Annotated in this window: 49 protein-coding genes and 1 riboswitch (2 of these 50 running past the window's edge); of the genes, 24 read left to right on the top strand and 25 right to left on the bottom strand. The window is 66.5% G+C overall.

Annotation, left to right across the window (positions count from 1 at the left end; genetic code table 11):
- The 3 genes in view from AC5P9L_RS14380 to hsdR are tightly spaced (at most 18 nt apart) and all read right to left on the bottom strand, a layout consistent with a single transcriptional unit that may run on beyond the window.
- Positions 1-18, bottom strand: the 5' end (the start) of a protein-coding gene (locus tag AC5P9L_RS14380; protein ID WP_052504362.1) for a restriction endonuclease subunit S. Its footprint begins 1,299 nt before the window's first position; only the first 18 of its 1,317 coding nucleotides appear in the window; the start codon lies at positions 16-18; the stop codon falls past the left edge of the window.
- Positions 15-1,457, bottom strand: coding sequence for a class I SAM-dependent DNA methyltransferase (locus tag AC5P9L_RS14385; RefSeq protein ID WP_043034952.1), 1,443 nt, complete (start codon positions 1,455-1,457; stop codon positions 15-17). Before AC5P9L_RS14385 ends, AC5P9L_RS14380 begins: the two co-directional genes overlap by 4 nt.
- 18 nt (positions 1,458-1,475) lie before the next feature.
- On the bottom strand, positions 1,476-4,841 hold the full coding sequence (gene hsdR / locus AC5P9L_RS14390; RefSeq protein ID WP_043034954.1) for a type I restriction-modification system endonuclease: 3,366 nt from the start codon (positions 4,839-4,841) through the stop codon (positions 1,476-1,478).
- Between the two features lie 584 nt (positions 4,842-5,425).
- Between hsdR and AC5P9L_RS14395 the strand changes: the two genes are divergently transcribed.
- The 5 genes from AC5P9L_RS14395 (at position 5,426) to AC5P9L_RS14415 (ending at position 9,023) form a co-directional block, all read left to right on the top strand.
- Positions 5,426-6,001: an OmpO family porin gene (locus AC5P9L_RS14395; protein ID WP_043034956.1), complete on the top strand. Its 576-nt coding sequence runs from the start codon at positions 5,426-5,428 to the stop codon at positions 5,999-6,001.
- Between the two features lie 123 nt (positions 6,002-6,124).
- Positions 6,125-6,892 carry a helix-turn-helix transcriptional regulator gene (locus AC5P9L_RS14400; RefSeq protein ID WP_495230643.1) on the top strand — a complete coding sequence of 256 codons (768 nt, stop codon included), beginning with the start codon at positions 6,125-6,127 and terminating at the stop codon, positions 6,890-6,892.
- Positions 6,893-6,960: 68 nt separating this feature from the next.
- Positions 6,961-7,329 carry a VOC family protein gene (locus AC5P9L_RS14405; RefSeq protein WP_043034959.1) on the top strand — a complete coding sequence of 123 codons (369 nt, stop codon included), beginning with the start codon at positions 6,961-6,963 and terminating at the stop codon, positions 7,327-7,329.
- Positions 7,330-7,452: 123 nt separating this feature from the next.
- A complete protein-coding gene (locus AC5P9L_RS14410; RefSeq protein WP_043034960.1) occupies positions 7,453-8,427 on the top strand; it encodes a Dyp-type peroxidase in 975 nt (324 codons plus the stop codon).
- A 179-nt stretch (positions 8,428-8,606) separates the two neighbouring features.
- Positions 8,607-9,023 carry a hypothetical protein gene (locus AC5P9L_RS14415; RefSeq protein WP_279915570.1) on the top strand — a complete coding sequence of 139 codons (417 nt, stop codon included), beginning with the start codon at positions 8,607-8,609 and terminating at the stop codon, positions 9,021-9,023.
- A gap of 96 nt (positions 9,024-9,119) precedes the next feature.
- Here the strand turns inward: AC5P9L_RS14415 and pnuC are convergent, their stop codons facing one another.
- From pnuC to AC5P9L_RS14450, 7 genes are all read right to left on the bottom strand, one after another.
- Complete coding sequence (pnuC, locus tag AC5P9L_RS14420; protein ID WP_180872265.1) at positions 9,120-9,692, bottom strand: nicotinamide riboside transporter PnuC; 573 nt, start codon at positions 9,690-9,692, stop codon at positions 9,120-9,122.
- 8 nt (positions 9,693-9,700) lie between these two features.
- Entirely contained in the window at positions 9,701-11,890 is a 2,190-nt protein-coding gene (locus tag AC5P9L_RS14425; RefSeq protein ID WP_323162818.1) for a TonB-dependent receptor, read from the bottom strand.
- A gap of 71 nt (positions 11,891-11,961) precedes the next feature.
- Positions 11,962-12,057: riboswitch (TPP riboswitch) on the bottom strand.
- 123 nt (positions 12,058-12,180) lie between these two features.
- Entirely contained in the window at positions 12,181-13,305 is a 1,125-nt protein-coding gene (locus tag AC5P9L_RS14430) for a phosphotransferase enzyme family protein (protein ID WP_279915568.1), read from the bottom strand.
- Between the two features lie 125 nt (positions 13,306-13,430).
- On the bottom strand, positions 13,431-13,838 hold the full coding sequence (locus AC5P9L_RS14435; RefSeq protein ID WP_014645533.1) for a glycine zipper 2TM domain-containing protein: 408 nt from the start codon (positions 13,836-13,838) through the stop codon (positions 13,431-13,433).
- A gap of 244 nt (positions 13,839-14,082) precedes the next feature.
- Positions 14,083-16,074 carry a peptidoglycan-binding protein gene (locus tag AC5P9L_RS14440; RefSeq protein WP_043034990.1) on the bottom strand — a complete coding sequence of 664 codons (1,992 nt, stop codon included), beginning with the start codon at positions 16,072-16,074 and terminating at the stop codon, positions 14,083-14,085.
- A gap of 112 nt (positions 16,075-16,186) precedes the next feature.
- A complete protein-coding gene (locus tag AC5P9L_RS14445; protein ID WP_005407619.1) occupies positions 16,187-16,957 on the bottom strand; it encodes a hypothetical protein in 771 nt (256 codons plus the stop codon).
- Positions 16,958-17,335: 378 nt separating this feature from the next.
- Positions 17,336-17,974: a response regulator gene (locus tag AC5P9L_RS14450; protein ID WP_005407620.1), complete on the bottom strand. Its 639-nt coding sequence runs from the start codon at positions 17,972-17,974 to the stop codon at positions 17,336-17,338.
- A gap of 75 nt (positions 17,975-18,049) precedes the next feature.
- Here AC5P9L_RS14450 and AC5P9L_RS14455 point away from each other — a divergent pair, with 75 nt between their 5' ends.
- Positions 18,050-21,649, top strand: a complete 3,600-nt coding sequence (locus AC5P9L_RS14455) for an ATP-binding protein (protein WP_043034972.1) — start codon at positions 18,050-18,052, stop codon at positions 21,647-21,649.
- On the opposite strand, the gene AC5P9L_RS14460 is transcribed toward AC5P9L_RS14455, so the two are convergent.
- Positions 21,643-22,044, bottom strand: coding sequence for a c-type cytochrome (locus AC5P9L_RS14460; RefSeq protein ID WP_012478764.1), 402 nt, complete (start codon positions 22,042-22,044; stop codon positions 21,643-21,645). The two genes, AC5P9L_RS14455 and AC5P9L_RS14460, sit on opposite strands and share 7 nt — an antisense overlap.
- Before the next feature lie 65 nt (positions 22,045-22,109).
- Positions 22,110-23,786 carry an electron transfer flavoprotein-ubiquinone oxidoreductase gene (locus tag AC5P9L_RS14465; RefSeq protein WP_043034974.1) on the bottom strand — a complete coding sequence of 559 codons (1,677 nt, stop codon included), beginning with the start codon at positions 23,784-23,786 and terminating at the stop codon, positions 22,110-22,112.
- 257 nt (positions 23,787-24,043) lie between these two features.
- Between AC5P9L_RS14465 and AC5P9L_RS14470 the strand changes: the two genes are divergently transcribed.
- On the top strand, positions 24,044-25,207 hold the full coding sequence (locus tag AC5P9L_RS14470) for an acyl-CoA dehydrogenase family protein (RefSeq protein WP_024956299.1): 1,164 nt from the start codon (positions 24,044-24,046) through the stop codon (positions 25,205-25,207).
- A 407-nt stretch (positions 25,208-25,614) separates the two neighbouring features.
- Here AC5P9L_RS14470 and AC5P9L_RS14475 read toward each other — a convergent pair whose 3' ends face one another.
- The gene (locus AC5P9L_RS14475; protein ID WP_005407625.1) at positions 25,615-26,094 is read right to left on the bottom strand and encodes a tRNA (cytidine(34)-2'-O)-methyltransferase; all 480 of its coding nucleotides are present in this window, start codon (positions 26,092-26,094) and stop codon (positions 25,615-25,617) included.
- A 69-nt stretch (positions 26,095-26,163) separates the two neighbouring features.
- Positions 26,164-26,640 (bottom strand): XAC0231 family protein, encoded by a 477-nt coding sequence (locus tag AC5P9L_RS14480; RefSeq protein WP_012478767.1) that lies wholly within the window; start codon positions 26,638-26,640, stop codon positions 26,164-26,166.
- Positions 26,641-27,055: 415 nt separating this feature from the next.
- On the opposite strand from AC5P9L_RS14480, the gene AC5P9L_RS14485 reads away from it, so the two are divergent.
- The 4 genes from AC5P9L_RS14485 to AC5P9L_RS14500 all read left to right on the top strand — a co-directional run bounded on the left by AC5P9L_RS14485 (position 27,056) and on the right by AC5P9L_RS14500 (position 32,540).
- Complete coding sequence (locus tag AC5P9L_RS14485) at positions 27,056-29,905, top strand: M16 family metallopeptidase (protein ID WP_032966333.1); 2,850 nt, start codon at positions 27,056-27,058, stop codon at positions 29,903-29,905.
- Between the two features lie 212 nt (positions 29,906-30,117).
- Complete coding sequence (locus AC5P9L_RS14490; RefSeq protein WP_005407628.1) at positions 30,118-30,435, top strand: DUF4156 domain-containing protein; 318 nt, start codon at positions 30,118-30,120, stop codon at positions 30,433-30,435.
- A 103-nt stretch (positions 30,436-30,538) separates the two neighbouring features.
- Complete coding sequence (locus tag AC5P9L_RS14495) at positions 30,539-31,555, top strand: 3-oxoacyl-ACP synthase III (protein WP_049429808.1); 1,017 nt, start codon at positions 30,539-30,541, stop codon at positions 31,553-31,555.
- Positions 31,556-31,649: 94 nt separating this feature from the next.
- Positions 31,650-32,540 (top strand): alpha/beta fold hydrolase, encoded by an 891-nt coding sequence (locus AC5P9L_RS14500; protein ID WP_150359381.1) that lies wholly within the window; start codon positions 31,650-31,652, stop codon positions 32,538-32,540.
- A gap of 114 nt (positions 32,541-32,654) precedes the next feature.
- Here AC5P9L_RS14500 and AC5P9L_RS14505 read toward each other — a convergent pair whose 3' ends face one another.
- Positions 32,655-33,086, bottom strand: coding sequence for a YkgJ family cysteine cluster protein (locus AC5P9L_RS14505; RefSeq protein WP_005407630.1), 432 nt, complete (start codon positions 33,084-33,086; stop codon positions 32,655-32,657).
- A 104-nt stretch (positions 33,087-33,190) separates the two neighbouring features.
- Between AC5P9L_RS14505 and oleC the strand changes: the two genes are divergently transcribed.
- From oleC to AC5P9L_RS14520, 3 genes are all read left to right on the top strand, one after another.
- Complete coding sequence (oleC, locus tag AC5P9L_RS14510) at positions 33,191-34,849, top strand: olefin beta-lactone synthetase (protein ID WP_005411899.1); 1,659 nt, start codon at positions 33,191-33,193, stop codon at positions 34,847-34,849.
- A complete protein-coding gene (gene oleD, locus AC5P9L_RS14515) occupies positions 34,846-35,838 on the top strand; it encodes a 2-alkyl-3-oxoalkanoate reductase (protein WP_043035693.1) in 993 nt (330 codons plus the stop codon). Before oleC ends, oleD begins: the two co-directional genes overlap by 4 nt.
- Positions 35,839-35,919: 81 nt before the next feature.
- On the top strand, positions 35,920-36,075 hold the full coding sequence (locus AC5P9L_RS14520) for a DUF1328 domain-containing protein (RefSeq protein WP_005407633.1): 156 nt from the start codon (positions 35,920-35,922) through the stop codon (positions 36,073-36,075).
- 76 nt (positions 36,076-36,151) lie between these two features.
- Here AC5P9L_RS14520 and ddlA read toward each other — a convergent pair whose 3' ends face one another.
- Positions 36,152-37,246: a D-alanine--D-alanine ligase gene (gene ddlA, locus AC5P9L_RS14525; protein WP_059034202.1), complete on the bottom strand. Its 1,095-nt coding sequence runs from the start codon at positions 37,244-37,246 to the stop codon at positions 36,152-36,154.
- Positions 37,247-37,681: 435 nt separating this feature from the next.
- On the opposite strand from ddlA, the gene AC5P9L_RS14530 reads away from it, so the two are divergent.
- Both AC5P9L_RS14530 and ubiB read left to right on the top strand, forming a co-directional pair.
- Positions 37,682-38,317, top strand: coding sequence for a ubiquinone biosynthesis accessory factor UbiJ (locus AC5P9L_RS14530; protein ID WP_005411902.1), 636 nt, complete (start codon positions 37,682-37,684; stop codon positions 38,315-38,317).
- Positions 38,314-39,969 carry a ubiquinone biosynthesis regulatory protein kinase UbiB gene (gene ubiB / locus AC5P9L_RS14535; protein WP_262101646.1) on the top strand — a complete coding sequence of 552 codons (1,656 nt, stop codon included), beginning with the start codon at positions 38,314-38,316 and terminating at the stop codon, positions 39,967-39,969. The genes AC5P9L_RS14530 and ubiB overlap by 4 nt, the downstream gene beginning before the upstream one ends.
- 52 nt (positions 39,970-40,021) lie before the next feature.
- Here the strand turns inward: ubiB and AC5P9L_RS14540 are convergent, their stop codons facing one another.
- From AC5P9L_RS14540 to AC5P9L_RS14555, 4 genes are read right to left on the bottom strand one after another with little or no spacing between them, the layout of a single operon-like run.
- Positions 40,022-40,807 carry a YaiO family outer membrane beta-barrel protein gene (locus AC5P9L_RS14540; RefSeq protein WP_495230644.1) on the bottom strand — a complete coding sequence of 262 codons (786 nt, stop codon included), beginning with the start codon at positions 40,805-40,807 and terminating at the stop codon, positions 40,022-40,024.
- Positions 40,808-40,811: 4 nt separating this feature from the next.
- Complete coding sequence (locus tag AC5P9L_RS14545; RefSeq protein ID WP_043035695.1) at positions 40,812-41,417, bottom strand: LbetaH domain-containing protein; 606 nt, start codon at positions 41,415-41,417, stop codon at positions 40,812-40,814.
- Positions 41,404-42,543, bottom strand: coding sequence for a glycosyltransferase family 2 protein (locus tag AC5P9L_RS14550; protein ID WP_043035696.1), 1,140 nt, complete (start codon positions 42,541-42,543; stop codon positions 41,404-41,406). Before AC5P9L_RS14550 ends, AC5P9L_RS14545 begins: the two co-directional genes overlap by 14 nt.
- On the bottom strand, positions 42,543-43,154 hold the full coding sequence (locus tag AC5P9L_RS14555; protein ID WP_043035697.1) for a PIG-L deacetylase family protein: 612 nt from the start codon (positions 43,152-43,154) through the stop codon (positions 42,543-42,545). The genes AC5P9L_RS14550 and AC5P9L_RS14555 overlap by 1 nt, the downstream gene beginning before the upstream one ends.
- Positions 43,155-43,319: 165 nt before the next feature.
- Between AC5P9L_RS14555 and AC5P9L_RS14560 the strand changes: the two genes are divergently transcribed.
- On the top strand, positions 43,320-43,907 hold the full coding sequence (locus AC5P9L_RS14560; RefSeq protein ID WP_111117644.1) for an O-methyltransferase: 588 nt from the start codon (positions 43,320-43,322) through the stop codon (positions 43,905-43,907).
- 155 nt (positions 43,908-44,062) lie between these two features.
- The gene (locus AC5P9L_RS14565; protein ID WP_005411909.1) at positions 44,063-44,803 is read left to right on the top strand and encodes a pseudouridine synthase; all 741 of its coding nucleotides are present in this window, start codon (positions 44,063-44,065) and stop codon (positions 44,801-44,803) included.
- Positions 44,804-44,879: 76 nt separating this feature from the next.
- Here AC5P9L_RS14565 and AC5P9L_RS14570 read toward each other — a convergent pair whose 3' ends face one another.
- Positions 44,880-45,407, bottom strand: coding sequence for a DUF2059 domain-containing protein (locus tag AC5P9L_RS14570; RefSeq protein ID WP_005407643.1), 528 nt, complete (start codon positions 45,405-45,407; stop codon positions 44,880-44,882).
- Positions 45,408-45,540: 133 nt separating this feature from the next.
- Here AC5P9L_RS14570 and arfB point away from each other — a divergent pair, with 133 nt between their 5' ends.
- From arfB to dcp, 3 genes are all read left to right on the top strand, one after another.
- The gene (gene arfB / locus AC5P9L_RS14575; RefSeq protein ID WP_005407644.1) at positions 45,541-45,972 is read left to right on the top strand and encodes an alternative ribosome rescue aminoacyl-tRNA hydrolase ArfB; all 432 of its coding nucleotides are present in this window, start codon (positions 45,541-45,543) and stop codon (positions 45,970-45,972) included.
- A 4-nt stretch (positions 45,973-45,976) separates the two neighbouring features.
- Entirely contained in the window at positions 45,977-46,579 is a 603-nt protein-coding gene (locus AC5P9L_RS14580; RefSeq protein ID WP_005407645.1) for a lysophospholipid acyltransferase family protein, read from the top strand.
- Between the two features lie 111 nt (positions 46,580-46,690).
- Positions 46,691-48,847: a peptidyl-dipeptidase Dcp gene (gene dcp, locus AC5P9L_RS14585; protein ID WP_012478784.1), complete on the top strand. Its 2,157-nt coding sequence runs from the start codon at positions 46,691-46,693 to the stop codon at positions 48,845-48,847.
- A gap of 375 nt (positions 48,848-49,222) precedes the next feature.
- Here dcp and AC5P9L_RS14590 read toward each other — a convergent pair whose 3' ends face one another.
- Entirely contained in the window at positions 49,223-49,669 is a 447-nt protein-coding gene (locus AC5P9L_RS14590; RefSeq protein WP_004153636.1) for a 3-dehydroquinate dehydratase, read from the bottom strand.
- A gap of 3 nt (positions 49,670-49,672) precedes the next feature.
- Positions 49,673-50,074 carry a hypothetical protein gene (locus AC5P9L_RS14595; RefSeq protein WP_005411912.1) on the bottom strand — a complete coding sequence of 134 codons (402 nt, stop codon included), beginning with the start codon at positions 50,072-50,074 and terminating at the stop codon, positions 49,673-49,675.
- Between the two features lie 175 nt (positions 50,075-50,249).
- Here AC5P9L_RS14595 and lepB point away from each other — a divergent pair, with 175 nt between their 5' ends.
- Together lepB and AC5P9L_RS14605 are read left to right on the top strand one after the other, a co-directional pair.
- Positions 50,250-50,876 carry a signal peptidase I gene (lepB, locus tag AC5P9L_RS14600; RefSeq protein ID WP_005407648.1) on the top strand — a complete coding sequence of 209 codons (627 nt, stop codon included), beginning with the start codon at positions 50,250-50,252 and terminating at the stop codon, positions 50,874-50,876.
- 124 nt (positions 50,877-51,000) lie between these two features.
- Positions 51,001-52,257: an MFS transporter gene (locus tag AC5P9L_RS14605; RefSeq protein WP_495230645.1), complete on the top strand. Its 1,257-nt coding sequence runs from the start codon at positions 51,001-51,003 to the stop codon at positions 52,255-52,257.
- Positions 52,258-52,386: 129 nt separating this feature from the next.
- Here AC5P9L_RS14605 and AC5P9L_RS14610 read toward each other — a convergent pair whose 3' ends face one another.
- On the bottom strand, positions 52,387-53,304 hold the full coding sequence (locus AC5P9L_RS14610; RefSeq protein ID WP_049459211.1) for a LysR family transcriptional regulator: 918 nt from the start codon (positions 53,302-53,304) through the stop codon (positions 52,387-52,389).
- A 318-nt stretch (positions 53,305-53,622) separates the two neighbouring features.
- On the bottom strand, positions 53,623-54,591 hold the full coding sequence (locus AC5P9L_RS14615; RefSeq protein WP_005407651.1) for a LysR family transcriptional regulator: 969 nt from the start codon (positions 54,589-54,591) through the stop codon (positions 53,623-53,625).
- Positions 54,592-54,701: 110 nt separating this feature from the next.
- Here AC5P9L_RS14615 and aceB point away from each other — a divergent pair, with 110 nt between their 5' ends.
- Positions 54,702-56,303: the 5' portion of a malate synthase A gene (gene aceB / locus AC5P9L_RS14620; protein ID WP_279915624.1), read on the top strand. The gene runs 21 nt beyond the window's last position; the window shows 1,602 of its 1,623 coding nt (coding positions 1-1,602); it begins with the start codon at positions 54,702-54,704; its stop codon lies off the right edge, out of view.

Here is a 56,303-nt window from a genome sequence, read left to right on the forward strand (position 1 = left end):
CTTGGGTAGCGCGTTCATGCGTCTTCTTCCTCAATTCCAAACTCAGCAAGGATGGCGCGCAACTCATCCATGGCCCCTTCCAGCTCGGCAATGGCCAGCTGCGCCAAGTCCTCCGGTGGCAGTAGCTCGCCAGCCGCTGCGCCACTCTCATCCTTCAGCCACGCGATATCCAGCGAATCACCGCGCGCCTTGATCTCGCCACGGCTGAACTTGCGGAAGCGCCCCTCCACGCCGGTGTCACTGCGCTTGGCCGATCCATCCGGTTGGTCGCCAAAGGCATCTTCAAATGCGACGAAATGCTCTCGCGTCAGCGGCGTGCGCTTGCCAAACTGCGGCATGTTGGCGCGCAGGTCGTACACCCACACGTCTTTGGTATTGCCCCTGTCGGTCTTGCCGCGAGTGAAGAACAGCACATTGGTCTTTACCCCCTGCGCGTAGAAGATGCCGGTGGGTAGGCGCAGAATGGTGTGCAGGTTGCACTTTTCCATCAGATCGCGACGGACATCCGCACCAACGTTGGCCTCGAACAGCACATTGTCCGGCAGAACCACTGCCGCGCGACCGCCGGGCTTGAGCCAGCGATAAATGTGCTGCAGAAACGCCAACTGCTTGTTACTAGTGGGATAGGTGAAGTCGTCGCGAGTCGGCAAGCCGCCGCCTTTCTTCGTGCCGAACGGTGGGTTGGTCAGGATCAGATCGGCCTTCGGCAACTGCTGACCTTCCCTGGACAGCGTGTCGCCGAAACGCAGACCCGCGTCCTCATCTGAATCCAGCTCGTGCAGCATCAGGTTCATCAGGCCTAGACGATGGGTATCCTGCACAAGCTCCATGCCGTGGAATTGTCGGCGGAAGCGTTTGTAGGCCTTCTCATCCAGCGCATACATGTCGTTGTGCTCGCGGATGTGGTGGTTAGCCGCAATTAAGAAGCCCCCGGTGCCGGCGGCCGGATCTTGGATGCATTCACCCAATTGCGGTTGCATCAGCGCCACCATGCTGTCGATCAGTACCCGCGGAGTGAAGTACTGGCCCGCGCCGGACTTCTTCTCGTTGGCGTTCTTTTCCAGCAGGCCTTCGTAGAGGTCCCCCAGGCCTTCAGTCTTGGCGCTGTACCAGTCGATGGCATCAATGGCCTTCACCAGTGCGGTCAGCGTGGCGGGCTTTTTGATGAAGCTGCTGGCGTTGGCGAAGATCTCGCGGTTCAGGCGGCTGCCATGCGAGCCCAAGTGAATTAGTGTCGTCTTGTAGAACTCCAAGCGATCAGGAGCGGATGTGCGCTCCAGATCATCCCAACGGTGGCCGGCGGGTAATTCGCTTTCGGCACCTGTTTCCTTGGCCATTTTCAGGAATAGCAACCAGGTCAGCTCACTAACGTACTGATGGTAGGTGACACCGTCGTCACGGAGAACGTTGCACAGGTTCCACAGCTTTCCGACGATATCGGAGGTCATCTTGTCCATTGCTCTGAATTCTCTCGGTTACTGATTGGCTGCGTGCAGCCATATGGCTTCACTCATATCGGCCAGTAGCTCGTTGAGCTGGCCTTCGAATAGTTGGTTGAGGCGGCGGAACCCACCCTGTTCGCGCAGCGGGCCCTCGTTGATGGATTGCTCGTCGAGCACGATGTTGGCCTTGATCTGCGCGGCGATCTTCTTCAGCCAGTTCTGCTGGTTTGGGTTGAGGCCACGCTTTGCGATCAGCGATTGCACCGCATTGTCCACACGCTGTTCCCAAGGCACCAGGGCCTCGCCCAGTGCCGCCTGCCGCACGAAGCCAAGCACGCGGGCGGCAATCTCATGGTTCTTGGCTTGTGCCCAAGCGTGGGTAAGGGATTTTTCGTCGAAGTTGTTGCCTTCCAGTGCGGCGACGAGCTCTTTCAAGTCCTTGCGAGTCAGGTCACGCGGGCGCTGCACCACGGCCACCAAAGCCGGGAGCATGTTGCCGTTCTCCTTGATGAACTGGGCAAAACGCTCCAGATAGTCTTCCGGCTTGCCGTACGCCGGGCTGACCTCGGCAATCCGATCAGGGTGTTGAGAAACCACCACCGGGTCCCTCGGGTACTCCCGTGCCTTGTCCAGCAATTCGCCCAGCCCCGGATGGTGCTTGAACCACTGGGCCAATGCATGGATGTCGCTGCTCTTGAGGAAGTTGCCGAATTCATCGACCTTGGTGCCAGTGGATTCCAGCGCTGCCACCTGCACCTCGGTCAGGTGACGCTTCTTGCGCTGCCACTTGGCCAACATTTGGTCACGGGCCTGAGTGGCGATGTCCTCGCCAGCATGCTCTGAGACTTCGCCAATCAACTGGGTAAAGTCAATGCCGGGGTTCACCACCACCGGTTTCATGCTGTTGACGGGTTCAAGGGTCTTGTACAGGTTCACCGCGTCGAAGATGCGGAACACGTCCTTGCCGATGTCATCGCAGCGGCGGGTTGCACGGCCCAGCATCTGTTCGTACAGGATGCGGCTGTTTACCCGCCGCAGAAATACCAAGTTGCAGATGGCCGGCACGTCGATGCCGGTGGTCAGCAGGTCCACGGTTACGGCAATGGTCGGATTATTCTCGTTCTTATAGTGCTTGATCAGCGACAGCGGCTTGTCCGAGGCGCCGGTGATCTTCACGATGGTGTCGTCGCCAACCTCATCGAAACCGGCATCCTGGTAAGCCTGCTTGAGCAGACGTACAAGCAGATCGGCATGCTCATCGGTCGCGCAGAACACCAGGGTCTTGGCCGGCCCATAAGGGTCGATATGCCGGGTCAGTTCCGCGCACACAACCTGGTTGAAGGACTCTGTCAGCACCTTCTTATTGAACTGGCTCACGTCGAAATTCAGAGTGTCGGGCGTTCTGTAGCTGTCCACCGCCTTGGTCTGGGCGTTGAGCACCAGCACCTCGTCTCCTTTGGCGTAATGGATGCCGCTGTCGCTCAGCTCGGTCTTGATGACCGTGGCGGGGTCATGGTCGATCAGCCAGCCATCCAGCACTGCTTCCCGGTAGGAATACACAAATACCGGCTTGCCGAAGATCTCGGTAGTGTGCAGAGCAGGTGTGGCCGTCAAACCAATCTTCACCGCATCGAAATGGTCCAGCACGCGGCGGTACATGGAGATGTAATCAGACTGGTCGCGGAAGTCAGACTCCGCCTGCGACATCTCGCGGTCGAGAAGATAACCGCGGTGGCACTCGTCAACCACGATGCAATCGTAGGCGTCGATTGGGATCCCGCCGTTCTCACTATTGAGAGCCCGTTTGACCATGCCCTGCACGGTGGAGATGTGGACCATCGTTTCCGCCTCCGGCCGTGCTTCGTCAATTTCCTTGATGCCAAAGATGTCGGCAAAGGACTGCAAGTTCTCAATGCGGGTGTCTTTGAAACTGTCGGCGGCCTGCTCGCCCAAGGCGCTGCGGTCAACCAGGAAAAGGATTCGGCGGAACCGCTGCGCCTTGAGCAGTCGGTACACCAGCGCAATGCAGGTCTTGGTCTTGCCAGTGCCGGTAGCCATCGCCACAAGCAGTTCTTGCTGGCCAGCCTTTATCGCGGCCTCGACGGCCAAGATGGCATCGCGTTGGTAGCGACGAAGCGGGAACTCGAATTCCACCGGGGTCGCTTCAAGTTTTGCAGCCGCGGCGTCGATGTCCTGCTTGAGCAGCTCGGTCAGACCGGTGGGCGTATGCCAACCTTCCAGCGGCTTACTGGTGTTCTGTACCCGACGCAGGTCGCAGAACCACACCCCGCTGGCCATCTGATACTGGCGCTGGAACGGGCGGCCATTGGTGGCGTAGACGAACGGCAGCTTGTACTTACCCTGCCATTGAGTATCGAGCCACTCACCGCCGTCGCCGATGATGCCACGGGCATAGCGCTTGGCTTGCTCGATGTCGCCATAAACATTCTTGCTGGCACGCTTGGCCTCGACCACGGCGACCAGTCGCGTGCCGATAAACAAGGCGTAGTCAGCACGGTCACCACCCTCGCAAGGCCATTCGGCAATGGCCATGTTCCGGCCCGATTCGGGCACGGTGCGGTGGCTGCGGTAGTTGAGCGCCTCGGAATCGGTTTCCCAACCAGCGTCGCGTAGTTGCTGGTCGATGAGCACCCGGGTGGCCGCTTCGTCAAGGTCGAGCCGGCTTGCCGCCTGATTGGCAACCTGCTGCAGTTGGGTCATGAATGCGGCCGACTGGCCGGCCGCCTGGGACTGCAGCGCCCTGAGTTCGGCTAGCTGTGCCTTGCTGGCATCCGCTTCATTGGTGAAGGACTGGGCGAGCTCCTCCCAGAGTTTGGCGTCGGCTTTGGCCTGTACCAGTTGTCGGGCCACGGCTTCCGATTTTTCCGCCTCGGTCCTGAGCGCGGCATCGGATTGCCGGAGTTTGATCTCCAGTTCGGCCATCTGCTTGTGGAGTTCTGCAGCATCCTCCGCCGGCGCAGGAGGGGGGATGAAAGCGCTGCCTCTGAAAGCCGAGTCATGAAAGCTGCGTTGGAACCAGACGGCCAATTGGGTCGCCATCTTGAGACCCTGCAGGGCTTCGGCGTGACTACCGTTCAATTGGTGGTTGGCTTGGTTGCCGGCTTTGCGAATCCAGTGAAACAGATCCGCCACTTCGCGCGGTAGCCAGCCCCTCTGCCGAAGACGGCTAAGCAGGGTTGCCTGATTGTCTTCCTCCGGGACATAAAGCCCAGCGCGAGCGGCAACCTGCTGGGCCAGCAGTTCAGCGAACTGGCGCAGTTTGAGCAGGCAGGTATTAGGGTCCTCGCTGAAAAAGCGCTCCGCTCGGCCGCCAAGTTGAGCCAGATCTGCCTGAACTCGAGCTAGATGCGCAAAATTGGAGCGTTGTGGTTCGGCCATTCTCCATCCCCTGGACGGCCCCCCTGTGGGCCTATAGCGATTCTATCCGACGGGGACCACACGTAGAGAATTGGCAGGGTCTGCCGGTGAAGGCAGTTCAAGGGCTGTCGCAGGTTCTAGGGCGCTTCCCTGTCTGGGACTTCTGAGTACTGATCTGCCGGAGGACCCTGGGCCGAGCTTTACCGGCGTAGAGGTTGTCCCAAATGCGAGGAGAGGCATGAAGATTGGCTCTCATCGAGGAACAGATCCAGTGCCTACCGGCGCAAGGGGAGCGAGCTGGATCCATGAATTGCATAGCAGTTGTGCTTTCGATTCGCCCAATTTCCTTTGCTGGAGCAAGTCTGGTTGATTGGCGTCTACTCGGCGGGTGGAGAGGCTGGTCGCCGATGCGAGTGCATGCGAGCACGGTCATTTCACAGCAATGCGGAGTTCCCTGAACGCCAGCCTTATTTATACACCAGTCAGTTCAATATTCAGGATTGATTAGACCCCCTAACGGATAATTCACACCTGTCGACCGCCTCCTTTCTCTCCCCCTCCCGGGAGGCGGTCGACGAAACCAAAATAATTAAAGGTGTGTCCCGATGAACAAGAATTCGCTGCTTGCCCTGGGTCTTCTGGCTGCTCTGCCGTTCGCTGCATCGGCAACCGATGGCCTGTCGTACAACTACGTTGAAGGCGGCTACGTGAACACCGATGCCAAGGGCGGCGACGCCGATGGCTGGAAGGTGAAGGGTTCCGTTGCGGTGCACCCGAACTTCCACGTCTTTGGCGACTACAGCGCCCAGGAAACCGACAAGTTCAAGAATGACGTCGACCAGTGGCGCCTGGGTGTCGGCTACAACTACGGCATCGCACCGAACACCGATCTGGTGGCCCGTGTTGCGTACCAGAAGTACGACGAGAAGCGCGGCCTGGACTTCAACGGCTACTCCACCGAAGTGGGCGTGCGCACCGCGTTCAATCCGTACGTGGAAGGCTACGTGATGGCCGGCTACGAAGATTTCAGCAAGAAGCACGGTATCAACCCGGACGGCGAGTTCTACGGCCGTGTCGGCGCCACCGCCAAGTTCAACCAGAACTGGGGCCTGAGTGGCGAAGTGAAGCTGGCCAAGGCCGGCGACCGCGAGTGGTTCGTGGGCCCGCGCTTCACCTGGTAACAAACGCCTGTCGTTAGTGCGTGTTGTGCTGGCGTGTGACTCTCTCTCTCTCCCACACGCCAACCGAAGCCCGGCCTCGCGCCGGGCTTCACTTTTATGGGCCCTGTGGCGCCACAATGTGGCATGGGCGACCCTTCCTCTCTCGCAGGTACCGGCACGGCCTACCAGGAGCGTCCGGCGCCTGCGCCGCTGCGCGGCCACTTTGGTCAGCTGTGGCAGAGCCAGCTTCCTGACGATGCCGGTGGGCACATCACCGTACTGCCCGATGGTTGCGTGGATATCCTCTGGCGCGACGGTGCGTTGTTCGTGGTCGGCCCGGACCGCGTGGCCGCGCACCCGGCGCTGGCACCCGGTGCGCAGGTGCTGGGGGCACGCTTCCGTCCCGGCCAGGCATTGGCCGCGCTGGGCCTGCCCCTGGCCGAGATCATCGGCCAGGCCGTGCCACTGGCCGATCTGAAGGGCGCGTGGGCGAGCAAGGCGGCGGCCTCCATTGGTGACACCGCGCCTGCACAGCGCCTGCAGCGGATGGCGCACTGCCTGCAACAGCATATGGGTGCGTCCGCGCTCGATACCCCGGCGCAGCGTGCACATGCCCTGTTCCAGGCGCTCGCCATTGGTGACGCCACGCTGGATACGCTGGCGGCACGCCTGAGCCTGAGTCCGCGCAGCCTGCGGCGCTTCAGCCAGTCGCAGTTCGGCTACGGCACCAAGACGCTGGAGCGGATCCTGCGCCTGCAACGTTTTCTTCGCCACAGCCGCGCGCTGCCGCAGCACTCGCTGGCGATGCTGGCCGCCGAGGCCGGCTATGCCGACCAGGCCCATCTCAGTCGCGAGGCGCGTGAGCTGAGTGGCATGACCGCACGCGAACTGCGTCTGGAGTGGGGCCAATGATGGCCGTTTCGTTCAAGACCTCGATACCGCGCTGATTGAAGCTGGGGCTCCCACCACGGAGCCACGCCATGAGCCACGTCGCACCCCACGATGCCGAATGCCGCATCGACAACATCGAATTCAACGTCGCCGACATTGCCCGCAGCAAACGCTTCTACGGCGAGGTGTTCGGTTGGCACTTCACCGACTACGGGCCGGCCTACACCGAGTTCGACGATGGCCGCCTGAAAGGCGGCTTCGTGGCCGACGCGCCGGTGCGTGCCCACGGCGGGCCGCTGGTGATCCTCTACTGCGCGGACCTGGCCGATGCACAGCAGCGTGTGACTGCCGCTGGGGGCGAGGTGGTGCAGGCGGTGTTCGCGTTCCCTGGTGGCCGCCGCTTCCAGTTCCGCGATCTGGATGGCTACGAGTTGGCGGTCTGGAGTGATGTGGACTGAGGCCTTCGTAGCTTCGCCGGTGGACGGAACGAGAACCGCTCCGTCCCCGGTCAGGCGGTTCCGCTATGATCGCCCGCACATCGCCACACGCGATGCGCCCGCCTCAAGCCAGCAGGAACCGCCGTGAACTCCCAGCCCGCACCGATCACCGCCGTCAACCACACGCTCGACAACGAGCCGCAGCAGATCACCGCGCCACTGACCCATTCGGCGGCGTTCCTGGTGCTGAAGGTGAAGGATGACGAGGCGTCGATCGCCAAGGCACGCGAGGTGCTGGCCAGCACCGACGACCTGATCAAGAACACCGCCATCCGCGAGATCGAACGCACCTTCACCTGCAACGTGGCCATCGGCCACCGCGTGTGGAAGCCGCTGGTGGGCACCACGCCACCGCGTGAGCTGCAGCCGTTCCGCGAGATCAAGGGCGCGACCCACACCGCCGTGTCCACGCCGGGCGACCTGCTGTACCACGTCCGTGCACGTACCATGGACCTGATCGTGGCGTTCGAGCGCAACCTGCTGATGGCCTTTGGCGATGCGGTGGAGACGGTCGATGACGTGGCCGGCTTCCGCTATTTCGATGGCCGCGACCTGCTCGATTTCGTTGACGGCACCGCCAACCCGGAAGGGCTGTCACTGCCGGAAGCCACCATCGTGGGCGAGGAAGACCCGGAGCATGCCGGCGGCAGTTACGTGGTGGTGCAGAAGTACCTGCACAACCTCGATGCCTGGCGCGCGCAGAAGACCGAAGCGCAGGAAGCGATCATCGGCCGCACCAAGCACGACAACATCGAGCTGGATGATGCGCCGGCCGATGCGCAGAAGTCGCACAAGACGCTGTGCACCATCGAGGATGCCGACGGCGAGCACGAGATCCTGCGCGACAACATGCCGTTCGCCAACCCGGGTCGCGGCGAGTACGGCACCTACTTCATCGGCTACACGCGCCGCCTGTGGGTGATCGAGAAGATGCTCGAGCGCATGTTCATCGGCAATCCCGCACCGCTGCATGACCGCATCCTTGATTTCTCCACCGCCACCACCGGCGTGACCTTCTTCGCGCCCTCGCGCAAGGTGCTGGCCGACCTGGGCGACTGATCGCGGCTCTCGTCCTTGCGCATGCTACTGGCGCTCTGTTCCAGTAGATCCACGCCATGCGTGGATGGTGCGCACGTTGCCCGTAGCAGCCACGCATGGCGTGGCTCTACTGTACCGCCATCTGTCTGTCATCTACCGCGCCGACCATCAGCGGTTGGATGAGAGCGCAGGGGCGGGCGATGGCGATGGCAAGGAACACAACCGGTGCACGCCGCTGGTGGCGGCCACTGGCCGGGTTGTTCGGTGCGCTGGCACTGGGTAGCGCCGGGGTGTCCGCGCAGGAAGCTCCTGCACACTGGATGGCCTATGCCGCCGCCGTGGGGGGGCAGCTGCAGCAGCGCCTGCAGCAGGAGCAGGACCCGCAGGCGCAGCGCGTGCTGGAATGGCTGCGGGCACACCCGGATACGCCCACGCCGTTGCCGGTGAGCGTATGGATCGCGGCGGATGGCCGCATCTCGAAGCTGGAATTCGACAGCCTGGGTGACCGCCAGGTGGATGCGGACCTGCGCGCGACCCTGCAGGCGGCGCCGCTGCAGGCCGCACCGCCTGCCGACATGCGCCAGCCGCTGCGGTTGGGTCTGGTGCTTGACCGGTAGATCCACGCCATGCGTGGATGGGCCTACCGGTGATCCTCCAGCCACGCATGGCGTGGCTCTACTGTGGATGGCCAGCGCACAGCCCGGCCATCCGCATCAACGCACCGGCGCCACCTGCGGTTCACGCGCGGCCGCGCTCCATGCGCGCAGGCCGAACACGGCCAGGCCGAGGAAGAACACGTACAGCGCGGCGGTCACGTGCAGCGACTTGAACAGGTACGCACCCACATAGACCACGTCCACTGCGATCCACACCCACCAGCAGGCCACGTGGCGGCGTGCCTGCCACCATTGCCCGACCAGGCTCAGACCGGTCAGCAGCGCATCCAACCACGGCAGGGCAGCGTCGGTGAAGCTGTGCATGGCCGCACCCAGCGCCACGCCACCGCAGAGGCCGATGGCCAGGTCGCGCAGCAGCGTGCCGCGTGCCAGCGGCACGATGCGGATGCTGCCCTCATCGGCGGCATGCTGTCGCCAGTTGAGCCAGCCATAGACCAGGAAACCACCGAAGGCGATCTGCAGCAGGGTGTCCGAGTACAGCTTGGCCTCGGCGAACACCAGGCCATACAGCGCCACCGACAGCAGGCCCACCGGCCACGCCGCCAGCCGGCGCCGGGCCATCAGCCAGACGCCGAGGATGCTGCACAGTGCGGCGGTCCACTCGAGCATCACGCCGCTCACAGCGCGAACGTCACCGACAGGCGCGCCTGTCGCGGTGCGCCGGGGAACAGGTAGTAGTCACCGCCGCTGCTGCCGGTATCGCGCCAGTAGAAGCGGTTGAACACGTTGTCCACCGACAGGTTCCAGGTCACCGCGCGTTCGTGCAGGCGATGCTGGAAACGCAGGCCGGCATCGAACACCGAGTAGTCCGGTGCGCGTACGCCGCCGTCGGCGCGGGCCACGTTGGCACCGGCATAGCGCCAGCCGCCGGTCACATCCAGGTCCTGCACGAACGGGAGCGCATAGGCCAGGTGCACGCTGGCGCGCACCTTCGGCACGTTCACCAGCTGATGGCCTTCATAGGCCGGGGTACCGGTGTCGCGCGCGCGCGCCTGCAGCACGCTGGCGCTGGCCACGATCTGCAGTGCGTCGGTCAGCTGGCCGTTGGCGGTCAGCTCCAGGCCGGTGTGGGTCTGCGTGCCTTCCTCGACGAAGGTGTAGCCGACGTCGCTGCTGTCTGGCCTGGCGTACTGGTACGGCTGCGAAATGCGGAACACGGCCGCGCCCAGGGTCAGCGCTTCGACCGGCACGTACTTCACGCCCACTTCCAGCTGCCGCGACTGCACGGACGGCAGGAAGGTGTCGGCGTTGCTGGTCCAGAACGGCGCTTCCTGGCCCAGCGAAATGCCGCGCACGTAGCTGGCATAGGCATTGAGCTGGTCGGTGGCCTTCCACACCACCGCGGTCTGCGGCAGGAAGCGCGACAAGCGGCTGTGCCGCTGCGGGGTGCCACGCTTGTCGTAGGCGCGCTCATCGAGGCGCACGAAGCGGCCACCGGCCAGCCACTGCCAGTCATCGCCGAAGCTCATCCGGTCCAGCGCGAAGAACGCGGTCTGGCGGCTGTCCAGGCGACGTGCGGACGGTCCCGGCATCTTCGGCGACGGCGCGAATACCGGCACCGGTGCTTCGTGGATGTTGCTGGTGCCGACGTACTCGTTGACGCTCGGGCGCTTGTCCACGGTGCGGCGGAAGTAGTCGGCACCGACGGTCAGCTCATGGCCGACGCTGCCGGTCTCGAAGCGGCCACGCAGCTCGGCACGGGCCTGCTGGTTGCGGCGGGTGTCGTCCGGGCTGCGGTAGTCGTAGACGTCGTAGTCGCCGTTGGGCGCGAAGTAGTTGCCCGGCACGCTGCCATCGGCGCACTGCACGGCGTAGTAGCAGCCGTAGGCGAAAGCGACGTTGTCATCGATCACCGAACGGCTGTGGCCGACCGAGACGCGCGACTGCCAGGCCTCGTTGAAGTCGTAGGTATGCAGCACGGTGATGTTGGTGCTGGCGATATCCACCGGGCGCTGCCACGGCTGGTAACCCAGCAGGTGTTCGCGGTCGACGCCACGCGGCAGGTCGCGTGCGCCCAGCAGTTGGTAGCCGGACACCGAACGCTGCGAGCTGGTCTGGTAATTGGCATCCACTTCCAGCTTGCCGCGCTCGCCAATGAGCCAGTCGGCGGCCAGCGAGTAGAAGTTGCGGCGACCGTCGGCGTGCTCGACATAGGAGTTGCTGGAATCCCATGCGGCATTCAGGCGCAGACCGAAACGCGGGGTGATCCAGTGGCCGACATCGACGGCGACGTAGCGCGAGCCTTCCGAATCGGTACTGAGCGTGGCGGTGCGCACTTCGGCCGGGCGCTTGCCGATGTAGTTGATGATGCCGCCCGGCGCCATCACGCCTGCGGCCAGGCCGGCTTCACCCTTGAGGATCTCCACCGACTGCACGTTCTCCAGCGCCAGGCGCTGTTCGCCGGCGATGGACAGGCCGTTGAAGCGGTAGCCGGTGGCGGCGTCCAGGGCAAAGCCACGGATGGCGACGTTCTGGTAGTAACCCACCGGCGCATACGCATCACCCAGCGAGGCATCGTTGCTGGCCAGCTCGGACAGCGAACGCACCTGGCGACGGTCCAGGTAATCGCGCTCAAGCACGTTCACCGAGGCCGGCGTGTCCTTCCAGCTGCCGCCACCGAAGGCGTTCACGTGTGAGGTATCGGCCTTCGGTTTGCCGGCCTGCACGCGTACCGCCGCCAGTTCGGTGGGCGAGCGCTCGGCGCCGGTGGCAGCCGCATCAGGGGACGCATCGGCCTCGCTGGCGTGCAGTGGCAGCGCAGCGCAGAGGGCGAGGGAGAGCAGGGTGGGGCGCAGGCAGCGGTTCATTCGGTTCGTCTTCGGACAACAAGGGAGACGAAGCGACGGCGCGCAGGTGCACAGGGCCCATGATGGGGGTGTGGCTGCGGCTCAAAGCTCCCTACGCCGGTGCAAACCGGATCAGGTTCCAAGGGACTCTCTCAGCCTGGCAGATCCAGGCACCCCCGCTTCAGGTGACCATTTCACTACAAATGGTACGGATTTGCGAGCCGGCGTCCTTCAGGCTGCGGGGTCCAGGCTGCGGGGTCAGATCCCTTTCCGCAGGAAAGGAATCTGACCCCAATGGTGCGCCAACCGGGTCACGCCGCCGCGTGCAGCGCCTGCAGCAGTGCCTGTCCCGGCGCGCTGTGGAACCACGCCGGATGCCCCAGCATGAAGGGCTGCCACGCGACGTCGGCATTGGCGGTCGAGCCGGTGACGCCTTCGAAGTACTCCACTTCGGACAGTGCGAAGTCGAAATGGACCATCGGCAGCAGGTCGGCCAGCAGGTGCACGCGTGCCGCCGACAGCGGCAGCACCTGGCGGTAGCCGTCGAGCAGGGCCAGCGCGATATCGATGCGCACCGCCTCCATGCCGCGCTCCAGTTCCAGCCACGCCACCGCGTTGCGCTCGATCGCCGTGGCGAGGTCGAACAGCGCACTGGTGGGCGAGGCCAGGCCGAAATCCAGCACAGTGCTGACCTGCCCATCGCGCCACAGCAGGTTGGAAACGTGCCAGTCGTTGTGCGCCCACAACCGTGGCTCATCGCGCAGGCGCTCGGCCAGGCCGGCATGCCACGGCAGCACGTCGCGCTGCAGCTGCGCTTCCCATGGAATGCGCGCGAGGTAGCGGGCCAGCCCGGGACGCTCGTGCAGCCCTGCCTCGATGGCCGCGATCGGATCGTCGGCACGGATCAGATCGTCGCGCGCGACCAGCACATGGGTGCTGCGTTGGGGCGCGTGGTAGCTGGCGGCGGCCCGGTGCAGCTGCGCGAGTGTGCGCCCGGCTTCGCGGGCCTGCGCGACATCGGTCAGCAGCGACCACGACACGGCGTCGCGGTACAGGTCCTCGCCGACGCCGATCGCATGCAGCTCGAACGTCCATTCGCCATGTTCGGCCGCCGTGTGGCCATCGGCCGCTGGCAGCACCTGCACCACCGGTACGCCCGCTGCGGCGAGATGGGCGATGAAGTGGTGCTCTTCTTCCAGGCAGGCCGCACTGCGCACGCTGTGGTGATGGCGCTTGACGAACACCGCTCCGTTCGCGCCGTTGACGATGGCGGCAGCCGACAGCGGCCGCGGGCTGTGCCAGTGCGGTTGGCTGCGCTCGTCCAGCTGCGGGTAGTGCTGGCGCAGCCACGCGATGTCCGCCGCGCTGATCGGTGGCCAGTCGGCAGCGACCTCGTCGTTGTTGAGGCCCTGCACGCGGTGGGAGGAAGAAGTCATGCCGCAGCCCCAGTGGGGAAAGTCACATCCAAGGCTGCGCATTCAACGCCATGCACGCGGCCAACGCAAACGGGCGGGTCATCGACCCGCCCGTCCGTGCATCGGCATGGAAGATGCCGCGCTGCTTACCAGCCGCGATGGCGACCGCGGTCGTGGTAGTAGCGGTTGTCGTAGTAGCGCTCGCGTTGCCAGCGACGGTCATCACCGCGGTCGTAGTAGCCGCTGCGGTAGTAGCCACGGTCGTAACGGCGATCGTAGCGGTCGTCGTAACGGCGATTGTCGTAGTAACGGCGGTCGCGGCGGTCGGAGGTGGTCAGGTTGCCGATCGCGCCGCCGGCCACGGCGCCGCCGACGGTGGCAGCGGGATCGCCGTTGGAGAGCAGGTTGCCGGCCACGCCACCGACCACGGCGCCGACCAGGGTGCGCTTGTCCTTCCTCGACATCGCGCTGGCATCGCTGACCACGGCGACACCGGCCACCAGTGCCAGGGCCATCGCCAGACCACGGAAGCTGAGTGTGGAAGTACTGAGCATGTTCGTTCTCCTGTGAGGTGCATGCCACGCTGGGCAGGAGGGCGCGGGCGCCCCGGCTGCCGTGGAGACCACGCTGACGTTCCAACATTGCCGGAACATTGCCTGGTCCACCGTGCGGCTTGCGCATTCATCTAGCGGCAGGCGGCATGAAGCAAGGCTGAAAGCGGCCTCGGCCGCTCAGCTGGCAGAAAGGGAAAAGGCCACGCGGACGTGGCCCTCCCTTCTCTGCCAAGGCGTTGCAGGCTTAGACGCCCATCGCCTTCTGTGCCTGCCGGGCCTGCTCCTGCTGGGCGTCCTGCTGCTGGTGCAGCACGTTAGGCGCGCCCTGCACGGCACCGCTACTGAGCGCGATGCTCTGCTCGCTGGCGGCTCGGGCCTCCACCGCCACGCGGCTGGCCGCCGGGTCACCGATCGTGCCCTGCACGGCAAACAGGCGTTCACCGTTCGGGCTGGGCACCACCGTGTCGATGCGCTGCAGGCCGGCGGCATGCGCCTCCTTGGTCAGGGCCGCGGCGGCGCTTTCCAGCGCGTGGCGATCCTTGAAGGTGCCGGCCGGCAACAGTTCCAGACCCTTGCTGGCCTGGATGAAGAGCGGATTGCGCGGGTGCCGTTCGTCGTTCAGCAGCGGGCGCTCGCGGGCTTCCTTGATGGCCTCCAGCGTCTTCGCCCCGACAATGCCGTCGGCCACCAGGCCGTTGTCCTTCTGCAGCTGGCGCACCGCCGCGTCGGTGTTGCGGCCGAAGCGGCCATCCTCGACCAGCGGCTTGCCGTCGGCACCGACATAGCCCAGATGTCCCAGCTGTTCCTGCACCTTGCGCACGCCTTCGCTGTGCGCGCCCTGCTTGTACAGTTCGGCGTGCGGCGTGGCAGCGGCCTTGTGCTCGGCGGCAGGCTTGCCCTGGGCCTGCTCGTGCGACGGGGTGCGGTTTTCCAGCAGGTCGCGCGCCTTGGACAGTGGATCGGAGGCGTACAGCTTCCAGTTCGGGTGGTCCTTCACCTGCTTGAGGTAGTCCTCGACCGGCATGGTGTGCACGCCCTTGCTGCCGGAGGACTGGCTGATCAGCAGCTTGTCGGTGGTGGGGTCGCGCACCACCATCACGATGTGGTCGATGCCGTTCCAGTGCTCGTGGCGGGTCCTGGCCGTATCCAGGCCGATGATCATGCCTTCCTTCAGCGCACCGGGCTTGAGGATCGCGTCGCGGTCAAGCAGCACGCCGGACTGGTCGAATGCCTTGCGCACGATGCCGCCGGAACCCAGGTTGCCCAGGTCGATACGATCGGCCTTGCTGAAGACCGCGTGCCCGGCCTTCTGGTTGATCTCGTCCATGGTCCGGTTCTGCAGGGTGCCGACCCAGCCGGAACAGTCGATGTAACCCTGCTCCACGTTCTTGCCGGTCTTGCCCGGTACGTACAGCGCGTGACCCGGAATGTTGATGGCGTACTTCACGTGGTCGTACTTCACGCCGGCCTCGTAGGCGGCGTGCAGTTCGATGCCCGGCTTCGGCGCGGTGGCCGCCGCTGCGGTTGCCGCCAGCGTGGCTGCACCCGCCGCCACGGCTGCGCTGGCCTGTGCAGGCGCTGCCGGGGCCTGGCTTTGGCCCGGCGCCACCGCCTGCGGTTCGATGTTCTTTTCCGGAATGCTGATCGCCGCGTACTTGTGGATGTAGTAGCTGGAGAACGTCCGCGCCAGGTCGCCATCGTTCATGCCGCGCATCTCGGCCAGGGTGTGGCCGGTCAGCGCTTTGGCATCGGAACCGATCTGGTTGAGCACGTTGCGGCGCATGTTGATCTCTTCGCCGTGGCCGTTGCGGACCACGCCGAAGGTGCCGGTGGCAATCGCGGTCTGCACCGAGCCATAGCCGGCGCTGCCCTGCTGGTGGGCCAGGTACAGGTCCAGGCCGGTCGGCGTACTGCCTCCGGACAGGTACGGGTGGCCGGTGCGCTCGTTGCGGCGTGCCATCGAGTCCAGGTTGTCCTGGTACATCTTTGCGGCCGCTTCGGTGTTGCGGGTCGGGTCGAACTCGTGGCCGGTCAGGTGGTACTGGCGCGCGGAGCCGGGCACGAACTGGAACAGGCCCTTGGCGCCGGACGAGGTGTTGTGGGCGCGCTCGTTGAAGGTGCCGCCGGTCTCGATGTGCGCGAAGCGCATGAAGTCATCGACCGGAAGGCCTTTCTGCCGGGCGACCTGCTCGACGATGTCCAGGACTTCCTTTCTGCTGTAGTCATGCTGTGCCATGACGTTTTCCTCGGGGTTGATGGAGCGGCGCATGCCGCGAATCGCCAACCGGACTCATCCGTGAGTCAAGAACATGTCGGTCAACAGGAAACCCGCGCGTGGGCGGGTGCTATCAGGGCGCGACGTACTGCTGGGTCGCGCTGTCGAAGGTGTAGTGCACGGCGTCGCCGGCACCCAGCGCACGGGTCTTGCCGGGGCCTTCGATGGTGGTGCCCTTGAAGGTCACGGTCAGTCGCGGCAGGCCGTTGCCGTCGGCAGCGAAGGCCAGTTCGCCATCGCTGTCGGTGCAGGGCATTACGTTGCCTTCGTCGCAGGCGGCGCTGTTGTCCTCGCCCGTACGCACCGAGCCGACATAGCGCCAGACCTTGCTGTCCACGTCGTCTTCGCTGCGCTTGGGGTTGAACAGCAGCAGTGCATAGCCGGTGCTGCTGATGCCGCGGTCGAAGCTGCTGGTCGGCACCGCCAGCAGCAGGCGACCGTCGGCGGTGCGATGTTCAAGCGGCTTGCGCCGGGTATCGACATCGTCGGCCTTGTCGTACGCGCCCAGCGCGCCGATGGTCCATTCCTGGCCGCGGAACTTCCATGGCTTCTTCGCGTCGGCGCCGGCCAGCACGAAAGTGGCCTCGGCGAGGTTGGCGCGATCATCCGGACCGGCCGGCGACTGCTCGCCCGGCTTGCCGTAGTGCTCGCGGGTATCCCAGGAGAAACCCGTGTAATACGTGGTGCCATCGAGGGTGAAGGTGTGGCCGAACCAGAAGGTCGCCACGCTGCCGTTCTGGACCTCGTAGGAGGTCGCGCCATCACCGTCCACCTGGTAGGTGAAATACATCACGGTCGGCGCGTCGGGCGGGGTGACGGCGGTGTCGGGAGAGGTGTTCTGCATCGGGGCAACATCCTGTCGGGGCGCATCGGCAGCCTGCACGGGAGCGCCAGGCTGGGAGGACGAGGGGGCCGGATCGGCGGCGCTGCAGGCCGCAGCGGAAAGAGAGACGAGCAGGCACGCCGCGAATGCGCGCAGGGGCCGCAACGGCAGGGTCCAACATGGCTCGGGGGGGTGATGCATGCGCCTCTCCATGGTCAGCGTTGCCGGGCCAGACGGCCGGCAGGAAACCGCACCCCATCCACCTGGGACGGGAGCGAGGACATGAGCCGGTCGATTCCTTCGACCTCGCATTGAAAACCCATGCCGGGTCATCTTGGCACAGAACGGCGGCCGGTCAAAGAGGGCGGTGACAGATGCCCTTACAGTGTGATCTGGTTCTCAGATCTTGCCGTCGCGCAGGTAGTCGAACAATTCGGCGTCGCCCTTCAGGCCCAGTTTGAGCATGGCGTCGCCTTTCTGCCGGCTGATGGTGCTGACGCTCTTGTGCAGCTGCAGCGAGATCTCCTTCACCGTCATGCCGGTGCCGAGCAGCCGCAGCACTTCCACCTCGCGTGGCGACAACGGCTTGCCGTCGCCCTCGCGCATGCGCCAGCTGCCCGCAGCCTCGACCCGCTCACGCAGGCTCCGGCTGATGTAGGGCTGGCCCCGATAGACCGCCTGGATGGCCTGCGGCAGTTCGTCCATCGACGAGCTCTTGTCGACCAGGCCGAGCACGCCGCTGTCGAGCACCATGCGCAGGATCGCCAGGTTGTTGGAGACGCTGAGCATCAGCACCGGCAGGTCGGGGAAGCGGCGGCGGATCATGCCGATCATGGCGAAGCCGTCGGCCTGTGGGCTGCCCGGCATGGAATAGTCGGTCACCAGCAGGTCGCAGGGTTGGCTGCCGAGCAGGGCCATCAGCGCCTGCGCGCTGTCAGCCTCGCCGACCACGCGGCCGACCCCGCTCGATTCGATGACGGCGCGGGTACCGATACGGACCACAGGGTGGTCGTCTGCGATGATGATGCGCAAGCTCATTGCTCTAGTATGGCCACCGGGCAAGCCGGGCCGCGACCATCGCGGCCCTGTCAGGATTCTAGGAGATCGACGCCGATGCGTAGCTGGGCTGTTCGCGGGCTGGTCCTGCTGCTGGCCGTGCTGGTGCTGCCCGTGGCGCTGGCACAGGCTGTGCCTGGGCTGTTGCCGCTCAGTCCCCTGCAGCGCGAGTACCTCGCCGCCCATCCAAGCATCGTCGTGGGCCAGTATGACAGCGGCTGGCCGCCGTTCGAGTCCCTCCGTGATGGCCAGCAGGTTGGCCTGGGTCCGGATTATCTGGCGCTTCTCGCCCGTCAGCTGGGTGTGAAGGTCGAGGCGAGGCGTTATTCCGACTGGACATCCGTGCTGGATGCGGCCTGTCGTGGCGAGATCGACGTGGTAATGAATGTCGGTCTCAGTGCCGACCGCACCCAGTGCATGGTCTATACCGCTGCCTATGGCGAGGCGCCGTTGGCGCTGGTGGGGAGGCCGGGCGATCTGCGTGCTTCGAACATGCCCGACCTGGACGGATTGCGGGTGGTCATCGAGCAGGATTTCCTGACCGGACCGCAGGTGCGGGCACGTTTCCCGCGTGCGGTGCAGCTTGTCGCAAACAGCTCGTTGGCTGCGCTGCAGATGGTCAGAGACGACAAAGCTGATGTCTACATAGGCAATGCCTACGTTGCCACCGAACTGATCGCACGCCTGCGCCTGCAGGGTGTCGTCCTGCTGCGTCCGAGCGACCTGCCTCCCGAACGGATGCACTTCGGCGTTCCCAACAGCAAGCAACCGCTGGCCGAAGCGCTGGACCTGGCGCTGGCCGCGACCAGCCAGGCCCAGCGCGATGCACTGGCACAACGCTGGCTGCCCCTGCCGCAGTGGTCGGCATCGGCGCAGCTGGCGCTCAGCCAGGCCGAGAAGCGGGTTCTGCAACAGCCGTTGAAGATCGGCTTCGCGCCAAACGCCGCCCCATTGTCGTTCGCCGACGAGGATGGCAGGCCCAGCGGCCTGGCCAGCGAGTACCTGGCGCGGCTGATGCAGGCCGGTGCCAACCTGCAGGCGCAGAACAGCCATGACTGGTACGAGGTGCGCGAGAAGGCGCGCCGCGGCGAGTTGCAGGCGGTGATGGGCATTCCGGTCGATTCGCACTATCTGGGCCCGGACTGGGTGTACAGCCAACCCTTCATCAGCGTGCCGAACGTGATCGTCAGCCGCCACGACAGCCCGGCGCTGCTGGGCCTGTCCGACCTCCAGGACAAGCGCGTACTGCTGTCGGATCCGGAGCGCGTACGCGGTTACGTGCTGCAGCAGGCGCCGCAGGCCAGGATCGTCGCCGCGCGCAGCGCCGAACAGGCCATGCAACGCCTGATCGATGGTGAGGCCGACGCCTACGTGGGCAATCTGGCCCTGGTCGACCACCTGCTGCGCACGCGTTTCCCGGGGCGCCTGCAGGTTGCCGCGCCCGCGGGCTTCAACGACCAGCTGGCACTGGCCGTGGAGCGCCGGCATGCGGCGCTCGCCACGACCTTCGATCGCTTGCTGCTGCAGATGACGCCACGCGAGCGCGAAGCGCTGCGCGGCGACTGGCTGGCGGTGGAGTACCACAACGGCATCGACTGGCGAAGCACGCTGCGCTGGGGTGTACCGCTGCTGCTGGTGCTGCTGACCGCGCTGCTGGTGCATGGCATCGGCTACTGGCGCCTGCGCCGCGAGGTGGCCGGGCGCCGCCAGCTGGAGCAGCGCCTGGCCGAAGTGACCGACAACCTGCCTGCCGTGGTCTACCAGGCCCGTCGCGAGGTTGATGGCACGCTCCGCTTCCCGTTCATTGCCGGTGACCTCCAGGCGCTGTTCGGGATCACCCGACAGCAGGCTGAGCAGGACGCCACGATGTTGCTGGAGCGCGTCGAAGAGGACGATCGCGCGCGCATCCTGCAGGCGGTCGAACAGGCCGCGCACCAGTTCGCACCGCTCATGCTGGAATTCCGCCTGCGGGGCAATGGAGCAGGCCCGCGTTGGGTGCGCACCCAGGCGCAACCCTATGCCGCCGAAGCCGGTGTGGTGACCTGGAGTGGCTACTGGGTGGATGCCAGCGAGGCTCGTGCACAAGCGGATGCCCTGACCGCAGCCAAGGCCGAGGCCGAGCAGGCGGCCGAGGCGAAATCCCGCTTCCTGGCCACCATGAGCCATGAGATCCGCACGCCGATGAGTGGCGTGCTGGGGATGCTGGAAGTGCTGGCGCACTCACCGCTGGATGCAGAACAGAAACGCATCCTTGGCGTGATCGAGGATTCGGCGCAGATGCTCCGGCAGATCCTTGACGACATCCTTGACTACTCGCGGCTGGAGGCCAACGCATTGCGGCTGGAGCCGGTACCGCAGCCGCTGCGGCCGTTGCTGGAAAGCGTGTGCCGGTTGTTGTCGGCGCAGGCCAGTGCACGTGGGCTGGACCTGCACGTGCAGATTGATCCGCAGCTGGCAGCCGCGCACGAAGTGGATGGCGTGCGCCTGCGCCAGATCGTGTTCAACCTGCTCAGCAACGCCATCAAGTTCACCGTGCGCGGCGAAGTGCGGCTGCAGCTGGAAGTGCTGGGGCCGACCGCCGAAGACGGCAGCCAGCCGCTGTGCCTGAGCGTCACCGATACCGGCATCGGCATCGCACCGGAACAGCTGCAGCACCTGTTTGCGCCGTTCACCCAGGCCGGTGCGTACATCCAGCGCGACCATGGTGGAACCGGCCTGGGCCTGAGCATCTGCCAGCGCTTGGTGCAGATGATGGACGGCGAGCTGGAACTGCACAGCACGCTGGGCGAGGGCACCCGCGCCGAGGTGCGGCTGTCGCTGGTGGAAGCCGGCAGCAGTGATGTTGAAGCGCTGGTCGCCGAGCAGGAACAGGCGGCGCTGCTGCCGCCGGCGCTGCGCCAGGCACGCGTGCTGGTGATCGAAGATCATCCGACCAACCAGGCGATGATGGCCTGGCGGCTGCAGCAGCTGGGTGTACCGCATGTGCTGGTCGGCGATGGCCAGCAGGGGCTGGATCGCCTGGCATCGGAGCACTTTGATCTGGTCATTACCGATTGCCGGATGCCGGTACTGGATGGTTTCGCCTTCACCCGCCTGCTGCGCGAACGCGAAGGCCGCAACGGCCAGCCGCGGCTGACCGTACTGGCGCTGACCGCCAGCGTGCTGGACGACGATGCACGTCGTTGCCGTGAAGCCGGGATGGATGAGGTGCTGGCCAAGCCATTGTCATTGGCGACACTGCGCGCGGCACTGCTGCGCTGGTTGCCGCAGGCGCAGGGGCAACGGTTCGAGGAGCCGCTGGCCGAGTCCGCTGCCGTCGATGACAGGACGCTGCCCGATCTGGACAGCCTGCAGCGGCGCTTCGGCTCACGCGCGGTCGCCGAGCAGTTGCGCGACAGCCTGCTGCAGGCCAGTGCAGGTGACCTGGCCGCTGTGCAGCGCGCGCTGGAGGCCGGCGACCGTGAGGCTGCCGCGCTGCACCTGCATCGCCAGGCCGGTGGCTTGGGCGCGGTGGGAGCGACGGTGCTGGCTGCGCAGGCCAATGCCCTGGTCGAGCGCCTGCAGGATGCGGCCGAGACCGATCCGGTGCCGTTGTTCACCGCGGTGGCGGCATTCGTGGCGCGGCTGCAACAGCAGTTGCAGCGCCTGGCTCACTGAGCCGACTGCTGCTGCAGGTAGGCGATCACCAGCGCACGGCGTTCGGCGCTGGGGAAGGCGTTGTACATGCGTGTGCCCGGTACAACATGGGTGGGTGACTGCAGGAACGCATCCAGGGTCTGCGCGGACCAGGTGATGTCGGCGCGGCGCATGCCGTCGGAATAGCCGTAGTCGGGCAGGCTGCCGGCGCGACGGCCGATCACGCCGTGCAGGTTCGGGCCGAAGCGGTGGATGCCGCCAGGCTGCACGGTGTGGCAGCCGGCACACAACTCGAACGCGCGTTGCATGGCCTGCTGCTGCGCCTGTTCCGGCGGGGCGGGCGCTGCAGGCGGGCGCTGGCAGGCCGTGGCGGCCAGGGCCACGGCAACAGCGATGAGCAGGAATGATGCACGCATGGGCGGGCAGGATAGCGGTGTGTGGCAAGCGACGGGCTGCGACGCTCGGTCGCAGCCTGTGGCGTTCACATGCCCGAGTAGTTCGGGCCGCCGCCGCCCTGCGGGGTCACCCACACGATGTTCTGGCTGGGGTCCTTGATGTCGCAGGTCTTGCAGTGCACGCAGTTCTGCGCGTTGATCTGCAGGCGCGCGCTGTCGGCTTCGCCGACGAACTCGTACACGCCGGCCGGGCAGTAGCGCGCTTCCGGGCCTGCGTACTCGGCCAGGTTCACCTTCACCGGAATGCTCGGGTCCTTCAGCGTCAGGTGGCTGGGCTGGTTCTCGTCGTGGTTGGTGCTGCTCAGGAACACCGAGCTGAGCCGGTCGAAAGTCAGCACGCCATCCGGCTTCGGGTAGGCGATGCGGGTGTGCTTGGCCGCCGGTTCCAGGCAGGCGTGGTCGGGCTGGGTGCGGTGCAGGGTCCACGGCGGGTTGCGCACGCCCAGCTTGGGAAGCAGCCACTGCTCCACGCCGGTCATCAGCGTGGCCACGGTCTGGCCCTTCTTGAACCACTGCTTGAAGTTCTTGGCCTGCTGCAGTTCGGTGAACAGCCAGCTGGCTTCGAACGCCGTCGGGTAGGCACTCAGTTCATCGTGCTGGCGGTCGGCGGCCAGTGCATCGAACGCGGCGTCGGCGCACAGCATGCCGGTCTTGATCGCGGCGTGGCTGCCCTTGATGCGGCTGGCGTTGAGGTAGCCGGCCTCGCAGCCGACCAGCGCGCCACCGGGGAACACGGTCTTCGGCAGCGACAGCAGGCCACCGGCGGTGATCGCACGCGCGCCGTAACCGATGCGGGTGCCACCCTCCAGGTGCTTGCGGATGGACGGATGGGTCTTGAAACGCTGGAACTCTTCAAACGGGCTCAGCCACGGGTTCCTGTAGTCCAGGCCGACCACGTAGCCGATGGCGACCTTGCCGCCGTCGGCGTGGTACAGGAACGCGCCGCCGTAGGTGTCGCTGTCCAGCGGCCAGCCGGCGGCATGCACCACCAGGCCCGGCTCATGCTTGGCCGGGTCGATCTGCCACAGTTCCTTGATGCCGATGCCGTAGGCCTGCGGGTCCTTGCCTTCGTCAAGTTTGTAGCGGGCGATCAGCTGGCGGCCCAGGTGGCCGCGTGCGCCTTCAGCGAAGATCGTGTACCTGGCGTGCAGCGCCATGCCGCGCTCGAAGGCCGGGCCGATGCTGCCGTCCTTCTCGATGCCCATGTCGCCGGTCGCCACGCCGATCACTTCACCGTTGTCGCCATACAGCACTTCGGCGGCGGCAAAGCCCGGGAAGATCGCCACTTCCAGCGCCTCGGCCTGCTGCGCCAGCCAGCGGGTCACTTCGCCCAGGCTGATGATGTAGTTGCCTTCGTTGTGGAAGCACTCCGGCAGCAGCGCGTTGGGCGTGCTGCGTGCGCCGGTTTCGCTGAGGAACAGGAATTCGTCGCGGGTGACCTTCTGCTTCAGCGGTGCGCCACGCTCGGCCCAGTCCGGGAACAGTTCGGTCAGCGCGCGCGGATCCATCACCGCGCCGGACAGCACGTGCGCGCCTGGTTCGGACCCCTTCTCCAGCACGCACACCGACAACTCGCGGCCGGCTTCGATCGCGCGCTGGCGCAGGCGGATCGCGGTGGCCAGGCCGGCGGGGCCGGCGCCGACGATCACCACGTCGAATTCCATTACTTCACGCGGGGGCAGGGCGTTGGCTTCAGCGCTCATCGATTGCATGACTCGTGGGTAGGGCCGGCATCGGGGCCACCGGCGGTGCCTGGGAATCGCGCGTGCGGCCACGGGCGAAACGGTTGTTTGAATGTGTCAGGGTACCGGGACGCGCGTGATCGAGCTAGATCGCCGATGTTCACACCCGGATTGCTGCAATGCAGCGTAGGGCCGCAGCTCTGGTGGGTGCCGACCTTGGTCGGCACGCTCTGCCCGGATGACCGACAATGGCCCGGTCCTGACTGCGCGTGAGTGCCATGGCTTTGCATCCGTACGATCTGTTCGATGTCCGTTCCCTGCTCAACGAGGAAGAGCGCGCGGTGCAGGAGAGCGTCGCCCGTTTCACCAACGAGCGCGTGCTGCCGATCATCGGCGATGCCTTCGACCAGGCCCGCTTCCCCGATGAACTGGTGCCGGAGATCGCGTCACTGGGCCTGCTCGGTGCGACCCTGCCGACCGAGTACGGCGGTGGTGGCCTCGGCGCGGTCAGCTACGGCCTGATCTGCCAGGAGCTGGAGCGCGGCGATTCGGGCCTGCGCAGCTTCGTCTCGGTGCAGAGCTCGCTGTGCATGTACCCGATCTACGCCTATGGCAGCGAGGAACAGCGCCAGCAGTGGCTGCCGGCGATGGCGCGCGGCGAACTGATCGGCTGCTTCGGCCTGACCGAGGCGCATGGGGGTTCCGATCCGGCCAGCATGAAGACCCGCGCGGTGCGCGACGGCAGCGACTGGCGCATCAGCGGCAGCAAGATGTGGATCACCAGCGGCCCGGTGGCCGACCTGGCCATCGTCTGGGCGCAGACCGAGGACGGCATCCAGGGTTTCGTGCTGGAAAAGGGCATGGCCGGCTTCACCACGCAGGAGATCAAGCACAAGATGAGCCTGCGCGCATCGCTGACCGGGGCGCTGTTCTTCGATGACGTGCGCGTGCCTGACAGCCACCGGCTGCCGAACGTGAAGGGCCTGAAGGGGCCGCTGGGCTGCCTGACCCAGGCCCGCTATGGCATCAGCTGGGGCCCGATCGGTGCGGCGATTGCCTGCCTGGATGAAGCACTGGGTTATGCCAAGGAGCGCGTGCTGTTCGGTCGCCCGCTGGCGGCCACGCAGAGCGCGCAGATCAAGCTGGCCGAGATGGCCCGCCGCATCACCACCGCGCAGCTGCTGGCCCTGCAGCTGGGCCGCCTGAAGGAAGCTGGCCAGCTGCAGCCGCAGCAGGTCAGCCTGGCCAAGTGGAACAACTGCCGCATGGCGATCGACATCGCCCGCGAATGCCGTGACCTGCTGGGTGGCGCCGGCATCACCACCGAACACGTGGCGATCCGGCACGCGCTGAACCTCGAATCGGTGATCACCTATGAAGGCACCGAGACCGTGCACCAGCTGGTGATCGGCCGCGAACTGACCGGCATCAACGCGTTCTGAGTGCACCGGTAGTGCCGGCCGCTGGCCGGCATTGAGTTGGTAGTGCCGGCCGCTGGCCGGCATTGCCCAGTAGCGTATTCGCAGGCGAGCGATCGGTGTACCGAACCGCGCACCGTACCGAGATGGGTTCAAGGACAGCCTGTACCGCGCGGCTGTTGGGTCCGCCTTGAAGCGAGCCGAGCACCGCAGGTCCGGCGGGGGCGAAGAGGCGCGGGTGTCTGAGCGCAGCGAGTTCCGCGCCGCCCCCCGGCGGGCCGAGGAGCGCAGGGCACCGGTGCGCAGCACCGGCTCGCGGATGGCGGCGCGTTTCTTTTGGTTACTTTTCTTTCCGCGCGGAAAGAAAAGTAACGCCCATGAACGCATGCGCCCGCCACAGCAACGACCAGGCAGAAGAGAGACGCGTGGCGTTACGCCCCGCCGGCAAACCCGTGCTGCCGCCACGCCTCGTACATCACCACGGCAACGGTGTTGGAAAGATTGAGGCTGCGGTTGTCCGGCCGCATTGGCAGGCGCAGGCGGCGGCCATCGGGCAAGGCATCGAGCACGTCCTGCGGCAGGCCGCGGCTTTCCGGGCCGAACAGGAAGGCATCACCGTCTTCGAACGCCACGCTGTCATAGCGGACGCTGGCACGCGTACTGAGGGCGAACAACCGCTTCGGTGCGATCCGCGCCAGCGCGGTGTCCAGGTCGGGGTGCACCTGCAGGCGCGAATACTCGTGGTAGTCCAGGCCGGCGCGCTTGAGCTGCTTGTCTTCCAGTGCGAAGCCGAGCGGCTCGACCAGGTGCAGCTGCGCGCCGGTGTTGGCGCAGAGCCGGATCACATTGCCCGTGTTGGGCGGGATTTCCGGTTGGAACAGGATCACGTGGAACTGGGGCGCGGCATTCATCGGCGCAGTGTACCTGCGACGACCGCCGCCTTTACGGCGCACGCCCTGCGCGAGGCAGGGCGGCACCGCTTACGGGCGCAGCAGGATCTGGGCGGTTTCGGTGGCCAGGGCCTGCAGGTCGGCGGCGCTCGGACGCACCTGCAGGGCCGGCAGGTTGACGATCACCTGGTTGGCGACGCTGGTGGCGGCTGCGGCCAGGGTGGCGGCGTAGCGCTGGGCTTCCAGCTCGGCGGCCAGGGCGACGCGCTGTTCCAGGCTCGGGCGCACTTCCACCGAGGCCAGGGTGGTGATCGGCATCGCGGCGGCGACCGGGGCGGCGACGTAGCCGCTGCGCTCGGCCAGCTGGTCGGCACTTGGGCGCACTTCCACGGTGGCCAGGGTCGGGATGCCACTGGCCTGTTCCCAGGCCCGCTGGGCCAACTGGTCGGCGGCCGGGCGAACCTGCACGGTGGACAGGGTCTTGATGGATTCGGAGGCCTGCACCGACGAAACAACCGCGGTGCCGGCGATCAGGGCGATGGCGATGGCAATGGTCTTGGCGTTCATGACGGGGCCTGTTTAGTGTTGGTGATCAGTGGTGTGGTAGTAAGGTAGTACACCAATTCTGGGCTTGCAAGGAAAATTTTCGATTTCCTGCGTTTGTTCAGTCTTCAGTCAGCTTTTGTCTGAAGCCCTTCCTGGTGCAGGAACTACCAAGCAATCCCCGTGCCAACTTTTAATCATTGATTTGCAAGGGTTTTATGGTCATCGAAAAGTGTCCGGCGGGCGGACACCTGTCCATTCGATGTGCTGCGGACACTGTCCGGACGTTGCTGGCGGGTGCTTGTGACGGCTCGGACAGGGCAGATCGGCGCTGCGGATGGCGCACAGGGGCAAACACCCCCAGTGACTGGCGACCGATTCCTGCCGTTGCGCGCGCACGCTAGGATCGGGGTTCACCTATGTGACCAAGGATCCGGATATGTCTCTCGCCCTTCGCCCGCGCACTGCGCTGCTGGCCGTTGCCCTCAGCACCGCCCTGGGCACGCTTGTGCCTTCCCATGCGTTGGCGGCAAAGCCGGCCGCACCGGCCAAGGTCGATATCCCGTATGAGCAGTTCACCCTGCCCAACGGCCTGCGCGTGATCGTGCACACCGATCGCAAGGCGCCGATCGTCGCGGTCAACGTCTGGTATCACGTCGGCAGCAAGGACGAACCGGCCGGCCGCACCGGCTTCGCGCACCTGTTCGAACACCTGATGTTCCAGGGCAGCGAAAACCACGACGGCGAGTTCTTCGAGCCGTTCAAGCAGGTCGGCGCCACCAACCAGAACGGCACCACCAATACCGACCGCACCAACTACTTCGAGAACGTGCCCACCACTGCGCTGGACATGGCGCTGTGGATGGAATCGGACCGCATGGGCCATCTGGTCGGTGCGATCGACCAGGCGGCGCTGGACGAGCAGCGTGGCGTGGTGCAGAACGAGAAGCGCCAGGGCGAGAACCAGCCCTACGGCCAGGCCTGGGACCAGCTCAACAAGGCGCTGTATCCAGTTGGCCACCCGTACCACCACGGCGTGATCGGTTCGATGAACGATCTGAACGCGGCGTCGCTGGATGACGTGAAGACCTGGTTCCGCACCTGGTACGGCCCGAACAACGCCGTGCTGGTGCTGGCTGGCGACATCGACCTGGCCACCGCCAAGGAAAAGGTTGGCAAGTACTTCGGCAGCATCCCGGCCGGCCCGACCATGGCGCAGCCGGCGGTGAACGTGGCCAAGCGCAGCGCCGACACGCGCGAGACGATGACCGACAAGGTGCCGCAGGCGCGTATCTACCGCGCCTGGAACGTGCCGCAGGTCGGTACCACCGAGGTCGATCAGCTGCAGTTGTTCGCGCAGGTACTGGGCGGTGCCAAGTCCTCGCGGCTGAGCCAGCGCCTGCAGCACCAGGACAAGCTGGTGGACAGCATCGCGGCAGGCCTGTCGACGTCGCAGCTGGGTTCGAACTTCGTGATCATGGCGACGGTCAAGCAGGGCCAGGACCCTGCCAAGGTCGAGAAGATCATCGACGAGGAACTGGACCGGCTGATCAAGCAGGGCCCGACCGCGGCCGAGCTGGAACGCGCCAAGACCGGTGCCCGCGCCGGTTTCATCCGCGGCATCGAACGCATCGGCGGCTTCGGCGGCAAGGCCGACGCACTGGCCGAGTGCGCGGTGTTCACCGGCGACCCGGGCTGCTTCCGCACCTCGCTGGCCAACATCGAGAAGGCCAGTGCTGCTGATCTGAGCCGTCTGGGCGCGCAGTGGCTGGACAAGGGCAGCCACACCCTGGTGATTGCACCGGGTGAGCGCGTGGCGCTGAAGGAAGACCCGAGCCAGGCGCCGAAGCCGTTCAGCGTGCCGGCGGTGGATCCCAAGTACAGCACGCTGCCCGAGCAGGTCGACCGCAAGGCCGGCGTACCGCAGACCCGCGAGTTCCCGCAGCTGAAGTTCCCGGCGCTGCAGCGCGCCACGCTGAAGAACGGCACCCAGGTGATCCTGGCCGAGCGCCACGAGATTCCGGTGGTGCAGTTCAGCTACCAGTTCCCGGGTGGCTTCAGCGCCGACCAGGGCCGCAAGCCGGGCACCGCCAACTTCACCATGAGCCTGATGACCGAAGGCGCCGGCAAGCTCGGCTCGCTGGCCTTCGCCGATGCTGCTGACGCACTGGGCGCCAGCCTGGATGCCTCGGCCGGCCTGGACTCCATGAGCGTGGACCTGTCGGCGCTGAAGGAAAACCTGGCACCGTCGCTGGCGCTGTATCGGGACCTGCTGCGCGAACCGCGCTTCGAGCAGGGTGAGATCGACCGGGTCAAGGCGAGCTGGATTGCCGGCATCCAGCAGGAGAAGGTCAACCCGGGTGCGGTGGCGATGCGCGTGCTGCCGCCGCTGCTGTACGGCAAGGGCCACCCGTATGCCATTCCGTTCACCGGCAGCGGTGACGAAGCAGCGATCAACGGCCTGACCCGCGAAGACCTGGTCGACTTCCACCGCGACTGGCTGCGCCCGCAGAACGGAACCCTGATCGTGGTCGGTGACACCACCCTGGCCGAGATCGTGCCGCTGCTGGACAAGCAGCTGGGCGACTGGAAGGCTGCGGGCGACGCCCCGCAGGTGAAGGCCGCCACCGACGTGGCATTGCCGAAGGGCCCGCGCGTGTTCCTGATCGACCAGCCGGGTGCGGTGCAGGCCAACCTGTTCGCCGGCCAGGTGGTGGCGCCGTCCAGCGCCGCCAGTTCGACCCGCTTCGATATCGCCAACGGCGTGATCGGCGGCGACTTCACCTCGCGCCTGAACATGAACCTGCGTGAGGACAAGCACTGGTCGTACGGTGCGCGCAGCAGCGCGATCAACTCGGTGGGCCAGCGCCCGTGGATGGCCAGCGCGCCGGTGCAGATCGACAAGACCGGCCCGGCGATGGCGGAAATGCGCAAGGAAATCGCCGCGTTCGCCGATGGCAGCAAGCCGGCCACCGCCGCCGAGGTCAACCGCATCCGCAACATCCAGACCCTGAGCCTGCCCGGTGCCTACGAGACCGCCAGCGCGGTCGCCTCGACCATCGGTTCGATCGTGCAGTTCAAGCGTCCGGACGACTACGTGCTGCGTCGCAAGGCCGAGATCGAGGCGATGACCCCGGCGCAGGTGCAGCAGGCCGCCGCCGAGATCAAGCCGCAGGCGCTGACCTGGGTGGTGGTGGGTGATCTCAAGCAGACCGAAGCGGCCGTGCGTGCGCTGAACCTGGGCGAGGTGACGGTGATCGACGCCGAAGGCAACCCGGTCAAGAAATAAGGGATGCGCCTGCCCGCCCCCGCGGGCAGGCCTCCCCAGGTAGTGCCGGCCGCTGGCCGGCAACCTTGCCGTGGTAGTGCCGGCCGCTGGCCGGCAACGCCGTGACCCGAAGGCGGGGTCAGAGCCCCCTGCGGGGGATCCGTTCCCCCACCGGCTACCCCCGATTCAGGCGGTTCAGGCAGAATCCCTCCATACCCTTCCAGGATCTGCCCATGCGCGTTCTGCTGCTTTCCTCCCTGCTGCTCACCGTCACCGCCTGTACCTGGGTGCCGATCGAACCGGCCGGCAAGGCGACCCGCGTGCTGCCGGCAGGCCCGGTTCCCGCTGGCTGCATTGCCAAGGGCGAGGTGGTGGTGACCGTGAAGAGCAAGGTCGGCTTCTACAACCGCAACCCGCTGCGCGTGCAGGAAGAGCTGGAAACCCTGGCCCGCAACGAGGCCCCGAGCGCCGGCGCCAATGCCGTGCAGGCCGCCGCGGCCCCGGCCGATGGCAGCCAGCGCTTCGCCGCATTCCAGTGCCCGCCGCGCTGAACGCTTCACCATACGGCCAAGGCTGAATTCGTAAAGATGCGGTGAAGGCCCCGGGGGTTATAGAATAGCGCCCCCTTTTGCCTGAGCCTTGGCGCTAACCTCGATGCTCTTCAAGAATGTCTCGATCGCCGGCCTGGCACACGTCGACGCGCCGCATACGCTGACCACCAAGGAAATCAACGAACGCCTGCAGCCGACGTTGGATCGCCTGGGTATCCGCACCGACGTGCTCGGCGACATCGCCGGCATCCACGCGCGCCGCCTGTGGGACAACGGCGTGCTGGCGTCCGACGCTGCCACCATGGCAGGCCGCAAGGCACTGGAAGACGCAGGCATCAATGCGACGCAGGTCGGCCTGCTGGTCAACACCTCGGTCAGCCGCGACTACCTGGAGCCGTCCACGGCCTCCATCGTCTCGGGCAACCTCGGCGTCAGCGACGAGTGCATGACCTTCGACGTCGCCAATGCCTGCCTGGCCTTCATCAACGGCATGGACATCGCCGCGCGCATGATCGAGCGCGGTGACATCGACTACGCGCTGGTGGTGGACGGCGAGACCGCCAACCTGGTGTACGAGAAGACCCTGGAGCGCATGACCGCCCCGGACGTCACCGCCGACGATTTCCGCAACGAGCTGGCCGCCCTGACCACCGGTTCGGGTGCAGCGGCGATGGTGATGGCGCGCTCGGAGCTGGTGCCGGACGCGCCGCGCTACAAGGGCGGCGTGACGCGCTCGGCCACCGAGTGGAACCAGCTGTGCCTGGGCAACCTGGACCGCATGGTCACCGATACCCGCCTGCTGCTGATCGAAGGCATCAAGCTGGCACAGAAGACCTTCAGCGCTGCCAAGATCGCCTTGGGCTGGGCCGTGGAAGAGCTGGACCAGTTCGTGATCCACCAGGTCAGCCAGCCGCACACCGCCGCGTTCATCAAGAACTTCGGCATCGACCCGAAGAAGGTGATGACCATCTTCGGCGAGCACGGCAACATCGGCCCGGCCTCGGTGCCGATCGTGCTGAGCAAGCTCAAGCAGCTGGGCAAGCTGAAGAAGGGCGATCGCATCGCGCTTCTGGGTATCGGCTCGGGCCTGAACTGCTCGATGGCTGAAGTGGTCTGGTAAAAGAGTCACCGCTGACCTGCTGCACGACGGGCAGCGATGATTTTTCCAAGTGTTCAAGGGCCGGTTTACCGGCCCTTTCTACAGGTGCGATCCGATGTCCCAGCTTCCCGGTTACCCCGCCCACCCGCAGCGCTTCGAGGTACGCCACGGCCTGTCGATGAACTATCTCGACGAAGGCCCGCGCGACGGCGAGGTGGTGGTGATGGTGCATGGCAACCCGTCGTGGAGCTATTACTGGCGCACGCTGGTCGCCGGCCTGTCGGACACGTACCGCTGCATCGTGCCGGACCACATCGGCATGGGCCTGTCGGACAAGCCCGATGACAGCCGCTACGAGTACACGCTGCAGTCGCGCGTTGACGACCTCGATGCGCTGCTCAAGCACCTGGGCATCACCGGCCCGGTGACCCTGGCGGTGCACGACTGGGGCGGCATGATCGGTTTCGGCTGGGCGCTGTCGCACCACGACCAGGTCAAGCGCCTGGTGGTGCTCAATACCGCTGCATTCCCGATGCCGGCGGCGAAGAAGATGCCGTGGCAGATCGCGCTGGGCCGCCACTGGAAGATCGGCGAGTGGATCATCCGCACCTTCAACGCGTTCTCCTCCGGTGCCTCGTGGCTGGGCGTGGAGCGGAAGATGCCGGCCGACGTGCGCCGCGCCTACGTGTCGCCGTACAACAGCTGGGCCAACCGCATCAGCACCATCCGCTTCATGCAGGACATCCCGCTGTCGCCGGCCGACAAGGCGTGGTCGCTGCTGGAGCGCGCCGGCAAGGCGCTGCCGTCGTTCGCCGACCGGCCGGCCTTCCTCGGCTGGGGCCTGCGCGACTTCGTGTTCGACCACCACTTCCTGAAGGGCTTCCAGGCCGCGCTGCCGCGGGCCCAGGTACATGCGTTCGAGGACGCCGGCCACTACGTGCTGGAAGACAAGCACGAAGTGCTGGTGCCGGAGATCCGCGCCTTTCTGGACAAGAACCCGATCTGATCGGTGTGCCGACCAACGGTCGGCATCCACCCCTTCCTCTTCCGGTGGGTGCCGACCGTTGGTCGGCACACCCGAAGGGTTGATGAGGTTGCCGGCCAGCGGCCGGCACTACCATTACGCGGCGACCGGCGCCTGCGGCGGCGAGGAAGGGCTGTTGCCGTTGTCGTCCGGATGGTCGTCGTCATTGTCGGCGTCATCGCGCCAGCGCCAGTCGGCCGGCGTCAACGGATCCAGGCCATAGGCGATGCGCGCCTTGTCGCACTGCGGGCTGGCCTTGCCGTACTCCCACGATGCATCCACCTCGCGGCACACGCTGGGCCGGTTGGGATGGATGGTGCAGCGTGAGTACACGCCGATCTGCGCATCCAGCGCCACGCAGCGCACCGGCTTGGAATGGGTGCCGCGCATGCACAGGCGGTGCGGGTCCAGCACCTCGGTGAGCTGGTGCGGCACGCCGCCGGGGGTGACCTCGTCTGATTCCATCCAGTGGAAGGCCACGCGGTACTGGGTGCAGCAGGCGCCGCAGGTCATGCAGGGATGTTGCATGGGCAAGCCGCCTCGGGCGGCAGTCGGAATCAGGAACGAGGGTGCGGATTTTCCACGAAGTGGGCCGCCGCGCAAGAAATTCCGTAAGCGGCGACAATGAACGGATGAACCGACCCTGCAATATTGCCGCCCGCTTGCCTGAACTGGCGCGTGAACGGCCTGATCAGATCGCCATCCGCTGCCCTGGCCGCCGTGGCGCCGGCAACGGCATGGCCGCCTACGACGTGACCCTGGATTACCGCCAGCTGGACGCCCGCAGCGACGCCATGGCGGCCGGCCTGGCCGGCTACGGGATCGGCCGTGGAGTGCGCACGGTGGTGATGGTGCGGCCGTCGCCGGAGTTCTTCCTGCTGATGTTTGCCCTGTTCAAGCTGGGCGCGGTGCCGGTGCTGGTCGACCCGGGCATCGACAGGCGCGCGCTGAAGCAGTGCCTGGACGAGGCGCAGCCGGAGGCCTTCATCGGCATTCCGCTGGCGCATGTGGCGCGGCTGGTGCTGCGCTGGGCCCCCTCGGCGGCGCGCCTGGTGACCGTGGGCCGCCGCCTCGGCTGGGGCGGGACCACGCTGGCCGCGCTGGAGCGCGCCGGCGCCAAGGGTGGGCCGATGCTGGCCGCCACCGACGGCGAGGACATGGCCGCGATCCTGTTCACCAGCGGCTCCACCGGCGTGCCCAAGGGCGTGGTCTACCGCCACCGCCACTTCGTCGGCCAGATCCAGCTGCTGGGCAGCGCCTTCGGCATGGAAGCGGGCGGGGTGGACCTGCCGACCTTCCCGCCGTTCGCCCTGTTCGATCCTGCGCTGGGCCTGACCTCGGTCATCCCGGACATGGACCCGACCCGACCGGCGCAGGCCGACCCGGCGCGCCTGCACGACGCCATCCAGCGCTTCGGCGTGACCCAGCTGTTCGGCTCGCCGGCGCTGATGCGGGTGCTGGCGAAGCACGGCCGGCCGCTGCCGACGGTGACCCGGGTGACCTCGGCGGGTGCGCCGGTGCCGCCGGACGTGGTCGCCACCATCCGCAGCCTGCTGCCGGCCGACGCGCAGTTCTGGACGCCGTATGGCGCCACCGAGTGCCTGCCGGTGGCGGTGGTCGAAGGCCGCGAGCTGGAACGCACGCGCGCCGCCACCGAGGCCGGCGCCGGCACCTGCGTGGGCAGCGTGGTGGCGCCGAACGAAGTGCGCATCATCGCCATCGATGACGCGCCGCTGGCCGACTGGTCGCAAGCGCGCGTGCTGGCGGTTGGCGAAGTGGGAGAAATCACGGTGGCTGGCCCGACCGCCACCGACAGCTACTTCAACCGCCCGCAGGCCACGGCTGCAGCGAAGATCCGCGAGAGGCTGGCCGATGGCAGCACCCGCGTGGTGCATCGCATGGGCGACGTCGGTTACTTCGATGCGCAGGGTCGCCTGTGGTTCTGCGGGCGCAAGACGCAGCGCGTGGAAACCGCGCGCGGGCCGCTGTACACCGAACAGGTCGAGCCGGTGTTCAACACCGTCGCAGGCGTGGCGCGCACCGCGCTGGTCGGTGTCGGCGCCGCCGGTGCGCAGGTGCCGGTGCTGTGCGTGGAACTGCTGCGCGGCCAGTCCGACAGCCCGGCGCTGCAGGAAGCGCTGCGTGCGCACGCCGCAGCGCGCACGCCTGAGGCCGGCCTGCAGCACTTCCTGGTGCATCCGGCGTTCCCCGTCGATATCCGTCACAACGCCAAGATCGGCCGCGAGAAGCTCGCCGTCTGGGCCAGCGCCGAACTGGAGAAGCGCGCATGAAGATCCTGGTCACCGGTGGTGGTGGGTTCCTTGGCCAGGCGCTGTGCCGCGGGCTGGTCGAACGTGGCCACCAGGTACTGGCGTTCAACCGCAGCCATTACCCGGAGCTGCAGGTGATGGGCGTCGGCCAGATCCGTGGCGACCTGGCCGACCCGCAGGCGGTCCTGCATGCGGTGGCCGGCGTCGATGCGGTATTCCACAACGGTGCCAAGGCCGGTGCGTGGGGCAGCTATGACAGCTACCACCAGGCCAATGTGGTCGGCACCGACAACGTCATCGCCGCCTGCCGTGCGCACGGTATCGGCCGGCTGGTCTACACCTCCACGCCCAGCGTGACGCACCGGGCCACGCACCCGGTAGAAGGCCTCGGCGCCGACGAGGTGCCGTACGGCGAAGATTTCCAGGCGCCCTATGCGGCCACCAAGGCGATTGCCGAACAGCGCGTGCTGGCGGCCAATGACGCGTCGCTGGCGACGGTGGCGCTGCGTCCGCGCCTGATCTGGGGCCCTGGCGACCAGCAGCTGGTACCGCGCCTGGCCGAACGTGCACGACAGGGCCGCCTGCGCCTGGTGGGCGATGGCAGCAACAAGGTCGATACCACCTACATCGACAACGCCGCGCTTGCCCACTTCCTCGCCTTCGAGGCACTGGCGCCCGGTGCCGCATGTGCAGGCAAGGCCTACTTCATTTCCAACGGCGAACCGCTGCCGATGCGCGAGCTGGTCAACAAGCTGCTGCAGGCGGTGGGTGCACCGACCGTGGACAAGGCGATCAGCTTCAAGATCGCGTACCGTATCGGCGCCATCTGCGAGCGGCTGTGGCCGCTGCTGCGCCTGCGCGGCGAACCGCCGTTGACCCGGTTCCTGGCCGAACAGCTGTGCACGCCGCACTGGTACAGCATGGAGCCGGCCCGCCGTGACTTCGGCTATGTGCCGCAGGTCAGCATCGAAGAAGGGCTGCGCAGGCTGAAGGCTTCATCTGCTGCATAGATCGCCATCACTGGTTGCACACCGCAGGATCGGGAGGATGGACCCACGCCATCCAAGGCTCGACCACCCGCGAGGAGCGCCATGCTGCATTACGCCATCATTTTCTTTGTCATCGCCATCATCGCCGCCGTTCTGGGTTTCTCCGGTATCGCCGGCGCCGCAACGAACATCGCCTGGATCCTGTTCGTGGTGTTCCTGATCCTTGCGGTGATCTCGATGTTCCGCAAGCGAGGCTAGCCGGTAGTGCCGGCCGCTGGCCGGCATCGCTTTCCGCAGAGTCGAGCCATGCTCGACTCTGCGTGCGATCACCACGTTACACAGCGCTCTGCAGCCCGCGATCGGCCTCATGGCGTTCCAGCGCCAGTTCGATCAGGCGCGTGATCAGCGTGGTGTAGTCAACACCGCTGGCGCCCCACAGCTTCGGGTACATGCTGATGCGGGTGAAGCCCGGCAGCGTGTTGACCTCGTTGATGACGATCTCGCCGTCTGCGGTGAGGAACACATCCACGCGCGCCATGCCCGCACACTCCAGCGCCTGGTAGGCCTGCCGCGCGATCTGCTGGATGCGCGCCTGGGTGGCGGCGTCGATGTCGGCCGGCACCACCACGTCAGCGCCATTGGCATTGATGTACTTGGTGTCGTAGGCGTAGAACTCGTCGTGCACCACCACCTCGCCGCATACGCTGGCCTGCGGGTGCTCGTTGCCCAGCACCGCGCATTCGATCTCGCGGCCGACCACCGCCGATTCCACCAGCACCTTGTGGTCGTAGCGCAGCGCCAATGCCAGTGCCTCGGCAAAGCCCGCCGCATCCTTGACCTTGCTCACACCCACCGACGAACCCTGGTTGGCCGGCTTCACGAACAGCGGCAGGCCGAGCTGGGCGATCACCGCATCGGCATCGACCTCCGCGGCCTGATGGCGACGGATGCACAGCCACGGCGCCACCTGCAGCCCCGCGTCGCGCAGCAGGCGCTTGGTCACGTCCTTGTCCATCGCCACCGCCGAGCCCAGTACCGGCGAACCGACGAAGGGCAGGTTCGCCATGCGCAGCAGGCCCTGCAGCGCACCGTCCTCGCCCAGTGGCCCGTGCACGATCGGAAGCACCACATCGATCTGGCCCAGCGCACTGGCCGTATCGGACGGCTGCAGCTGCGCCTGCTCGGCGCCCGGGCGCACCGCCAGCGACTGGCCCGAGCGATGCAGCGCGATGCGCGATGGATCATCGGCATTGATCAGGAAGGTATCCGGCTGGCTCAGATGCCACTGGCCCTGCTTGTCGATGCCGACCAGCACCGGCTCGAAGCGCTCGCGATCAAGCGCATCGAGGATGTTCTTCGCCGACTGCAGCGAAACTTCATGCTCGGAAGACTTGCCCCCGAAAATGATGCCAACCCGGGTCCGTGCCATGGGGAATGCGATGTCCTGTGCGTTGCGTGGCCCCATAGCATGAACCTTCATCGGCCCTCCGCGTGAGGCACAGATGAACCAGAAATCCATCCACGCATGGCGTGGATCTACCGTCCTCATGGCCCATCAACAGGGGTCGGAGCCCGTTGCGCTACAACGGGATCCGACCCCACGGACGACAGGAAACTGTCGAAGGCGGGGTGGGTCCGGTTGTGGGGGCGTGAGCCGCATGGATGCGGCGACCGAGCTTACATGGACGTACTTGCAGCGTCCCCCGCAACCGGACCCACCCCGCCATCCCACGGATAGCCAGCTTTTGATGTTGATCTTGCCGGCCAGCGGCCGGCACTACCACGGGTGCCGGGCGGCAGCCCGGCAGCCCGGCAGCCCGGCAGCCCGGCCCAAGCTCCCCACCCACGCAGGTAGAATGCACACATGGCTCTCTCCCTGCTCAAGTCCCTCAAGCCGGTCGCTGGCCGCGCCCTGCAGATCGCCCTGAACCGCGCGCTGGCGCTGGATCCGGATACCCGCCATGCATTGGCCAGCCTCGACGGCCGGCATATCGACCTGACCCTGGAAGCGCCGTCGCTGGCGATGCGCATCAGCGTCGACGGCGACCAGCTGCGGGTCGGCCCGGTGGATGCACAGGAAGCCGACCTGGCCGTGCGCAGCAGCCTGGCCGGCGTGCTGGCGCAGCTGCCGCTGCTGGCCAACGCGCGGCGCGGCGACAACAACGGCAAGGGCCGTGTGCGCGTGGCCGGCGATGCCGAGCTGGCGCGCCGCCTGCAGCAGCTGGCCAAGGGCTTCGATCCGGACTGGCAGCAGCCTTTCGTCAGCGTATTCGGCGAAGTACTGGGCGTGCAGGTCGCCAACACCCTGCGCAGCGCCCTGCAGCACGCGCGCCAGGGGGCGATCGATCTGGCCCACAGCGCCGCTGAGTTCATCACCGAGGAGTCGCGCGATGTGGTGCCGCGCGCCGAGCTGGATGCCTTCCACGACGACGTGGATGTGCTGCGCGATGACGTGGAGCGCCTTGGTGCACGCGTGCAGCGCCTGCGGGGTGCCGCATGAAGGCCGTGCTGCGGGCCAGCCGCATTGGCCGGGTGATCCTGCGTTACCGCCTCGACGACCTGCTGCAGGGCACGCCGGCCGAACGCTGGCTGCGCCTGGCCAAGCCGTTCGTGCCGCGCGCCTCGGCCAGCATCGCCTCGCAGTCGCGCGGTGCGCGCCTGCGCCTGGCGCTGCAGGACCTCGGCCCGATCTTCGTCAAGTTCGGCCAGATCCTGTCCACCCGCCGCGACCTGGTGCCGCCGGACGTGGCCAACGAGCTGACCCTGCTGCAGGACCGGGTCAAGCCGTTCGATGGCGAGACCGCGCGCCGCATCGTCGAGGACGCGCTCGGCCTGCCGGTCAGCGAGGCCTTCGCCAGCTTCGACACCGAACCGCTGGCCTCGGCCTCGATCGCGCAGGTGCATGCGGCCACGCTGGCCGATGGCCGCCAGGTGGTGGTCAAGGTACTTCGCCCGGGCATCGAGAAGCAGATCGACGCCGACATCGCCCTGCTCAATTCGCTGGCCGCCCTGGTCGAGCGCACCCATCCGCGCGCCGACAAGATCCGGCCGCGCGAAGTGGTGGACGAGGTCGAGAACACCCTGGCCGCCGAGCTGGACCTGCAGCGCGAAGGCGCCAATGCCAGCGTGCTGCGCCGCTTCTGGGAAAACAGCGACGACCTGTACGTGCCGGAAGTGATCTGGAGCCATACCGCCGAGCGCGCGCTGACCCTGGAGCGCGTTTGGGGCATTCCGTCCGATGACATCGCTGCACTGGACAAGGCCGGCATCGACCGCAAGGCGCTGGCCGCCAAGGGCGTGCGGGTGTTCTATACCCAGGTGTTCCGCGACAACTTCTTCCACGCCGATGCGCACGCCGGCAACATCTGGGTCGACACCGATCCGGCGCGCCGTGCCAATCCGCGCTTCATCGCGCTGGACTTCGGCATCATGGGCCAGCTCTCGCAGGAAGATCAGTACTACCTGGCCGAGAACTTCATGGCCATCTTCAACCGCGATTACCGCCGCATCGCCGAACTGCACGTGCAGGCACGCTGGATGCCCGACCACGTACGCATCGACGATCTGGAAGCGGCCGTGCGTTCAGTGTGCGAGCCGTACTTCACCCGTCCGCTGTCGCAGATCTCGCTGGCCGAAGTGCTGATGAAGCTGTTCCGGGTGGCGCAGCGCTACCAGCTGACGCTGCAGCCGCAGCTGATCCTGCTGCAGAAGACCCTGCTGAACATCGAGGGCGTCGGCCGCCAGCTGGACCCGCAGATCGACATCTGGGCGGTGGCCAAGCCGGTGCTGGCGAAGATCCTGCGCGAGCGCTACAGCCCGCGCCGGGTGGTGCGCGAGCTGGGCAAGCGCCTGCCGGAAATCATGACCCATGCGCCGGACATGCCGCGGCTGGTGCACGCCTGGCTGACCCAGCAGGTGGAAGGCCGCCACGAACTGGCGATGCGTTCGCGCGATCTGGTCGCGCTCGATGCCAGCCTGCAGCGCCTGCAGAAGCGCGCCGTGGGCGCGATCACCGGTGTGGGCCTGCTCGCCATCGCTGCACTGATGTATGTGCTGCAGCCGCCGGGCTGGTACTGGGGCGACGTGCCGGCGTGGAGCTGGCTGTCCGGTGCGGTCGGCGTGGTGGCGCTGGCGCGCGCGTGGTGGCGCTGACCCCGGCAGATTGAAGATCGGCGGCACGGTACGCCGCCGATCAATTACAGGCTCACCAGTGGTAGCCCAGGCCCAGGTGCGATTGCACACTCTGGAAGCTGTCCAGGCGCGTCCTGTGCCAGGTCTTGCCGATACCCACGTCCAGCACCAGATGCTCACCCAATGGCTGGCTGCGGCGCAGGAAGGCACGCCGTGCATTGTGCTCGCGCAGCAGCAGCGGATCGGACTCGGCGGTATAGCCGGACGTGCCGCTGCCCAGCCACAGCTGGGTCGAGCCACGGCCTTGCCCATCCTTCAGCCGCAGCGACAGTGTGGTGCCATGCCCATCCGGTCCATTGGACTGGCGGTGCCGCTCGTGGCGCAGTGAGGCAGTCACGCGCGGAAAGTAATGCGAGGCACCCACCGACCAGCCGCTCACATGGGCGCCGGCATGGTACTGGGCGTATTTGCCGCCCACGCTCAGTACGGTCTGCGGTGTCACTTTCCACTGGATGTCCTGGTTGACCTGGCGGTTGACGAACACCGGATCATCGTTGGATGCCGTGACAGCGGTGCGGGTGGACAGGCGCGGGCTCCAGCGATGGTGCAGCGAGCCCTGCATGCGGTTGCCGCTGAATCGCCTGCTGCCGTAGTCACGCTCGCCATGGGCCAACCCCAGGTGCCAGCGGCTGCCGCCACTGCGGCCGGCCACGTCCACGGTCTGTACGTCGCGCTTGCCGAAGCCATCGCTGTAGTCGGCATGGTCCAGCTGCACCGTGACACGGTCGACGCCGGCGTGGGCGCTGCAGACAGCCAGCAGCAGGGCGCATGGCAGTGCGCCACGGATGATCAATCGCATGGGGTTACTCCAGGGGTTGGGAATGCAATGACTGCAGCAGCCGGTAGCGGCCGGGCGGCAGGTTTCGTTCCACGGTGATGCGCGGCCCGAACTGGCTTCCCGGCGCGACGATGCGGCCGGGCAGGATGATCACGGCGACGCCCAGCGCGGCACCTTCGCCGATCCAGGCGCCGAGCTTGTCGCGCTGGCTGTCGATGACGGTGTCGCCGATGTGGACGGTGACCATTGCCCCATCCAGGCGATGGTTGCTGGTACGCACCAGGGCGCCGAGATAGACCCGGTCATCGATGCGGCTGTCGGCGATGAAGCACTGCGGGCCGATGCTGACCTGGTTGCCCAACCGTGCGTTCTTCAGTTCGCTGGCAAAGCCGATACGCGTGCCGTCACCGATGCACAGCGGGCCGCGCAGCAGTGCGTTGTTGCCGATCAGGCAGTCGCGGCCGATCGACACCGGACCCTGGACATGGGCGCCGTCGCAGATGCGACTGCCGGCACCGATCCGTACGGCGCCCTGCAGGGTGGCCCGTGGCGAGACCCTTGCGTCGGGATCAGTGTGGGGCGCAAGTGTCGACAGTGCCTCGGCCATCGCGGCGAGGTCATTCCACCACATGCGGGTACCTCGTCGGCTTGTCGCGCACGGGTTCGCGGCCGGTGAACAGCCCCGCCAGGCCATGAAACAGCCAGATCGCATAGGCGAGCAGTACATACAGCATCGAGAAGGCCGCCGCCGGCACCAGCCACGCACGTCGGTGGTGGATGGCACTGATCACTGCCAGCAGCATGACGATGCCGGTCCAGAACAGCGGCATCACCGACAGGGCAAGGCCACCCGGTCCGTGCAGCCGGGCCGCGCCGAACCATACCTGCAGCGACAGCATGATGCCGGCCAGGGCGAGCAGCATCATCGGCAGGATGCTGAAAATGCCGAAGCGTGTCAGCAGCAGGTGGCGATGCAGGCGCATGCATACCGCATAGCCGACGATCCAGCGTCGCCAGCGCCGCCATTCCTCCACCAGCGTGTTGCATTCCTGCGGGTAGACCACGCAGCGGATGCTCTGGCGAACCCGATAGCCCTGCGCAACCAGCGACCAGGACATGTCGAGGTCTTCCACGCGGGTGCGATCGGAAAATCCGACCTTGCGCAGCACCGAAGTACGGAACAGGCCACACGAGCCGGAAACGATGAACGGTGCGCCGCCCAGCCATTGCTGGAAGCTGCGCTTGATCACGATCATCGGCAGTTTCAGGCTGGCGCGCACATGGGGGAGGAAGCCGGCGCCCTGCAGGCTGGACGAGGGGACCCCGCCAACCGCATCGGCGCCGCGCTCGATCTCGGCCAGCAGATAACCCAGGCCATGGCTGCGCGGATCGATATGGGTATCTGCATCGGTCAGGAACACCTGCTCGGCGGTTGCGTGCTGCAGCCCGTGCATCAGCGCACCGCCCTTGCCGGTGTTGGCCTGGTGCACGGCCACCAGGCGCCCGGGCCAGCGCGCCTGCAGCGCATCAAGCACCTGAGCCGTGTTGTCGGTGGAACCATCGTTGACACAGATCACCCGCGCCACGTACGGGTTTTCCAGCAGGCTGGCCAGCGAGCGCTCCAGGCATGGGGCTTCGTTGTAGGCCGGCACGATCGCGTCGATGCTGTACAGGCGGGTGCTGGGCCGGCGCGAGGCCTGCACGCAGATTCGTACCAGGATGAAAGCGCACATGGCCAGGAACAACAGCGTCTTCATCAAAGCACCAGACGGTAGGGCAGGAAGCCCTCGCTGGGACCGATGCCGATCTGCTGGCCACGGAACTGCGCATGGCAGCGGAGGTGGCTTTCCTGCATGTAGTGGCGATCGCCCTGGCTGGCATGCTCGCGCAGCGCGTGGATCTTCAGCTCCAGCTGCGCGCTGATGTCCTCGAACACCTGCGGCGCGAACTGCGGCAGGGTGCTGGGGCTCTCATAACAGAGGATCTGCGGAATGTGGCGGCAGGCGATGATCGACGCTTCGTGAACGGTGCGATGGTCCTGGTGATGATCCTCACCACACATCGTGTAGATGCGGCCTGGTTCGATCAGCGTGCAGACCTGTTCGATCGACGCAATGATGTCGTTGCGGCAGGCGGGGAATCGCGTGTCCGGGAAATCCTGCTGGATCACCTCGGCCACCCCGAGCCGGCGCAGGGCGCGATGCGATTCATCGCTGCGATCGATGCCGGCGTGGCAGCCCCGGCCGCCGCGGCTGAGTACCAGTGCATGGATGCGTGAGCCGGCGCGAGCGAGCTTTGCCAGGCTGCCACCGCAACCGAGTTCGATGTCATCTGGATGGGCACCGATTGCCAGAATGTTCAATGTCATGGCCGTGTCCTAGCGGAAGCCGGGTGCGCGGCGGCCAGGCATGCTGTCCCCGCGCGAAGGAGGCGGAAACTATCTCAGCGTGAAAATGCAGCAGCTCTAGGATTCATACGAAATTCCGGGATTCGGGTAAGAATGGACGCTGCGTCATGGCGAGCTCAGCGGAAAATGGCCCTGGAACTGTCGGAACTGAAGAACGAACTGGCCCACTTCGGTGCCGAAAACGACGCCCGTGAAGTCGAACGCGGCCGCCGCATGCTCAACATCACGCCAGATACGGGCGAATTCCTCGCGGTGCTGGTGCGCTTCGGCACTGCGCGCCGCGTACTGGAGATCGGCACCTCCAACGGCTATTCGACGCTGTGGCTGGCCGAGGCCGCCGCCGCCATCGACGGCCACGTGACCACGCTGGAATACGCCGAGGACAAGGCGGCGATGGCGCGTGACACCTTCGCGCGCAGTGGCCTGGCCGATCGCATCACGCTGGTCCACGGCGATGCCGGGCCGTGGCTGGCAGAGGCCGCCGATGCCAGCATTGACCTGCTGTTCCTCGATTCGGACCGCGGGCAATACGCCGGCTGGTGGCCGCAGCTGCGCCGCGTGCTGCGTCCGGGTGGCCTGCTGGTGGTGGACAACGCCACCTCGCATGCGGGAGAGATGGAACCGCTGCGGACGCTGCTGGACGCTGATCCGGACTTCAGCACCAGCCTGGTGCCGGTGGGCAACGGCGAGCTGCTGGCCGTACGCAACGCCTGACCGCCGTGCTACCCGCGCCTGATCCGGTAGTGCCGGCCGCGCCTGATCTGGTAGTGCCGGCCGCTGGCCGGCAAGCCCAGCAGCCAGACGATCCGCAGGCAGCCGGCCAGCGGCCGGCTCTACCGCATTCAGTGCCCAGCCTCGATAATCCCGCCGTGAGCACCGAACCTGACACCCTCGCCGCGGTCGAGACTGAAACCGCGCCCCTGCAGCTGCTGCACCTGGATGAGCGCCTGGCCGTGGTCAACAAGCCTGCCGGGCTGATGGTCCACGACAGCAAGCTGGCCCGTGGCGAAGACGACTTCCTGGCCGACCGCCTGCGCGAGCAGCTGGGCCGCCCGATCTTCCTCGTGCATCGCCTGGACCGGGCCACCAGTGGCTGCCTGCTGCTGGCCTTTGACCGCGAGACCGCCAGTGCGCTGGGCAAGGCGCTGATGGGTGGCGAGGTGCTGAAGGACTACCTGACCGTCTGCCGGGGCTGGCCGGCCGAACTCGCCTGGCAGGTCGATCATGATCTGGACGGCGGCCCGGGCAAACCGGTGAAAAAGCCGGCGGTCACCGACTTCCAGCGCCTGGCCACCGGAGAGTTGTCGGTGCCGGTCGGTGAATTCACCAGCTCGCGTTATGCGTTGCTGCGCTGCCAGCCACAGACCGGGCGCTTCCGGCAGATCCGCCGGCACCTCAAGCACCTGTCGCATCACATGATCGGCGACACCAGCCATGGTGATGGCCGCCACAACCGCATCTTCCGCATGCAGGGCGTGCACCGCATGCTGCTGCACGCCGAGCGCCTGCGCTTCCCGCATCCTGAGGGTGGCAACGTGGATGTCAGTGCGCCGCTGGATCGTGAGTTCCAGAAGGCGCTGGACCTGTTCGGCTGGCAGGTGGACCTATAGACGGTAGTGCCGGCCGCTGGCCGGCATCTGCCTGATCCCAACCGTACGAGGTTGCCGGCCAGCGGCCGGCACGACCTCACTTCTTTTCCGGCTCGTTGACGATCGCTTCCAGGTCCTTCTGCAGGTCCGCGAACAGCGGCTGCATGCGCGCCTGGATCGCCACCATCACGTTCTGCATCAGGGCCGGGGTCTTGTCCAGCAGGCTCTGGCCGGCCGCGCTCTCGTAAAACTCGGCCATCGCCAGCACGTCTTCCTTGCTGAAAGTCTTCTTGTACAGGTCCACGTACATCGGCCGCAGCTGCTGCCAGGACAGTGCCTGCCGCAGGGTCTGGCTGGTCCGTGCCTGGATCCGCTTCAGCTGCTCCTGCTGCTGGGCATTGAGCTGGCGCTGTGCGGCCACCTGCTGGAACTGCTGCTGCTGCATCGCCTCGATCTGCGGCAGCATGGTGTCGATCATGCTCTGCGCACGTGACGCGGACAGCAGACGGTTGATGTCGCCATCGGTCGGCGGCGCGGCCAGGGCGGGGACACTGGCCACGGCCAGCGCCAGCAGCAGGGCGGCGCGGCGCAGCAGGGAGGGCAGGGCGGGTGCGGAGCGGGTCATGCGAAGCTTCCTGCGGTACATGGGACGGCCAGCATACCCGCAGCCAAGGCGAAGGCGGCGTGTTCGGTACCTGATCGGCGGCATACGGCGCGCGATGCGCACTCCGACACGTGGCTGCCGCTACAATGCGCGGATGGGCAGTGGACCGGTCACCATCAACGCGCAGCTTGAAATCCCCGACGGCGAGATCGTCGAGCGGTTCGTGCGTGCCAGCGGTGCCGGTGGCCAGAACGTCAACAAGGTCTCCACTGCGGTGGAACTGCGTTTCGACGTGGCCAACTCGCCCTCGTTGCCCGAACCGTTGCGCACGCGCCTGCTGGCGCGGCGTGACCGGCGCATGACCGGCGAAGGCGTGCTGGTCATCGACGCGCAACGTTTCCGCACCCAGGATCGCAATCGCGAGGATGCGCGCGAGCGGCTGGCGGCCTTCATCCAGGCCGGGCTGAGCGTGCCCAAACCGCGCAAGGCCACCAAGCCGACCCTCGGGTCGAAACTGCGTCGTCTGGACGCCAAACGCGGGCGCGCGCAGATCAAGCGCGGGCGCTCATCACGTGACTGGGAGTGATTGCTTGAACAACCCGACTCCGCTGCTGCCGGCCGTGCCGCCGCAGATGCCACAGGTCAAACCCAATGCCTTCCTGCGCTGGCTGGCGCGCTGCACCCTGCGCATGGGCGGCTGGAAGGTGACCGGCACCCTGCCTGACATCCCGCGCCTGGTGTTCATCATCGCGCCGCATTCGTCCAACTGGGACGGCCTGTGGGGCATGGCGGCCAAGATCGCGCTGGGCATGAAGGTGAAGGTGCTGGGCAAGGCCTCGCTGTTCTGGTGGCCGCTGGGGCCGCTGCTGCACAAGCTGGGCGTGATCCCGCTGGACCGCAGCTCGCCGCAGGGCACGGTGGGCCAGGCGGTGGACCTGCTGCGCAACAACGAGAAGATGTGGTTCGCCATCACCCCCGAGGGCACCCGCAAGGCGGTGAAGGAGTGGAAGGCCGGCTTCCTGAAGATCGCCCGGATGGCCGACGTGCCGATCCTGGCCGCCTATTTCCATTACCCGGAAAAGACCATCGGCATCGGCCCGCTGTTCCAGCCGACCGGCGACGATGCTGCCGACATGGCCGCCATCCGCGAGTTCTACCGGCCGTGGATCGGCAAGACCCGCGGCACGGTCTGAGCCGGCCGCAGGCCGTCGCATAGACGCCACGTCCGGCACATGCCGGGCGAGCGCGACAGGAGTAGGGTGGAGGGCTGGTATTCCATACCGTCTGCCCAAGGAGCGTTTTACATGTCGCGTACCGTAGTCCTGGCCGCCGCCATCAGCCTGGCGCTGGCGGCCTGTTCCGGCAAGGAGTCCACCCCCGTGTCCGATGCCCAGAAAGCCCCGGCCCAGCAGCCGGCCGAAGCCTCCACCAATCCGCTGCTGAGCGCCAGCACGCTGCCGTTCCAGGCGCCGCAGTTCGACAAGATCAAGGACAGCGACTACCTGCCGGCCTTCGAAGAAGGCATGCGCCAGCACCTGGCCGACGTTCGCAAGATCGCCGACAGCAGCGAGCCGGCCACCTTCGACAACACCATCGTGGCGATGGAGCGCAGCGGCGAGACCCTGACCCGCGTGTCGCGCATCTTCTTCGGCCTGGTCCAGGCCGATACCAACGATGCGCGCCAGAAGATCCAGGAAGAAGTGGCGCCGAAGCTGGCTGCGCACCAGGACGAGATCAACCTCGACCCGAAGCTGTTCGCGCGCGTGAAGTCGATCTATGACCAGCGCGACACGCTTGAACTGGATCCGGTGCAGAAGCGCCTGGTCGAGCACTACTACGATGGCCTGGTGCGCGCCGGCGCACAGCTGTCCGACGCCGACAAGGCATCGCTGCGCAAGCTCAACGTGGAAGAAACCACCCTTTCCACCCAGTTCCACACCCGCCTGGTGGCCGCTACCGCCGCTGCGGCCGTTGTCGTTGACGACAAGGCCAAGCTGGCCGGCCTGGACGAGGATGCGATCAACAACGCCGCCAACGCAGCGAAGGAGCGCAAGCTGGATGGCAAGTTCCTGCTGCCGCTGCAGAACACCACCCAGCAGCCGGTGCTCGGCTCGCTGAGTGACCGCGACCAGCGTGCCGCCGTGCTGAAGGCTTCGGAAACCCGCGCCGAGCGTGGCGATGCCAACGACACCCGGCAGACCGTGCAGCGCCTGGCCCAGCTGCGTGCGCAGAAGGCCAAGCTGCTTGGCTTCGACACCTTCGCCGACTACCAGCTGGGCGACCAGATGGCCAAGACCCCGGCTGCCGCGCTGAAGCTGCTGACCGACACCGTGCCGGCCGCTACCGCCAAGGCGCGCGCCGAAGCCGGCGAGATCCAGAAGGTGATCGACGCGCAGAAGGGCGGCTTCCAGGTCGCCGCCTCGGACTGGGATTTCTACGCCGAGCAGGTGCGCAAGGCCAAGTACGATCTGGACGAGTCGCAGATCAAGCCGTACTTCGAACTGGACAACGTGCTGCAGAACGGCGTCTTCTACGCCGCCACCCAGCTGTACGGCATCACCTTCAAGCCGCGTACCGACATTCCGACCTACAACCCGGACATGAAGGTGTACGAAGTGTTCGACAAGGACGGCACCTCGCTGGCCCTGTTCTACACCGACTACTTCAAGCGTGACAGCAAGTCTGGCGGCGCCTGGATGGACGTGTTCGTCGAGCAGGACGGCCTGACCGGCGCCAAGCCGGTGGTCTACAACGTCTGCAACTTCACCAAGCCGGCCGCCGGCCAGCCTGCGCTGATCAGCTTCGACGACGTCACCACCATGTTCCATGAGTTCGGCCATGCACTGCATGGCATGTTCTCGAACGTGAAGTATCCGTCGATTGCCGGCACCGCCACCTCGCGCGACTTCGTCGAGTTCCCGTCGCAGTTCAACGAGCACTGGGCGCTGGACCCGAAGGTGTTCGCCAACTACGCCAAGCACTACAAGACCGGCGAGGCGATGCCGCAGGAGCTGGTCGACAAGATCCTCAAGGCACGCAGCTTCAACCAGGGCTATGCGACCACCGAGTACCTGTCGGCCGCACTGCTGGACCTGGCCTGGCACACGCAGAAGGCCGACGCGCCGCTGCAGGACGTCGGCGCCTTTGAAGCCAGCGCGCTGAAGAAGTTCAAGGTCGACCTGCCGCAGGTGCCGCCGCGCTACCGCACCACCTACTTCGACCACATCTGGGGTGGCGGTTACTCGGCCGGCTACTACGCCTACTTCTGGGCCGAAGTGCTGGATCATGACGCCTACCAGTGGTTCACCGAACACGGTGGCCTGACCGCCGCCAATGGCCAGGAATTCCGCGACAAGATCCTCTCGCGCGGCAACAGCGTGGAGCTGTCGACCCTGTACCGCGATTTCCGCGGCAAGGACCCGTCGGTGGAACCGCTGCTGAAGTTCCGCGGACTGAAATAAGCGCGACCTGAAGTACGAAAGAAATAACGGCGGGGGAAACCCCGCCGTTTTTCGTTGAATCGATACCATCGACAGATTCCGCAGTTTGCCGCTCATCCACGCATGGCGTGGATCCATGCATCGACCAAGGTCGACACCCACCAAAAGCAGGCCATGCTGTTCCGACAGTTCGCGGAGATCTGTCGAAGGCGGGGTGGGTCCGGTTGCGGGGGTGTCCGCGGCATGGATGCCGCGGCCAAGCTTACAGGCACGTACTTGCAGCGTCCCCCGCAACCGGACCCACCCCGCCATCCCCCAGGAAAACGGCTTTGGCTGTTGCTGTTGAGGTTGCCGGCCAGCGGCCGGCACTACCGGGTGCCGGGCACAGCCCGGCCATCACGTCCCCACGTGTACCCGGTTGGCCTGTTCGGCTAGCCCCAGGTGATCCAGCGCGATGTCCAGCGCCAGCACATAGCTCTGCGCACCGTACCCGGCGGCGATGCCCAGGCGCTGGCCGACACCGGCCGGCAGGCACGGCTCGGCCACCGCGCCGTCGTCATGTACTTCCACGTAGGCGTTGTGCAGGTAGGGCAGCAGGCGCTGAAGACGCAGGCTGTTGGCACACGCACCCGGGTCCAGCAGCGTCACCTCGCCACGGCTGTGGTCGGCCACGCGCAGGGCGTCCAGCAGTTCCTGTTCCGAGCCGCAGGCGCGTATCGCCACGCTGGTGCCGGCGTCGATTGCCCGGTGCACCAACGACTTCAGTACCGGTGCCGGCAGCGGCATGGCGGTACGGATCAGCGCACCGGCGGCTTCCGGGCCACGGATGATGAAGATCGACATGGCTCAGCCCTCCTGCGCCAGGCGGCGGCCGACGATGGCCAGCGACAACGGATAACCGGCCTGCTGGCTGCGCTGGTCGATGACCACCGCCGCCGGGCCATGCTGCAGTCGCAGGCGCGCCTCCAGGCCGGGCTCGCTGGGTGCCTGCAACTCGATGTACTGCGCCGGCAGCCGTTCCAGCGCCGCCTGCAGCGCACCGCCCTCGGCCTGCCATTGCGCCTCGTCGGCCACGCCGACATCCAGCAGCACCCAGTCGGCCGAACGCGCCTGTGGCTGGCACAGGCACTGGCGCACTTCGGACAGGCTGGCGCAGTCGCTGCACAGCACGCGATGGCCGTTCAGCTGCGCCGGCAGCTGCGGGCGCGGCACGGACGAAGATGCGTGGCGGATCACCAGGAGGGTCATACAACACCTTGCGGAATGCGCCCTGCGGCGCGGTGGGCACACGATGCGCGCGCTGGCCGTAAAGGTGCGATGCCCGCGGCCGGTCCCGCGCGTAAAACCTGCGTAACCCGGCGCTACCGGGAACCTCTCCCCCCATGTGTGGTCTGATGCAGCTACCACCCACCCGGAGCCTGCCATGGACGCCGTTGCCCGCCCTCCCTTTTCTGATCGCGCGCTGGCCTGGCTGAAGAAGGAGGCGCTGCCGTTGCTGGTGATGCTCGGCCTGCTCGCCGCCGCCCGCGATACCCTCGCCAACCACTACGTGGTGCCCAGCGGTTCGATGCAGCCGACCCTGCAGCCCGGCGACCGGGTGGTGGTGGACATGCGCGCCTACGGCCTGCGCCTGCCATTCACCAGCAGGGAACTGATGTCCACCGGCACGCCGCAGCGCGGCGAAGTGGCGGTATTTGATTCGCCAGCCGACGGCACCCGCCTGATCAAGCGCGTTGCCGCAGTGGCCGGTGACCATGTGCAGCTGCACGAAGGGCACCTGACCATCAACGGCCAGCCGCTGCAGACTGCGGACCTGCAGGATGTGGAAGCCTTCGGTGAACGCCGTGCCAGCCTCGATCTGGACATGGGGGGCGGCCCGGACATCGCCGACCTGGTGGTGCCGGACGGCAAGGTGCTGGTGCTGGGTGACCACCGTGGCAACAGCTTCGATGGCCGCTTCTTCGGCTTCGTAGATGCCGACAAGGTCTACGGCCGTGCGGTGGCGGTGTACTACCGCCGCGGCGACGGTTTCGAGTGGCAGCGCCTGTAAGCTGAATTGATACTTCTTGAGTATCAATCCTGACTTATCAGGTTATGGATCGACTGGATGGACGGGCCTAGTCTGAGGCCCGTTCCCTCCCACGCCCGGCCGTCCCCACCGGCCTTTCGATTCCATGACTGGCGAAACTGCGGCGGCCGTTGAAGGCCGTCCCTCCACTCTCGATACCGGCACCGACGCCCGCATCCAGCAGGGCACCCCGGCCTTCCGCCGCACCGCGATGGCGCTGTTCCTGGCCGGCTTCTCCACCTTCGGCCTGCTGTACACCGTGCAGCCGTTGCTGCCCGAGTTCAGCCGTCACTTCGGCGTGTCCGCCGCTGGCAGCGCGATGTCGCTGTCGTTGACCACTGGCACGCTGGCGGTGGCGATGCTGCTGGCCGGCCTGCTGTCCGACGCGGTCGGCCGTCGGCCGTTGATGATCGTTGCGCTGTTGGCGTCGGCCATGCTGTCGCTGTGCACCGCGCTGGTGGACGACTGGACCACGCTGCTGGTGCTGCGGACCCTGCTTGGCCTGGCGCTGAGCGGCGTGCCGGCGGTAGCGATGACCTACCTGGTCGAGGAAATGGACAGCCGCGCGCTGGGCCTGGCGATGGGCCTGTACATCGGCGGCAACGCCATCGGTGGCATGAGCGGGCGCCTGCTGGCCGGCATCATCGCCGACCACTGGGGCTGGTGCTGGGGTATCGGCGTGGTTTCGATCATCGCCGTGGCCAGCACCGTCCTGCTGTGGCTGCAGCTGCCACCGTCGCGGCACTTCCATGCACGTCGCGGCGGCCTGCGCCAATTGCCGTCGCGCTGGCGCACGCTGTTCGCCGACCCGGGCCTGCCATGGCTGTTCGCCACCTCGTTCGTACTGATGGGCGTGTTCGTCACCCTCTACAACTACCTGGGCTATCACCTGCTGGCGCCGCCCTACCATCTCAGCCAGACCGTGGTCGGGCTGATCTTCAGCGTCTATCTGGTGGGTACCTTCAGTTCGGCGTGGATGGGCCAGCAGGCCACGCGCTACGGACGCGGCCGCATCCTGTCGATCTCGTTCGCGCTGATCGGCGCCGGCATCGCGCTGCTGGCGATGCCGTGGCTGAGCACGATGGCGCTGGGTATCGCACTGGTGACCTTCGGCTTCTTCGGTGGTCATTCCGTGGCCAGCAGCTGGGTTGGAAGCCGCGCCGGCGCGATGCGTGCGGAAGCCTCGGCGCTGTACCTGTTCGCCTACTACCTGGGGTCCAGCGTGCTGGGCGGTGTGGGTGGCCTGGCCTATGCAGCTTGGGACTGGCTTGGCGTGTGTGCGTTCGCCGCCGTGCTGACCCTGATCGGCGGTGGCATCGTCTGGGCGCTGCAGCAGCGCGCGCCGCAGCCGGTCACGGCGTGACCCAACGCACGGTAGTGCCGGCCGCTGGCCGGCAACCACGGTGTGGCGGGTCTGCCGAGGTAGAGTCGACTGTTAGTTGACTGCTCTTCCATCAGATCGCGAAAACCCCGCGCTGCGCGCGATAGTCGACTAACAGTCGACTCTACCGGCGAATGCCCCGCGCAGCAGCGTGGCGAAATTGCGGATCAACGGGGTTACCCGTTCGCGATGCCACGCCAGCTGCACTTCCGAATGCGCACCGGCATCGGCCAGCGCCACGAAGCGCGATCCTTCCACCCGGATGTGATCGCACGAAGACGGCAGGATCGCGGCGCCCAGGCCCGCGGCGGCCAGGCTGATCAGCGTCGATGCTTCACCCGCTTCCTGCACGATGCGCGGCGTGAATCCGGCAGCCGCACACAACGCGATCATGTGGTCGTGGATGCCCGCGCCCGCGCTGCGCCGGAATGCCACGAACGGTTCCTGCGCGAAGTCGCGCAGCGACAGCGTGCCCTGCTTCGAAAGCCGGTGCAGGGCCGGGTGCCCGGCATGCACGATCAACGCCAGCGGATCGACGAACAGGCTGTGCGCCACCAGTTCCGGCGGCAGCGCACGCTTGCGGATGATGCCCACGTCCAGTGACCCGTCGAGCAGCGCGTCGATCTGCTGCAGGGTGTTCATCTCGCTCAGCTGCAGCCGCACCTGCGGATACTGCTGGCGGTAATGCAGGATCGAACGCGGAATCTGCGGCGACAGCGGCGTGGCGCGGGTCAGGCCGATGTGCAGTTCACCCTGCTCACCGCGCTGCGCGCGCTGTACCTCGTCCACCGCCGTCTCCACCTGCTGCACGATGGCGCGTGCACGTTCCTGCAGCAGCTCGCCCGCAGGCGTCAGCTGCACACGACGATGGCTGCGCACGAACAGGCGCGCACCGATCAGGTCCTCCAGCTGGCGGATCTGCTGGCTGAGCGGCGGCTGCGACATGCCCAGCCGCTCCGCCGCCTGGCCGAAGTGCAGCGTATCGGCAACAGCGAGGAAGTAACGCAGGTGGCGGAGTTCGATGGACATGCGGCCAGTTTATTCATCGTCAGCCGGAAATGAATCAGAGATGGGATCCGATCCCGTGCCGACCAACGGTCGGCACCCACCAACAGCAGCTGGCACCAACAGCAGCAACCAACTGTCGAAGGCGGGGTGGGTCCGGTTGCGGGGGTGTGAGCGGCATGGATGCCGCGACCAAGCCCCCATGGACGGATTTGCGGCGTCCCCCGCAACCGGACCCACCCCGCCATCCCACGGAATGCCCGCTGTTGCTTTTGAGGTTGCCGGCCAGCGGCCGGCACTACCGCAGGTGCAGGGCGGCAGCCCTGCAAACCAGAACACTCCTCACCGCTCCGAATGCCCGCTCTGGTCGTAATCGCGCGGGCTGAACAACTCCGGCTGGATCAGCTCGATGAACGCCCGCGCCTGCGCCGACAGCGCCTTGCCCCGGCGCACGATCACCCCGTAACTGCGTTCCGGGAACCAGCGCTTCATCGACCGCGCCGCCAACCGCTCGCGGTCGGCCTCGTTCAGGCACAGCGCCGGCACGATCGAAATGCCCATGCCCATCGCCACGTACTGCTTGATCACCTCCCAGCCGCCGACCTCCAGTGCCACGGTGTAGGCGATGCGGTGGCGCTGGAACACCTGGTCCACCAGGCGGTAGGTGATCTGCCGCTTCGGCGGCAGTACCAGCGGATAGCGCGCGATGTCGGCCAGCTCCAGCTCGCCGCCACTGGCCAGCGGATGATCGTGCGGTGCGATCAGCACCTGCTCGAAGCGGTAGGCCGGGGCGTAGCTCAGGTCGGCCGGCACATCGGTCATCGAACCGATCGCCAGGTCGGCGGCATCCTCGCGCAGCAGGTCGGTGCCGTCGGCGCTGATCGCGTTGTGCAGGGTCAGACGCACGTCCGGGTGATGCAGGCGGAAGCGTTCGACGATCTTCGGCAGCAGGTAGAGGATGGTGGAACTGTTGGCGGCGATGTTCAGTTCGCCCGCATCCAGGCCGCGCACCTTGTCGCGGAAGCGCGCCTCCAGCCCGTCCAGGTTTTCCACCAGTGGTTGCGCCATTTCATACAGCAGCTGGCCCTCGCGGCTGGGCACCAGGCGCCGCCCGCTGCGCTCGAACAGCGGCACCCCCAGCTCCCGCTCCAGCGCCTGCAACTGAAGGCTGATCGCCGGCTGGCTGACGAAAAGTGCCTCAGCCGCCCGTGAGACCGAACCCAGGCGCACGGTCTGGCAGAACGCGCGCAGCGGCTTCAGCCGGTCAGATTTGTAGGAAAAACGCGGACTTGGCGGGGTGCGTGTGCTCATCGTGTCACGAGTATTAGCACAACTTATGTAGAACATTGCAAAAACTGTTTTGCCAAATACTCCGGCCCAGCGGCACCGTGGAGTCGTTCCCCCACCGCTGGAGTCGCCCCATGTCCGCCGTCGCTTCCGCTGTTCCCACCCCTGCCAGCAAGGCTACCCCCGGCATCGCCCTGGCGACCCGCGTGGCCGGCCAGGACACCGTGCTGCCGGCGCCGCTGCTGGCCCTGCTGGTGTCGCTGCACCGTGCGGTGGAACCGGGCCGGCAGGCACGGCTGCAGGCCCGCCGCGAGCGCCAGGCGTTCTTCGACCAGGGCGGCCTGCCGGACTTCCGCGAAGACACCACCGCGATCCGCAACGGCGACTGGCGCGTTGCCCCGCTGCCGGCCGCGCTGCAGGACCGCCGCGTCGAGATCACCGGCCCGACCGATCCGAAGATGGTCATCAACGCGCTGAACTCCGGCGCCAAGGTGTTCATGGCCGACTTCGAGGATTCGACCTCGCCGACCTGGCGCAACCTGCTGGCCGGCCAGCTGTCGCTGGCGGCGGCGGTGCGCGGTGATCTGCAATTCACCGCTGCAAATGGCAAGCACTACAGCCTGCGCCCGTACGACGAGCAGGCGGTGCTGATCGTGCGCCCGCGCGGCTGGCACCTGGACGAAAAGCACGTGGCCATCGACGGCCAGCCGCTGGCCGGTGGCCTGTTCGACGCGGCGGTGTTCGCCTTCCACAACGCCCGCACCCTGCAGGCGAAGGACCGCGGCCCGTACTTCTACCTGCCCAAGCTGCAGAGCATGGAAGAGGCGGCGCTGTGGGAGACCGCGCTGTCGCACATCGAAGGCATGCTCGGCCTGCCACATGGCCAGATCAAGGTGACGGTGCTGATCGAAACGCTGCCGGCGGTGTTCGAGATGGACGAGATCCTGCACGCGCTGCGTGACCGCATCGTCGGCCTGAACTGCGGGCGCTGGGACTACATCTTCTCGTACCTGAAGACCTTCCGCCGCCACGCCGACCGCGTGCTGCCCGAACGCGGCCAGGTGACCATGACCCAGCCGTTCCTGAAGGCCTATTCGGAGCTGCTGATCCAGACCTGCCACCGCCGCGGTGCGCATGCGATGGGCGGCATGGCCGCGCAGATTCCGATCAACAACGATGCCGCCGCCAACGAACAGGCGATGGCCCGCGTGCGCGCCGACAAGCTGCGCGAAGTCACCGCCGGCCATGACGGCACCTGGGTTGCGCACCCGGCGCTGATTCCGGTGGCGATGGCGATCTTCGACGAACACATGCCCGGTGCGAACCAGCACAGCGTGCTGCGCCAGGACGTGCGCGTCGGCCGCGACGAACTGATCGCACGGCCGCCGGGCACCATCACCCGCGCCGGATTCGAAGGCAACGTGGAAGTCTGCGTGCGCTACCTGGCCGCTTGGCTGGATGGCAACGGCTGCGTGCCGATCCACCACCTGATGGAGGATGCGGCCACCGCCGAGATCAGTCGCAGCCAGTTGTGGCAGTGGCTGCACACGCCGGGCCAGCAGCTGGACGACGGCACCGCGATCGACCTCGCGCTGCTGGATTCCACCCTCTCGCAGCTGCCGGCACGGCTGGGCGATACCGCCGCGCTGCCCGGTGGCGCACGCATCGGCGAGGCCATCGCCCTGCTCGGCGAACTGAGCCGCAGCGACGAACTGACCGATTTCCTGACCCTGCCG

Source organism: Stenotrophomonas sp. YJH_SMC_64 (assembly GCF_059371375.1).

Bases quoted from the DNA above. Each gene is read 5' to 3' on its own strand.
- AC5P9L_RS14540 (WP_495230644.1), bottom strand. From the start codon at position 40,807: ATGCGATTGATCATCCGTGGCGCACTGCCATGCGCCCTGCTGCTGGCT.
- AC5P9L_RS14555 (WP_043035697.1), bottom strand. From the start codon at position 43,154: ATGACATTGAACATTCTGGCAATCGGTGCCCATCCAGATGACATCGAA.
- ubiB (WP_262101646.1), top strand. From the start codon at position 38,314: ATGAAGGCCGTGCTGCGGGCCAGCCGCATTGGCCGGGTGATCCTGCGT.
- pnuC (WP_180872265.1), bottom strand. From the start codon at position 9,692: ATGCTCGAGTGGACCGCCGCACTGTGCAGCATCCTCGGCGTCTGGCTG.
- dcp (WP_012478784.1), top strand. From the start codon at position 46,691: ATGTCGCGTACCGTAGTCCTGGCCGCCGCCATCAGCCTGGCGCTGGCG.
- AC5P9L_RS14440 (WP_043034990.1), bottom strand. From the start codon at position 16,074: ATGGCACAGCATGACTACAGCAGAAAGGAAGTCCTGGACATCGTCGAG.
- AC5P9L_RS14450 (WP_005407620.1), bottom strand. From the start codon at position 17,974: ATGAGCTTGCGCATCATCATCGCAGACGACCACCCTGTGGTCCGTATC.
- lepB (WP_005407648.1), top strand. From the start codon at position 50,250: ATGGACGCCGTTGCCCGCCCTCCCTTTTCTGATCGCGCGCTGGCCTGG.
- AC5P9L_RS14480 (WP_012478767.1), bottom strand. From the start codon at position 26,640: ATGAACGCCAAGACCATTGCCATCGCCATCGCCCTGATCGCCGGCACC.
- AC5P9L_RS14490 (WP_005407628.1), top strand. From the start codon at position 30,118: ATGCGCGTTCTGCTGCTTTCCTCCCTGCTGCTCACCGTCACCGCCTGT.
- AC5P9L_RS14505 (WP_005407630.1), bottom strand. From the start codon at position 33,086: ATGCAACATCCCTGCATGACCTGCGGCGCCTGCTGCACCCAGTACCGC.
- oleD (WP_043035693.1), top strand. From the start codon at position 34,846: ATGAAGATCCTGGTCACCGGTGGTGGTGGGTTCCTTGGCCAGGCGCTG.
- AC5P9L_RS14470 (WP_024956299.1), top strand. From the start codon at position 24,044: ATGGCTTTGCATCCGTACGATCTGTTCGATGTCCGTTCCCTGCTCAAC.
- AC5P9L_RS14485 (WP_032966333.1), top strand. From the start codon at position 27,056: ATGTCTCTCGCCCTTCGCCCGCGCACTGCGCTGCTGGCCGTTGCCCTC.
- AC5P9L_RS14570 (WP_005407643.1), bottom strand. From the start codon at position 45,407: ATGACCCGCTCCGCACCCGCCCTGCCCTCCCTGCTGCGCCGCGCCGCC.
- AC5P9L_RS14415 (WP_279915570.1), top strand. From the start codon at position 8,607: ATGGCGATGGCAAGGAACACAACCGGTGCACGCCGCTGGTGGCGGCCA.
- AC5P9L_RS14405 (WP_043034959.1), top strand. From the start codon at position 6,961: ATGAGCCACGTCGCACCCCACGATGCCGAATGCCGCATCGACAACATC.
- AC5P9L_RS14520 (WP_005407633.1), top strand. From the start codon at position 35,920: ATGCTGCATTACGCCATCATTTTCTTTGTCATCGCCATCATCGCCGCC.
- oleC (WP_005411899.1), top strand. From the start codon at position 33,191: ATGAACCGACCCTGCAATATTGCCGCCCGCTTGCCTGAACTGGCGCGT.
- AC5P9L_RS14495 (WP_049429808.1), top strand. From the start codon at position 30,539: ATGCTCTTCAAGAATGTCTCGATCGCCGGCCTGGCACACGTCGACGCG.
- arfB (WP_005407644.1), top strand. From the start codon at position 45,541: ATGGGCAGTGGACCGGTCACCATCAACGCGCAGCTTGAAATCCCCGAC.
- AC5P9L_RS14615 (WP_005407651.1), bottom strand. From the start codon at position 54,591: ATGAGCACACGCACCCCGCCAAGTCCGCGTTTTTCCTACAAATCTGAC.
- AC5P9L_RS14445 (WP_005407619.1), bottom strand. From the start codon at position 16,957: ATGCAGAACACCTCTCCCGACACCGCCGTCACCCCGCCCGACGCGCCG.
- AC5P9L_RS14560 (WP_111117644.1), top strand. From the start codon at position 43,320: ATGGCCCTGGAACTGTCGGAACTGAAGAACGAACTGGCCCACTTCGGT.
- AC5P9L_RS14605 (WP_495230645.1), top strand. From the start codon at position 51,001: ATGACTGGCGAAACTGCGGCGGCCGTTGAAGGCCGTCCCTCCACTCTC.
- AC5P9L_RS14430 (WP_279915568.1), bottom strand. From the start codon at position 13,305: ATGACTTCTTCCTCCCACCGCGTGCAGGGCCTCAACAACGACGAGGTC.
- AC5P9L_RS14385 (WP_043034952.1), bottom strand. From the start codon at position 1,457: ATGGACAAGATGACCTCCGATATCGTCGGAAAGCTGTGGAACCTGTGC.
- AC5P9L_RS14400 (WP_495230643.1), top strand. From the start codon at position 6,125: ATGGGCGACCCTTCCTCTCTCGCAGGTACCGGCACGGCCTACCAGGAG.
- AC5P9L_RS14395 (WP_043034956.1), top strand. From the start codon at position 5,426: ATGAACAAGAATTCGCTGCTTGCCCTGGGTCTTCTGGCTGCTCTGCCG.
- AC5P9L_RS14545 (WP_043035695.1), bottom strand. From the start codon at position 41,417: ATGTGGTGGAATGACCTCGCCGCGATGGCCGAGGCACTGTCGACACTT.
- AC5P9L_RS14595 (WP_005411912.1), bottom strand. From the start codon at position 50,074: ATGACCCTCCTGGTGATCCGCCACGCATCTTCGTCCGTGCCGCGCCCG.
- AC5P9L_RS14530 (WP_005411902.1), top strand. From the start codon at position 37,682: ATGGCTCTCTCCCTGCTCAAGTCCCTCAAGCCGGTCGCTGGCCGCGCC.
- AC5P9L_RS14460 (WP_012478764.1), bottom strand. From the start codon at position 22,044: ATGCGTGCATCATTCCTGCTCATCGCTGTTGCCGTGGCCCTGGCCGCC.
- AC5P9L_RS14465 (WP_043034974.1), bottom strand. From the start codon at position 23,786: ATGAGCGCTGAAGCCAACGCCCTGCCCCCGCGTGAAGTAATGGAATTC.
- AC5P9L_RS14500 (WP_150359381.1), top strand. From the start codon at position 31,650: ATGTCCCAGCTTCCCGGTTACCCCGCCCACCCGCAGCGCTTCGAGGTA.
- AC5P9L_RS14425 (WP_323162818.1), bottom strand. From the start codon at position 11,890: ATGAACCGCTGCCTGCGCCCCACCCTGCTCTCCCTCGCCCTCTGCGCT.
- hsdR (WP_043034954.1), bottom strand. From the start codon at position 4,841: ATGGCCGAACCACAACGCTCCAATTTTGCGCATCTAGCTCGAGTTCAG.
- AC5P9L_RS14590 (WP_004153636.1), bottom strand. From the start codon at position 49,669: ATGTCGATCTTCATCATCCGTGGCCCGGAAGCCGCCGGTGCGCTGATC.
- AC5P9L_RS14455 (WP_043034972.1), top strand. From the start codon at position 18,050: ATGCGTAGCTGGGCTGTTCGCGGGCTGGTCCTGCTGCTGGCCGTGCTG.
- AC5P9L_RS14610 (WP_049459211.1), bottom strand. From the start codon at position 53,304: ATGTCCATCGAACTCCGCCACCTGCGTTACTTCCTCGCTGTTGCCGAT.
- AC5P9L_RS14435 (WP_014645533.1), bottom strand. From the start codon at position 13,838: ATGCTCAGTACTTCCACACTCAGCTTCCGTGGTCTGGCGATGGCCCTG.
- AC5P9L_RS14550 (WP_043035696.1), bottom strand. From the start codon at position 42,543: ATGAAGACGCTGTTGTTCCTGGCCATGTGCGCTTTCATCCTGGTACGA.
- AC5P9L_RS14475 (WP_005407625.1), bottom strand. From the start codon at position 26,094: ATGAATGCCGCGCCCCAGTTCCACGTGATCCTGTTCCAACCGGAAATC.
- ddlA (WP_059034202.1), bottom strand. From the start codon at position 37,246: ATGGCACGGACCCGGGTTGGCATCATTTTCGGGGGCAAGTCTTCCGAG.